Origin of the sequence: Actinoplanes sp. NPDC026623, assembly GCF_040638275.1 — a bacterium.
GTDB lineage: Bacteria > Actinomycetota > Actinomycetes > Mycobacteriales > Micromonosporaceae > Actinoplanes.
The window spans coordinates 1-55,978 of record NZ_JBEZXZ010000017.1; the positions used below are offsets into that span (position 1 = coordinate 1).

The window sequence follows — 55,978 nt, forward strand, 5'->3', positions numbered from 1 at the left end:
ACGCCCCAAACCCGGGGGGGGCGGCCCCCCCCACCCGGCCCCCCCCCCCGCTGCCGGTAGATTCCGGTAGGTGGCGACTCCCTTCTCGGTCCTTACCCGTAACCGCGACTTCCGGCGGCTGTTCGCGGCCGAACTCGTCGTCTTCGGTGCCGACTGGTTCGTCATGGTGCCGCTGCTCGTGCTGCTGCCGGACCTCACCGGCAGCGGCGTGTGGGGCGCGCTGGTGCTGGCCGCCGACACCGGGATCACCGCGCTGCTGCTGCCGTACACGGGGACGATCGCCGACCGGGTCGACCGGCGCACGATCCTCATCGCGTCGAACGTGGCCGCGCTGCTCGCCACGCTGCTGCTCTTCGCCGTACGGTCGGCGGCGACCGCGCCGCTCGCCCTGGTCGCCATCGGCGCGGTCGCGGTGGCCAAGGCCTTCTACTCGCCGGCCGCCTCCGCCGCCCTGCCGAACGTGGTCGACGCCGCGGACCTGGCCGCCGCCAACTCGGTCGCCGGCTCCGCCTGGGGCACGATGACCATCGTCGGTGCCTCCCTCGGCGGCATCGTCAGCAGCGCCTTCGGCCCGTACGTGAGCTTCGCGGCGGCCTCCTGCAGCCTGCTCGTCGCGGCGGTGTTCACCGCGCTGATCCGCCGCCCGCTGCAGGCACCGCGCGACCCGGACGCGGTGCCGGTGCACGCCTGGCATGCGCTGGTCGAGGCGCTGCGCTACATCGGCGCCCGCCCCAGGATCCGCGCGCTGGTCACCGTCAAGTCCGCGGTGGGGCTCGGCAACGGCGTGCTCACCGTCTTCCCGCTGCTGGCCGGCATGTACGGCGTCGGGGCGCTCGGCGCGGGCCTGCTCTTCGCGGTGCGCGGCGCCGGCGCCCTGGTCGGCCCGCTCGTCATGCGGCCCGTGCTCAACCACCGGTCGTGGCTGCTGCCGGGGCTGGCGCTCTCGATGAGCCTCTACGGCATCGGCTACATCGGCGTGGCCTTCGCGCCCTGGTTCCCGCTCGTGCTGGCGCTGGTCTTCGTGGCCCATTTCGCGGGCGGCACCAACTGGGTGCTCTCCAACTACGCGCTGCAGGGCGAGGTGCCGGACCGACTGCGCGGCCGGATCTTCGCCACCGACATGATGCTGGCGACGCTCGCCATCTCGGTGAGCCAGCTGGGCGCCGCGGTCTTCGTCGACCGCGTCGACGAGCGCGTCATCCTCGTCGCCTGCGGCCTGATCACCCTCGTCTACGCCATCGGCTGGCGAATCGCCACCCGCGGCCTCTCGCTCGCCGACCCCGCGGACCAGCCGGATCCGCCGGACCCGGCGGCCGGTGCCGCCTCCCGGCCGGGCGAGCCGGCCGTCGAGGGCCCGGACGGGCGGCTCGGCGACGGCAGATGACCGGCGCCTAGCATGTGGCGATGGGCCTGACCTTCGTCTCCGAGCCGGTGCGGGTGCGCACGCCGGCCACCAGCGCCAATCTCGGTCCGGGCTTCGACACGCTGGGCCTCGCGCTAGGGCTGTACGACGACCTGACCGCCCGGGTCACCGGCGACTCGGTCACGGTCTCCGTGACCGGGGAGGGCGCCGGCGACCTGCCCCGCGACGAGACCCACCTGGTCGCGCGGGCCATGCTCGCCACCTTCGACGAGCTCGGCGGGCGCCCCGCGGGCGTGGCCGTGGAGTGCGTCAACCGGATCCCTCAGGCCCGCGGGCTCGGCTCCTCCTCGGCGGCCATCGTCGGCGGCGTCCAGCTTGCCCGGGCGCTGGCGCACCGGCAGATCGACGACGAGGCCGCGCTGCGGATCGCCGCGCGCCTCGAGGGGCACCCCGACAACGTCGCGCCGTGCCTGCTCGGCGGCTTCACCATCGCCTGGACCGAGGGGTCCGGCTCGCGGGCGGTGCGGCTGGACGTCGCTGACGGCGTACGGCCGACGGTCTTCGTTCCGCAGGAACGGGGCCTGACCGCGACGGCGCGGGCCGCGCTTCCCGGTGCCGTGCCCCACGCGGACGCCGCGTTCAACACGGGCCGGGCCGCGCTGCTCGTGCACGCGCTGACGCGGGACCCGTCGCTGCTCTTCGCCGCGACCGAGGACCGGCTGCACCAGGGCTACCGGGCCGTGGGGATGCCCGGAACGGCGTCGCTGGTCGCCGCGCTGCGTTCTGTCGGTGTTGCGGCAGTTGTCAGTGGGGCGGGGCCGACGGTGCTCGCGCTAACCCCCATACCCGGAGATTTTCACCCCGGAACTGCATGGCGCGCGGAGTCGCCGGGCGTGGATAGCGCAGGTGCTCTTGCCAAGGGGAGTATGGTGGAACACGCCGAGCGGGGCCCTGTTGCCGCAGGTCGTAAGAGTTGACTACGCTCAAGACCTAGCACAGCCGCGAAGCAAGCGATCATTGCGGTTCGGCGCGCACCCCCGAGATTCATGGCACTCTGCCGGTCTCACTTCTCTTCAAACACACGCCGAGCAGCAGATCATCAGATCGCTGCACTCGCCGAGACCTACCCGTCAACGTCCGATGGGTCGGGACACCGTCGAGCTGCCGTGTTGCAAACTCCCGCGCCGCAGTTGCGAAGCGGGTTCCGAGGGCACCCGGCCACCAGGCTGCAGACCCGGGTGGACTTGGTTTTTTCGACGGAAGGAATCCATTGAGCGACACCACCGACGTGACGTCGGGTGTTTCTGACGTCGCTGACGACGGCGCCACCACCGCGGCTGTCACCAAGCGTCGCCGCGGCGGCACGGGGCTGTCGGCGATGCTGCTGCCCGAGTTGCAGAGCCTTGCCGCGTCCCTCGGCATCTCCGGCACCGCGCGGATGCGCAAGGGCGAGCTCATCACCGCGATCTCGGAGCGCCAGAACGGCGCGGCTCCGGCCGCCCCCGCCAAGAGCGCCCCGCGACCGCGCACCACGAACGGCTCCGGCGCCCCGGCGGCCGAGCCGGTGCGCGCCGAGCCCGTGGCGGCCGCCCCGGCCGCCGCGGTGGCCGATGCCCCGGCTCCGGTGGTAAAGGCTCCGGCGGTTCAGGCCCCCGCGGCCGAGCCCGTTGCTGCCGCTCAGCCTGCCGCCGCCGCCCAGTCCGCGGCCCCGGCGACGACCGAGCAGCCCGCGACCGAGGGCGAGTCCGGCCGGCGCAGCCGCCGCGACCAGAACCGGGACAACGCTCCGGCCGACGGCCAGGGCGAGGGCGAGCGCAACGAGCGCACCGACCGGGGTGACCGGCCCGAGCGTGGCGAGGCGCGTAACCGGGACCGGCAGCGCAACCCGCAGCGTTCCGACGGCGGCGAGCGCAACGACCGCAACGACCGCGGCGACCGCGGCCCGCGCAACGAGGGCGGCACCCGGGGCGACAGCGTCGCGCGGGGCGACAGTGTCGCCCGGGGCGACAACGGCCCGCGGGGCGACGCCAACGACGACGAGGACGGCGACAACAGCGAGGGTGGCCGGCGCAGCCGGCGCAGCCGGTTCCGCGACCGCAGGCGCGGTCGCGACCGTGACGGCGAGGGCGGTGGCACCGCTGGCGGCGGCCGTGACGGCGGCGGCCGGGAGAGCGGGCGCGACGGCGGCCGCGAGCCGCACGTCAACGAGGACGACGTCCTCGTGCCGGTCGCGGGCATCCTCGACGTGCTGGACAACTACGCGTTCGTCCGCACCACGGGTTACCTCTCCGGCCCCAACGACGTCTACGTCTCGATGTCGCAGGTCAAGAAGCACGGGCTGCGCCGCGGCGACGCGGTCACCGGCGCCGTGCGGGCCGCGCCCCGCGAGAGCGGCGGCGACCAGCGCCGCGACAAGTACAACCCGCTGGTCCGCCTCGACACCATCAACGGGATGGAGCCCGAGGAGGCCCGCCGGCGGCCCGAGTTCTACAAGCTGACCCCGCTGTACCCGCAGGAGCGGCTGCGTCTCGAGACCGAGGCGCACATCCTCACCACGCGGGTCATCGACCTGGTCATGCCGCTCGGCAAGGGCCAGCGCGCCCTGATCGTCTCGCCGCCGAAGGCCGGCAAGACGATGGTGTTGCAGGCGATCGCGAACGCGATCACCCACAACAACCCCGAGTGCCACCTGATGGTCGTGCTGGTCGACGAGCGGCCCGAAGAGGTCACCGACATGCAGCGCTCGGTCAAGGGCGAGGTCATCGCGGCCACGTTCGACCGGCCGCCGCAGGACCACACCACCGTCGCCGAGCTGGCGATCGAGCGGGCCAAGCGCCTCGTCGAGCTGGGCCACGACGTGGTCGTGCTGCTCGACTCGGTGACCCGGCTCGGCCGGTCCTACAACCTGGCGGCGCCGGCCTCCGGCCGCATCATGTCCGGTGGTATCGACTCGACCGCGCTCTACCCGCCGAAGCGGTTCCTCGGCGCGGCGCGCAACATCGAGAACGGTGGCTCGCTGACCATTCTCGCGACGGCGCTGGTGGAGACCGGCTCGATGATGGACACGGTCATCTTCGAGGAGTTCAAGGGCACGGGCAACGCCGAGCTCAAGCTCGACCGGAAGATCGCGGACCGGCGTACGTTCCCGGCCATCGACATCCACCCGTCCGGCACCCGCAAGGAGGAGATCCTGCTCGGCAAGGAAGAGCTGGCGATCGTCCACAAGCTGCGCAAGGTGCTGAGCTCGCTGGAGTCCTCGGCCGCGCTGGACCTGCTGCTCGACCGGCTCAAGCAGTCCCGGACGAACATCGAGTTCCTGATGCAGATCGCGAAGTCGACACCGGGGGAGTAAACACCCGGAGAAGACTTAACGGGGGCAGCCGTCGCAAGACGGCTGCCCCCGTCGCACATTCTGTGCGTTTGGCCCCATATGGCGCTGTGCGAACCTCCCTTGGCACCTCGGCTCAACGTGGGAGGACGCCCGATGATCGTTCCTGGGTACCGGGACCATCCGACCGAGCGATGGGACCCGATCGCGCCAGTCGATCCGGGAGAGGCCGAGGACTTCCTCCGGCGGTGCTACCTCGAGAACCCCCGGCTCGGTCCGGTCGAGCCGCGCCTGGCCATCGTGCGCGCGCAGATCGCGGCGACCGGCGGCTACGCGCACACCACCGAGGAGCTGGCGAACGGCGCCAAGATGGCCTGGCGCAACTCGAGCCGCTGCATCGGCCGGCTCTACTGGCGCAGCCTGGTCGTGCTCGACCGGCGCCGGGCGCGTACCGCGGACGACATCTTCTCGCTGCTGGTGCACCACCTGCGGGTCGCCGGCGGCGGGGACCGCTCCGGGGCGATCCGCCCGGTGATCAGCATCTTCGCGCCCGCGCTGCCCGGCCAGCCGTACGCCCGGGTCTGGAACGAGCAGCTGATCCGGTACGCGGGCTACCGCGGCGAGGACGGCGGCTACGTCGGCGACCCGCGCAACGAGGCGTTCACCGCGGCGATGCAGGGCTTCGGCTGGCGCGGCAAGGGCGAGGCCTTCGACGTGCTGCCGATCGCGGTCGAGACACCCGCCGAGGGCGTACGCCTCTACGAGCTTCCCGAGCGCGCGATCCTCGAGGTGCCGCTCACCCACCCGGAGTTCGGCTGGTTCGCCGAGCTGGGCCTGCGCTGGCACGTGGTGCCGGCGATCGCGAACATGCGCCTGACGATCGGCGGCGTGCAGTACCCGCTGGCGCCGTTCAACGGCTGGTACATGGGCTCGGAGATCGGCGCCCGCAACCTGGCCGACAAGGACCGGTTCAACATGGTGCCGATCGTCGCCGCGCGCATGGGCCTGGACACCAGCCGGGAGTCGACGCTGTGGCGGGACCGGGCGCTGATCGAGCTCAACCGCGCGGTGCTGCACTCGTACGAGAAGGCCGGTATGAAGATCGCTGATCATCACACCGAGTCGCAGCGGTTCCTGACACACCTGAGCAACGAGGAGAAGGCGGGCCGCCCGGTGCCCGCCGACTGGACCTGGATCGTGCCGCCGATCTCGGGCGGGGCGACGCCGGTCTTCCACCGCTACTACGAGGAGCTGGACCTGCGCCCGAACTTCTACCTGGACCCGGAGGCGCAGGCCCTGTCGCAATCCGGCACCCGTACCTGCCCGTTCACCGGCTGAGCCGGTGCCGCCTAGGCGAACTCGTTGAGCGGGAAATCGTCGCGGTGGCGCCAGCCGGCATCGGTGCGGACGTGGTCCGCGCGGACCCACTTCAGCAGCCGATGGGAGAACTCCGCCGCGGGTATGCGTCCCGCGCCGCGGACGACGAAGCCCTCCGACGACTCGGGATCGCGCAGGGCGGGCCAGGCGGCCCGCGCCTCGCTCAGGCTGCCGCCGCGATACAGCACCGGGACCACCGGCAGCTCCAGCCGCTGCGCCCAGTCGACCGTGTCGTCCCAGCCGAGCAGCGTGTCCGTCTCGTCCCAGATGCCGAAGACGATGAAGACACCCGGCAGATCCGTGTACGCGATGCTGCGCCGCGCCCACATCGACTCGCCGCAGACCCGCCAGTCGTCCGGTATCCGGTAGGCGGTCATCGCCCAGAGCGCCTTGGCCGCCCGGTCCCACGGGTGGGTGCCCGAGTCGAGGGAGCGGGCGTACATCGCGTCGCGGGTGAAGGTTAGGTTGCCGCCGTCGAGCTTCTCCGTGACCACCAGCTCACCGTCCAGCCAGGACAGGTCGTGCTGTATCCGGTCGCCGGCGGTGGCGCCGGGGGAGTCGGGCAGGTGGAAAGTGCGTGGGTACTTTCCGGCCTGCCCGCCCATCAGAAGTCTCCCTCTGCCACCTGGAACACGGTCAGTCCCAGGGCGCGCCACATGCGCACGACCTGCTGCCGGTCGTCGAACACGCCGATGACCCGCCAGCGGTCGCGGATCTCCTCGTCGAAGATCTCCCGCTTGACGATCGCATCCTTGCGCGAGTCGCCCGCGGGCCGCATGAAGAGTCCTTCGTACGGCACATCGACGTAAAGGTCCAGCCAGGCCTGCGTCTCGGCCCGGCATTCCTCGTCGCGCCCCGAGCAGAAGACGATCGCGTGGCCGGCCGCGTGCATGGCCCGGACCGCCGCGATGACCGCCGGGTTCGGCGCATCCTCACCGACCCGGCTCCAGTCGTAGGGGCTGCGACCGTTCATCAGCGCGACGGTGCCGTCGATGTCAACGAGCATCACCGGCGGCAGTTCCGGGTCCGGGTCGTAAACAATGCCCGGATCGCCGGGGTCCACGTACGGGATCGGCAGCGGCAGGTTCCTGCCCGCGAGGTACCGCTGGTGCATCCGGAGGATGCCCTGCTCGCCGACCCGCTCCTCCTCGTCGCGGCCGGCGTCGCGGCGCAGGCACTCCTCCAGCGGCACGTCCGTGAAGTCGTGCACCTCGAACGTCGCGTGGAAGCGCGCCGCGAGCTCGGCCCATTCGCGCACGGTCTTGGCCCGCAGGTTCGTGTCGTCGACGATCACGTCGGTGTGCGCGCGCAGCAGCGCCTCCACGGCGGCCCGCTGCGCGCGGGTGATCTGACCCTCCGCCCACTGGGTGAAGAGCCGCCGCCCGTGCAGCATCCGCCGCAGGTCGTCGCGGTTGACCCGGACGACGTGCGGCTGCAGCTTGCGGGCGAACGTGGTCTTGCCCGAGGCGGGCAGGCCACGCGTGATCAGCAGTCTGGTCATTCCTCACTCACCTGTGTGCTCTTCGGGGTCAGGTCGCCGGCGGGCCGCACCAGCTGCCAGAGGCCGGGACGGTAGTCCTTGTCGTCGAGGCGCAGGAACAGTGCCGCGCGGTGCTCGCTGCGCACGGCCCGGGCCGCGAACTCGCGCCGGCCCCAGCCCTCGGGCAGGCCCGCCAGGATCGAGGCGAACTCCGCCTCGACGGCGCCGGCGAGGGCCGCGACCTCGTCGGTCAGCCCGGCGGCGACGTCGGTCACCCACGCGTGGAATTCGTCCGGCAGGGGCTCGGCCAGCGCGCCCAGGTCGTCGCCCGCGACCAGCGCCTCCCACACGGTACGGGCGGAGAGCCCGGTCACCAGCCGGTGCAGCCGTACGTAATCGGCGTATTTGATCTTCACCCGCTGGTCGGTGCCGGAGAAGTGCACGACGAGCCCCTCGCGGCCGTCCCGCGGCGGGGCGGCGAGCGCGTCGGCCAGGGTCGCGTACTCGAAGGTGTCGACGACCGGGCCCGGCCAGAGCGGCACCGCGGCCGGTCCGAAGGTGCGGCCGGTGGCGATCTCGACGGCGCCGAGCAGGATCAGGTCGTCCAGCCCGGCGTAGTCGAGCACGATCCGGTTCTCCGGGTAGACGATCTCGACCAGCACCGTCAGCCCGGCCGGCGGGTCGAAGTCCGGGTAGCGGGTGCGCAGCACCTCGGTCGCGTGCCGCGCCTGGTCCGAGGCGAACGACCCCCGGGTGGCGACCGCGAGGTCCGCGCCGTCGCGGTAGATGATGCCGAGCGAGCCGTCCGCCTTGTCGGTGACGCTCACCGCCGTCTCCGCCGGAAAGCGCGGCGCGTGGCCCTGGTCATGGTTGAAGAATTTCTCGAAGGGGCGGGCGAGGACCGTGTCCCCGTGCACGATCAGGCCGCGGCAGGCCAGGGTGATCGGCGTCCACGCCTCGGCGTACTGGCAGGCCTCGGTGTAGTTGTAGATCACATACGGCCGGGTCGGATGCCGCTGGACCCGCACATGTCCGGTTTCGACCGCGGTGGCCAGTTCGGCCGGGTCGAGCAGGTCGGCAAGCAGCGACATGACGGTCTTCCTTTCGCGAGCACCCGCGGCGGGAATGCGACGAGGGGCGCTCACGTTATCGACCACGGACCCAGTAATGCCTCCTGATTTCAGGTCGGGGCTTGTGACATGGCAGACTGGTCCATCGGCCAGTAATGGTTCCGGTTCACGCTCGAGTCGTCCGCCCTGGCGGGGTGGTTCGGTGCTGACGGCGACCCGGCGACCACATCATCGAGAGGGACCGAGAAATCATGAAGAGCGGAATCCACCCGGAGTACACCACGACCGAGGTCGTCTGCTCCTGCGGTAGCACGTTCACGACCCGCAGCACCGCCAAGGGCGCCGAGATCCGCGTCGAGACCTGCAGCGCCTGCCACCCGTTCTACACGGGCAAGCAGCGCGTGCTGGACACCGCGGGCCGGGTCGCCAAGTTCCAGGCGAAGTACGCGAAGGTCACCGCCGCCAAGAAGAAGTAACTGCCTCGACGGCGCCCACCCCGGAATCCCGGGGTCGGGCGCCGTTCGTGTGTTCCCTGTTCGGGCGACCAAGGAGAGGCATGGCATGAGCAAGGATCGGTTGTCGACGCTGCTCGAGGAGTACTCGCAGCTCGAGAAGCAGATGGAGGACCCCTCCATCCACTCCGACCAGGCGCTGGTGCGCCGGGTCGGGCGGCGGTTCGCCGAGCTGTCGCCGCTCTACGCCGCCAATGCCGAGCTCGAGGCCGCCCGCGCGGACCTGGCCGCGGCCAGGGAACTCGCCGCCGAGGACCCGTCCTTCGCCGGGGAGGTCGAGGCGGTCGCCGCCGCGCTCGCGCCCCTGGAGGAGAAGCTCGGCGAGATGCTCATCCCGCGCGACCCGCACGACGCCAAGGACGTGATCGTCGAGATCAAGGCCGGCGAGGGCGGGCAGGAGTCGGCGCTGTTCGCGGGCGATCTGCTGCGGATGTACACCCGGTACGCGGAGAAGCACGGCTGGGTGGTCGAGGTCATCGACGTGCAGGATTCCGACCTCGGCGGGGTCAAGGACGTCTCGGTGGCGGTGAAGACCAAGGGCGTGCCCGAGGGGGGCCACGGCGTCTGGTCCCGCCTCAAGTGGGAGGGCGGCGTGCACCGCGTCCAGCGGGTGCCGGTGACCGAGTCGCAGGGCCGCATCCACACCAGCGCCGCGGGCGTCCTCGTGCTGCCGGAGGCCGAGGACGTCGACGTGCACATCGAGCCCGGCGACATCCGGGTCGACGTGTTCCGCTCCTCGGGGCCCGGCGGCCAGTCCGTCAACACCACCGACTCGGCCGTGCGCATCACCCACCTGCCGACCGGCACCGTGGTGAGCTGCCAGAACGAGAAGAGCCAGCTGCAGAACCGCGAGTCGGCCATGCGCATCCTGCGCTCCCGGCTGCTCGCCATCGCGCAGGAGCAGGCCGACGCGGCCGCCTCCGACGCCCGCAAGCTGCAGGTGCGCACCGTCGACCGCTCGGAGCGGATCCGCACCTACAACTTCCCGCAGAACCGGATCAGCGACCACCGGATCGGCTATACCGCGTACAACCTGGATCTGGTGCTCGGCGGCGAGCTGGACGCGGTGCTGGACTCGCTCGCGGAGGCCGACCGGGCCGCCCGGCTGGCCGGCGAGACGGAGATCAGCCGACGTCCGTGACGGCCAGCAGGCCGTCCTGCGTCACGCAGGCCAGCAGGCTGCCCGCGCTCTGGCAGCCGTACTCGATGACCGGCGGCATCGTGCCGCGCAGCAGCAGCTCGCCGGAGCGCTCGTCGTACTGGCTGATCGAGACGAGGCCGGCCGGCTCCCTGGTGTTGGCCAGCAGGTACGGCGACGCCGCGGTGGTGTAGTTCCACACCGGCGAGCCGGTGCCCAGGTCGGCGAGCCGCCGCCCGGTCGCGACGTCGACGAGGTGGTGGCGCACCCCGGATTCGTCGTCGTCCACCAGCAGCTTTCCGCCGCCGAGCGGGAACGCGTCGGGCGAGCCGGGAAGCCGCCAGCGCAGCTCGCCGGTGTCGCTGTCGTAGCCCGACGCCCCGTCCGGCCCGCGCATGCAGAGCACCGGCCCGCAGTCGTACGCGCCGCCGAGCGTGTCCGACTCGATGTGCCACATCCGCCGCAGCGTCTCCGTGTCGTACGCGGTGATGCTGGTCCGCTCCTGCTCGGCGCGTTGCACGTAGAGGCGGTGGCCCTGCATCGTCAGCGCCGTGTCCTGGTTGTCCGGTGCCGACCGGCGTCCCCAGGGCAGCGTCGCCGCGGCCACCACCGAGCCGTCGGCGAGGTCGAGCACCTCTACCTCGCCCTTCGCGGTGGCGGTGACGAGGCGGCCCGGCTCGCTGCGCTCGAGGGTGTCGGTCACCCAGACCGCGAGGTGCCCGGCGGGCCGCGACCAGATGTCGACCCCGTCGGAGATCCGGACCACCCGCAACGTGGTGACCCGGCTGCCGTCGTCGTTCCACTCGGTGAGCAGGACCCGGTCGTCCGTGGCCACCGACATCTCGCCGGGCCGGTGCCACAGCCGCCGCCCGGTCGCCGTGTCGACGGCGACGGTGTCCCGGGTGAACTCACGGGAGATCTCGGTGCCGTCCAGGTCGGTGAACCGCGCCGTCGCGTAGTCGCCCGGCAGCAGCAGCACCCCGGCCTGGATCTGGCCGAGCCAGTTGGGGCTGCCGATGTTCGAGTTCGACCAGCGCACCGCCCCGGTACGCAGGTCGTACGCGGTGACCCGGGTGGTGCCCGCCTGCGCCAGCACGTAGGCGGCGTCGCCGGACACCATGAACGAGTCGGCGCCCTGCTGGAACGGGGTGCTCCAGAGCCGCTGCGGCCCGTGCGGGTCGGGCCGCGCCGAGCCGGTGACCGTGAGCACGCAGACGATCGCGACGACCGCCACCAGCACCCGCCGGAGCTCGTTGCGGCGCAGGCCGCGGCGGGAGGGTCCGGCGGGCGGCTGCTCGCCGCCGTCCGTGACGAGCCCCAACTCGATGACGGTCATACGGCGAGGGTAGGGGCAGCGCACGTTCGGTCGATGGACCGGGACGGGGTAAAGCCGAATGATCTTCGCTCGTGCCGGTGACGACGACGATTCCAGATTTCTGCCCCCGTTGCTCCACCGCGTTGACCCGGGTGGCCGATACGGATCCCTGGTGCGCGGCCTGCGAGTGGAACCTCGAAAGCTTCGCTCCCGCCGAGAACGCCGGCTGGGTGTGGCGCCTGATCGACAGGTGGGACAGCAGGGCGGGCTTCCGGGTCGACCGGCGCATCGTGGAGGCGTACCTGCGGAACCCCGAGGCCGCCGTGCCGCGGGCCGGCTATCTGTTCCTGGTCCTCATCTCCGCCGTCCTGATGCTGCTGCTGGCCGCCGTCGTCGTTGCCGGACTCCGGTTCCTGCTGCAGGGCGAGCGGCTGCCGATCATCCCGGGGGCGCTGCTGCTCGGCGGGGCCTGGCTGCTGCGGCCACGGCTCGGCCGGCTCAAGAAGCTCCTGCGTGGCGTGCACGTCGTCCCGGTGACGCGGGCGCCCGTGCTGCACAACCTGGTGGAGCGGATCGCGCGGGAGACCGGCGCCCCGCTTCCCGACGTCCTGGCCCTGGACTACTCCTGGAACGCGTACGCCGCCGTGGTCGGGATCCGCCGGACGAAGGTGCTGGTCCTGGGCATTCCGCTGCTGCTGGTGATGGGGCCGCAGCACCTGGTCGCGCTGATCGGGCACGAGCTCGGGCACCTGCGCCACAAGGACAACGGCCGCCGGCTGCTGACACAGCCCGCGCTGACCGCGTTCGGCACCTTCTCGGAGCTGCTGCGGCCACCGCGCGGCAACGCCGTCGACCTGAGGCTGGCCGGCTCGACCGCCTTCCTCTTCACCGCCTGGCAGGCGGTCACCGGCGTGGTCTCCCTGCTGCTCTTCGCCGTTCACCTGGGCGTGCATGTCCTGGACTCCCGGGGTTCCCGGCGTGCCGAGCTGCGCGCGGACGCGATGAGCGTCCAGGCCGCGGGATCCACGGCGGCGATGGAGATGGTCGACCTGTCCCCGCTCCTGCCCGAGCTGCGCGGCTACGTGCGGGGGCACGTGCCCGAGGGGCGGCAGGCGGGCGATCACTGGCGGAGCATGCTGACCCTGGCCCGCGACCGCGAGCTGCGGTCGGTGGCGGTGCAGCGGCAGCTCTCCATCCGGCTCGGTGCCTCCCTGCTGGCCAGCCACCCGGCGCCCGGGCGGCGCCGGCAATGGATGGCCGGCCTGCCCTATGCGCTGCCCGCCGTCGTGGTGAGCGCCGGCGACGCCGCCGCGATCGAAGCGGAGCTGAACCCGTACGCGGCAGCCATGCACCGTTGGATGGTCGGCTAGGCGGGGGTCCGGTTCGAGGCCGCGGTGGCCAGGGCCGCGCTTAGGCTGCGCCCGTTCGTGCCGACCTCGGACCAGCCCGCCGCCAGCCCGATCGGGGTGCCGGGGACCAGCACCTGCCAATTTTCCCCGGCGGCCGCCGCGCTGATCCGCCGGGAGACCTCGGCCGCCTGGTTGGGGCCCGCGCCGGGCAGCAGCACCACGAACTCGTCGCCGGCGAAGCGGGCCACGAAGTCGCCGCGGCGCATGACCCGGTTGAGCACGCCGGCGATGCGCTGCAGCACCAGGTCGCCGCAGTGCCGGCCGTGCCGCGCGTTGACCGCGGTGAAGCCGATCAGGTCGCAGACGCCGATCGCCGCGCGCTCGCCGCGTGCCAGCATCGCCGCCACGTAGCGCTCGAGCTGGCGGCGGTTGGGCAGGCCGGTGAGCGGGTCGGTGAGGGTCTCGTCGCCGTAGCGGCCCATGTCGCGCTGGGTCTCCTGGGCGTCCAGGCGGGCGGCCACCCCGTCCAGGTAGCCGTCCCGGAGCCGGTCGATGCGCTGGGCGGCGAGGCGGAACGCGTGCCGGTCGGCGATGTGCGCGGCCTTGTAGTCGCCGGCCTGGGCGTAGCAGATGCTGCGCAGCCGGGCCGGCTCGGAGGGGCCGAGGATCTCCTGGGAGACAGGCACGGCGTCGAGCTTGCGCAGCGCGTCGCCGGGCCGGTCCGCCGCGATGTCGAGGCACACCGTGCCGAGGTGCCGAAGGTCGCGGGAGCGGACGCTGTCGCCGCCGCCGGTCAGCAGCGCGGCCACGTTGGTCGCGGTGGACTCGCCGAGGGCCGCGCGCCTGGCGAGCGCGTAGCCGTACACGGGGCGGCTGCTCGGGCGCAGGCGCACGTCGGCGCCGGTGGCGACGTAGCGGGTCAGCTCGGCGTCGATGTCGCGCAGCACCCGCAGGCAGCCGTCGGTGTCGCCCTGGTGGTCCAGCGAGACCGCGTTGCGCAGCCGGATCCCGGGCGCGGCGAAGACCTCGCTCGCCATCCCGGCCGCCGCGCCGACCTGCCGGGCCTGCTCGATCGCGGTCAGCGCGTGGCCGTGGAAACCCAGGTAGCTGTAGGCCATGGCCAGGTCGTGCCAGCCCCAGGCGGTCTCGCTGTCGCCCTCCGGCACCGCCGCCAGCGCCCGCGAGGCCTGCACCAGGTGGGTGACGCCCCGGTCCAGCGCGCCCTGCAGATAGGCGCCGAGGGCGGCGAAGGCGTGCATCTGGCCACGCAGATAGGGATCGGACGTGTCCCGGACGGCGTTGCTGGCCACCGTCATCGCGGTGGCGAGCTCGGCGACCCGGCCCAGGTTGATGAGCGCGCCGAAGCGCTGGACGAGCGCGTATGCCCGGGTGAACGGGTCGGCCGTGCTGGCGAGCACCTTGTCGAGGATCGCCAGCGCCTCCGCGGAGCGACCGCCCTGCTGGAGCTCGCCGGCGTTGGCCAGTTCGTCGACTGAATCCGGGAGCTGGTCCAACCACGTCATGGTGCCGCCATGGCCATCCAGGCCCCTCCTGCCGACGCCGTTCGTCGATGGGGTGACCCGGCCGGTCACCTTCGAGATACGACGTTCCATGATTATGCCGTGACGCCGACGCACGAACACCCCTCCGAGGGGACGGAACGGACGCGGTTGGTTCCGGCGCTTGCGCGGGCGACCGCGCGGCTGGCCGAGGCGGGCGTCGCATCACCGCGCGCCGACGCCGAACTGCTCGCCGCGCACGCCCTCGGCGTGGGCCGCGGCCGGCTTCTGCTGATCGACACCCTGCGCGGCGACGAACTGCGCCGGTTCACCGGGCTCGTCGACGAGCGGGCCCGCCGGATCCCGCTGCAGCACCTGCTCGGCACGGCCGCGTTCCGGCATCTGGAGCTCGAGGTGGGCGACGGCGTCTTCGTGCCGCGGCCCGAGACCGAGCTGCTGGCGGGCTGGGGCATCGAGCGCACCGCGCCGGGCGCGACCGTGGTCGACCTGTGCAGCGGCACCGGCGCGATCGCGCTCTCCGTCGCGGACGAGGCCGAGCCGGGGCTGGTCATCGCGGTGGAACGCTCGCCGGCGGCGCTCGAATATCTGCGGAGGAACGCGGCGGCGTCCACCGTGGTGCGGGTCGTGCCGGGCGATGTCACCGATCCCGGCCTGCTCGCTGAGTACCGGGGCCGGGTCGACGTGCTGCTCTGCAACCCGCCGTACGTGCCGGACGGCACCGTCGTGCCGGCCGAGGTCGCCGAGCACGACCCGGCGGAGGCGGTCTTCGGCGGCGCCGACGGCCTCGCCGTGATCCGGCCGGTGATCGCCCTGGCCGCGGGCCTGCTGCGGCCCGGCGGCGCGGTCGGCATCGAGCACGACGACGTGCACGCCTCGGCGGTGCCGGACCTGCTGCGCGCCGACGGGCGGTTCGCCGACGTCGTCGCGCACACCGACCTGCCCGGCCGGCCGAGATACGCGACGGCCCGGCGCAGGTAGGGAACGTGACCCGCGCCATGGCACACTGCAACCTGTGATGCTCTATGACTGCCGGACCGTCGCCGAGCGTGACCGCGGCATCGCCGCGGCCGTCGAGGCGGTCAAGAGCGGTGAGCTGGTCGTCCTGCCCACCGACACCGTCTACGGGGTCGGCGCGGACGCGTTCACCTCGCACGCCGTCAACGCCCTGCAGAACGCGCGGGGCACGGACCGCCGGGTGCCGCCCGTGCTGGTCGGCTCGCGGCACACCCTCGACGGGCTGGTCTATTCGCTGCCGAAGGCCGCGCGCGAGCTGGCCGACGCGTTCTGGCCGGGCGCGCTGACGATCGTCGTCGAGCACTCGCCGAGCCTGCAGTGGGACCTGGGCGACACCGGCGGGGTGATCGCCGTGCGGATGCCGCTGCACCCGGTGGCCCTCGAGGTGCTGCGTGAGGTGGGCCCGATGGCCGTCACCACGGCCAACCGGATCGGCCAGCCGGCGCCGACCACCGCCGAGGAGGCCCGCGAGCAGCTCGAGTACGCGGTCCGGATCTATCTGGAGGCGGGCGCGGCCGCCGACCCGGCGCCCAGCACGATCGTCGACGTGACCGGCGCCGAGCCGCGGGTGCTGCGCGACGGCGCCATCCCGTTCGAGAAGCTGCGCGAGGTAGTGCCCGACATCCTGGCCGCGGGAGCCTGATGATGCCGTTCACCGTCCTGCACGTGTGCATGGGCAACATCTGCCGCTCCCCGATGGCCGAGCGGCTGCTCGTGCTCGCCGCCGCGCAGCGGCTGGCCAAGGTCGCACCCGATGTGGAGCTGGGCGCCCTGCTGCGCAGCGCCAGCGCGGGTACGGGCGGCTGGCACGAGGGCGAAGAGATGAACCCGCCCGCGGCCCGGCAGATCATCCTCCGCGGTGGCAGCACGGACGGCTTCACGGCCCGCAAGCTGACCAGCGCGCAGCTGGACGAGGCCGACCTGATCCTGACCGCCACCGCCGACCAGAGCGACTATGTGCACGCGCTGGTTCCCGGCGCGGCCGACCGCACGTTCGTGCTCGGGCACCTCGGCCGCCTGCTGCGCGAGCTTGATCTCGCCGCGCTGCCGCCGGCCGGCACCGACGCCGAGACCTTCGCCGCCCGCGCCGCGGCCCTGGTCGCCGCCGCGGATCGCCGCCGCGGCGAGACCGAGCCGGTGCCCGGCGACGACCTGGACGATCCGTGGGGCCGGGGCGACCAGACCTTCCAGCGCATCGCCGACGACATCGACGAGTCGCTGTACGCGCTCGTGGACGCGTTGCTGCCGGGAGCGCCGAGGCCGGCGTGACGATCGTCGTACCGGACGCCGACGGCCTCCGCCGCGCGGTGGAGCTGCTGCAGGGCGACTCCGTGGTCGCGTTCCCCACCGAGACCGTCTACGGCCTCGGCGCGCACGCGTTCTCGCCGGCGGCGATCGCCGAGGTGTACCGCCTCAAGAACCGCCCATCGTGGAACCCGCTGATCGTGCACGTGCCGCACGTGGCGGCGGCCCGCGCCCTCGCCGAGGACTGGCCCGACGCGGCGAACGAACTGGCGGCACAGTTCTGGCCCGGCCCGCTGACCCTGGTGGTGCGGCGGGCCCGGCACCTGAGCGCGGTGGGACCGCCGATCGAGACCATCGCGGTCCGGGTGCCGGCGCACGAGGTCGCGCTGAGCCTGCTGGAGGCCGCGGGCCTGCCGCTGGCCGCGCCGAGCGCGAACCGCTCGGAGGGCATCTCGCCGACGACGGCCGAGCACGTGCGGCGCAGCCTGCCCGAGGTTCCGCTGATCCTGGACGGCGGCCCGGCGTCGTGGGGCATCGAGTCGACGGTCGTCGACCTGACCGGGCAGACGCCGAGGCTGCTGCGCCCGGGCGCGCTCGGCCTGCGGGCCCTGCGCGAGGTGACCGGCGCGATCGCCCTGCCGGAGGAGGTCGCCGACGGCGCGCAGCGCTCCTCGCCCGGCATGAACGCGCGGCACTACGCGCCGCGGGCCAGGGTGATCCTCGCCGAGGACGTGAGCAAGGTGGAGCACGGCGACCTGGCGGGCCCGGTGGCGGTGCTCAGCTACGAGAGCGTCGAGGACTTCTCGGACGACCTCGTCGCCGAGGTGCTCAGCGTGGATCCGCGCGAGTACGCGGCCGACCTCTACGCGGCCCTGCACCGCCTCGACGACGCCGGGGTGGGCACGATCATCGTGCAGGCCCCGCCGGAGACCGAGGAGTGGCTGGCGGTGCGGGACCGGCTGCGCCGGGCGGCCGCGTCGTAGCGCCCCGCGCGATGTTGCGGGCCATTCCGCTGAAGACCACCCCGTGGAAGGGCAGCACGCTCGCCCAGTAGAGGTGCCCGGCCAGCCCGCGCGGCAGGAAGATCGCCCGCTGCCGGTAGACGCTGGTCCCGTCGGGGCCGGGCTCCGCGTACATCTCCAGCCAGGCCCGGCCCGGCACCCTCATCTCGGCGCGCAGCCGCAGCAGTTCGCCCGGCTTGATCTCCTCGACCCGCCACCAGTCCAGCGCCTCGCCGACGTACAGGTGGTCCCGGTCGCGGCGGCCCCGGCGCAGGCCGACGCCGCCGGCCAGCCGGTCCAGCCAGCCGCGCACGGACCAGGCGAGCGGGAACGAGTACCAGCCGTTCTCGCCGCCGACGCTCTCGATCACCCGCCACAGCGCGTGCGGGGGCGCCTCCACCGGCTGGCTGCGCTCGTCGAGGTAGACGGTGCCGCCCGACCAGTCCGGATCGCTGGGCAGCGGTTCGGCGGCCGCGTCGCGCCCGACGGCGTTCGACCACCGGGTCTCCACGTTCGCGTCCCGGATCTTGCCGAGCGCGAGCCGGACGGCCTCGTCGAAGCCGAGCAGGCCGTCGTCGGGCACGTACCGGGCGATGTCGTGCTCGCGAGCGTACGCCTCGTGGATCAGGCTGCCGACCAGCGGCCGGGCGATCGCGTTCGGCACGGGCGTCACCAGGCCGACCCAGTGCGCCGAGAGCCAGGGGCTCAGCGGGCGCAGCGGCACGATGACGCGCCGGGGCAGCCCGGCGACCCGGGCGTAGCGCTGCATCATCTCCAGGTAGGTCAGTACCTCCGTGCCGCCGATGTCGAAGCCGCGGCTGACGTCGTCCGGCAGCGTGGCGCAGCCGATCAGATAGCGCAGGACGTCGCGGACGGCGATCGGCTGGATCCGGTTGCGCACCCAGCGCGGGGTGACCATCATCGGCAGCCGCTCGGTCAGGTAGCGCAGCATCTCGAACGACGCGGAGCCCGAGCCGATGATCACCGGCGCCCGCAGCACCGCCGTCGGCACCCCGCTGCCCAGCAGGATCCTCGCGACCTCGGCCCGGGAGCGCAGGTGTGCCGAGGGATGCTCGTCGGCGGGCGGCTCGGGGCCGCCGAGGTAGATGATCCGTTTGACCCCGGCGGCCGCTGCCGCCGCCGCGAAGTTGCCGGCCGCCTCCCGGTCGAGGCGCTCGAAGTCGTGCCGGCCCAGCGAGTGCACCAGGAAGTACGCCACGTCGACGCCCTCGAACGCCGCCGGCAGCGTGGCCGGGTCGCTGAGGTCGCCCTCGACGACCTCCACCTGCCCGGCCCAGGGCACGTCGCGCAGCCGGGCGGCGCTGCGTGCCAGGCAGCGCACGGAATGGTTCGCCTCGAGCAGCCGGGGCGCCAGGCGGCCACCGATATAGCCCGTGGCCCCCGTGACCAGACAATGCATAACTCCCACTGTGCCCGCAGCCGGGGCCCGATAAGCCATATGCTCGAATCCGGCAGCGTCGCCGACGTGAGGGAGCGCGCCATGGAGACCTTCTGGGGCCCCGACTTCGGTGCGCTCGAGCGTGAGGATCCGGAGATCGCGGAGGTGATCCTGGGCGAGCTCGAGCGCCAGCGCGGCGGGCTGCAGCTGATAGCGAGCGAGAACTTCACCTCGCCGGCGGTGCTGGCCGCGCTCGGCTCGACGCTGAACAACAAGTACGCCGAGGGCTATCCGGGCCGGCGCTACTACGGCGGCTGCGCCGAGGTGGACCGCGCCGAGGAGCTCGCGATCGACCGGGCGAAGGCGCTGTTCGGCGCCGACCACGCGAACGTGCAGCCGCATTCGGGCTCGGCGGCCAACATGGCGGCGTACGCGGCGCTGATCCAGCCCGGCGACACCGTGCTGGCCATGGACCTGCCGCACGGCGGGCACCTCACCCACGGCAGCCGGGTCAACTTCTCCGGGAAGTGGTTCCACCCGGTCGGCTACGCGGTGCGGCGCGACACCGAGCTCATCGACTACGACGAGGTCCGCGACCTGGCCCTGGCGCACCGGCCCAAGCTGATCGTCTGCGGCGCGACCGCGTACCCGCGGCTGATCGACTTCAAGGTCTTCCGCGGCATCGCGGACGAGGTGGGCGCCTATCTGATGGTGGACGCCGCGCACTTCATCGGCCTGGTCGCCGGCGGTGCCGTGCCGTCGCCCGTACCCCATGCCGACGTGGTGTGCTGCACCACCCACAAGGTGCTGCGCGGGCCCCGGGGCGGCATGATTCTGTGCCGTGAGGAGCTTTCCGAGCGCATCGACAAGGCCGTCTTCCCGTTCACGCAGGGCGGGCCGCTGATGCATACCGTGGCCGCGAAGGCCGTCGCCCTGCGGGAGGCGGCGCTGCCCGACTACCAGACCTATGCCCGGCAGGTGGTCAAGAACAGCGTGGCGCTCGCCGCCGGGCTGGCCGGCGAGGGCATGCGTCCCGTCTCCGGCGGCACCGACACCCACCTGGCCCTGGTCGACCTGCGCGACCTCGGGGTCACCGGCCGCGACGCGGAAGCGCGCTGCGACCGGGCCCGGATCACCCTGAACAAGAACGCCATCCCGTACGACCCGGAGCGGCCGATGACCGCCTCGGGGATTCGGGTGGGCACGCCCAGCGTGACGACCCAGGGCATGGGGGAGGGCGAGATGCGCCAGATCGCCGGGCTGATCGCCGCCGCGGTGCGCGCGGATCCGGACTCGGTCGCCGGGGCCGCCGCGCTGCGTGACACGGCCGGCGAGGTGTCCGCGCTGGTCCGGAGCTTCCCGGCGTACGCGCAGGCCGGGGTGCCGGCATGAACGACTCCGCCGACCGCGTGGTGCCGGCCCAGGCCGGCCCCTACGACGATGACGAGGACGGGCGGCCGCTGCCCGAACTGCCGCCGCTGCCCGCGGATCCCCGCTGGCGCGTCGAGCACCTGCCCTTCCTGACCGCCTTCTCGGTCGCGTTGATGATCTGTGCGGCTTCCGTGGGCTTCTTCGCCGGTGGCGCACCGGCGGCGCTGGGCGCGGCGGCCGGGGTCGCCGTCGTCACGGTCAGCTTCACCATGTCGACCCTGGTGCTGGCCTGGGCGGACACCGTGCGCCCGGCCCTGCTGATGCCGCTGGGGCTGCTGACCTACATGGTGAAGTACTCGTTGCTCGGCGTGATCATGGTGTTTGTGATCTCCTCAGAGTGGCCGGGCCGGATCGCGATGGGCTGGGGCATCGTCGCGGGCGTGCTCGGCTGGACCGCCGTGCAGGTCTGGTGGGTCTACCGCACGAGCCTCTCCAAGTGATCTACGGCACTCGCGTTTTGGCTGGTCAGCGACCTCTTGAGGGGCTTCTGTCCACGATCCGGTGACGGTCGCACGGCGAAGTTGTCCGGTTCTGGCGCAGGAGGAGTAGCGTGATGGCGAGTTGCGAGACCCCTGACGCCTGGACAACTGCGGTTGTGCGGGGGGTCCCGCTTAGCTTTGTCTCGCCTGCTGATATCGTTCGGGCCGTCATGACTGGTCAAAAACCTCCCGGCAACCCCCACGGCGACGACGGTCAGAATCCGCCCGACACGGGCATGGGAATGACGTCGATCAGCTATCTCCTCGGGGGAATGCTGGTCTGGGGTGGGATCGGTTGGTTGGTCGACCACTACGTCGGGACCAAGGGCATCTTCGCCGGTATCGGGGCCGTAATCGGCACCGCCGGCGGTGTCTACCTCATCGTGCGCCGTCTCGGCGCCTGACAGGAAAGGGCTACGGTGATCGGTCAGTCGATCGTCCTCGCAGCGGATGTTCCGTTCCCGCCGAGCGTCGAGGACTTCTACCTGCCCAGCATCCTGCCGTGGGGTGGTGAGTCGTACTGGTTCACCAAGATCACGCTGCTGGTCTGGGTGTCCGTTGCGGCGCTCATCATCTTCTTCCTGGTCTCGAACCGGAAGCCGCAGCTCGTACCCACGAAGAAGCAGTGGCTGGCGGAGAGCCTCTACGGCTTCGTCCGCAACAACATCGCGATCGAGATGATCGGGCCGCGCGGCGTCGCCTTTGCGCCCTACCTGACGACGTTGTTCTGCTTCATTCTGGTGAACAACTTCTTCGGCATCGTGCCGCTGATCCAGATCTCGCCGAACTCGCACATCGCTTTCCCCGCGGTTCTCGCGATCATCAGCTATGTGATGTTCATCTATGTCGGCATCAGGCATCACGGCTTCGTGAAGTACTTCAAGACCGCACTGATCCCGCCGGCGCCGTGGTTCATTCTGCCGCTGCTGATTCCGATCGAGTTCTTCTCGAACTTCCTGGTCCGCCCGTTCTCGCTGGCGGTCCGACTCTTCGCCAACATGTTCGCCGGGCACATGCTGCTGCTCGTCTTCACGCTCGGCGGCTTCGCGATGCTCAACGCGAATGCCTGGCTGGCGCCCATCTCGGTCGTCTCGTGGATCATGACGATCGCGTTGACGTTCCTCGAGTTCATGGTGATCGTGCTCCAGGCGTACGTGTTCACGGTCCTGACCGCGAGCTACGTGCAGGGCGCCCTCGCCGACGAGCACTGAGCTGCCTGCTTAACACCCCGTTGTCGTCCCGCGTGAAAGTCACGCGAGATACCAGGAGGAATCAGTAATGGACGTTCTTGCCGCCTTCACGGGTAGCACCGCCGCCATCGGCTACGGTCTCGCTGCCATCGGCCCCGGCATCGGTGTCGGCCTGGTCTTCTCGGCCTACATCCAGTCGACGGCCCGCCAGCCGGAGTCGGCGCGCCTGACGCTGCCGTTCGTCTGGATCGGCTTCGCCGTCATCGAGGCGCTCGCGCTGCTGGGCATCGCCTTCGGCTTCATCTGGCAGGGCCAGGGTCTCTGAGCTAGTTCCGCCGAACGGAGGTTCACATGCTCTCGTACCTAGCTACTGAGGTGGCTGAGGAAACCACCCACAACCCGATCATCCCGATCTGGCAAGAGGTTGTGGTCGGCACTGTCGCCTTCGCGGTGCTCTGCTTCGTGCTGATGAAGTTCGTCTTCCCCATCATGGAGAAGACGTTCGCGGCCCGGGTGGACGCGATCGAGGGTGGCATCAAGCGCGCCGAGGTCGCTCAGGCCGAGGCGAACGAGCTGCTCGAGCAGTACCGGGCGCAGCTGTCCGAGGCCCGCACCGAGGCTGCCCGCATCCGCGACGAGGCTCGTGCCGACGCGGAGGGCATCCGCCAGGACGTCCTCGGCAAGGCCCGGGAAGAGTCCGACCGCATCATCGCGGCCGGTCGCGATCAGCTCGCCGCCCAGCGGGAGAGCATCGTCCGTGAGCTTCGGGCCGAGGTCGGCACGCTCGCGGTGGACCTGGCCAGCAAGATCGTCGGTGAGTCGCTCGCCGACGAGGCGCGCAACCGGGGCACCGTCGACCGTTTCATCAACGAGCTCGGCGCCGGCACCGGCACCGGGCGGCGCTGATGGCGACCGTCAACCGGGAGTCGTACGCGGCGGCCGGCGAGAAGCTTGCCGCTGACACGCGGCAGGCGACGGCCGCGCAGCTCGCCACGACCGCCGACGAGATCCTGTCGGTGGCCCGGCTGCTGCGCGGCGAGCTTCGGCTCCGCCGTGCGCTGACCGACCCGTCGCGCGGCGGCAACGACCGGGCGGAGCTGTTCCGCTCGATCTTCGCCGGCAAGCTCGGTGCGATCACCGTCGACGCGCTCGCGACCCTGGTGTCCGCGCGCTTCTCCCGGCCGTCCGAGCTGCTCAACGCGACCGAGCGACTCGGTGTGGACATGGTCCTGGCGTCGGCAGACAAGGCCGGCACGATCGCCGAGGTCGAGGACGAGCTGTTCCGCTTCGGTCAGATCGTCCGGGGCAACGCCGAGCTCTCGGTCACGCTCAGTGACCCGGGTGCGCCGGTCGAGCGCCGGGCTAAGCTGGCCGGGGACCTGCTGGAAGGCAAGGCCCAGGCGGCCACCGTCCAGATCATCGCGGTGGCGCTCGAGGGTTTCGGCGGGCGCAACTTCGAGGCCTCGCTGAGCCGGCTGGTCGAGCTGACCGCCGCGAAGCGGGACCGCGAGGTGGCCTACGTGACGGTCGCCAAGCTGCTGGGCGAGGCCGAGGAGCAGCGCCTCGCCGCGAAGTTGTCCGACATCTACGGTCGGCAGGTCTCGCTGAAGTTCGACCTGGATCCGAGCATCATCGGCGGTCTCAGCGTTCGAGTCGGCTCCGACCTCTACGACGGCACGATCCTGCGGCGACTCAACGAAGCCCGGCAGGCGTTCGCTAAATAGTTTTTACCCCTCGGTGGCGGCGACGTCCCGAGCACGCCCTCGGCGGCGGCGACGCCCCGAGCCGACTAGAGAAGGCAGAGGATGGCCGAGCTGACCATCTCCTCGGACGAGATCCGGGGGGCGCTAGAGCGCTACGTCTCGTCCTACACGCCCGAGGTCTCCCGTGAGGAGGTCGGCATCGTCTCCGATGCGGGCGACGGGATCGCGCACGTCGAGGGCCTGCCCTCGGCAATGGCGAACGAACTGCTCGAATTCGCCGACGGCACGCTGGGCGTCGCCCTGAACCTCGACGTCCGCGAGATCGGCGCCGTGGTCCTGGGTGACTTCACCGGCATCGAGGAGGGCCAGCCGGTCAAGCGGACCGGCCGCGTCCTCTCGGTCCCAGTGGGCGACGCCTACCTGGGCCGAGTGGTGAACGCGCTGGGCGAGCCGATCGACGACCGTGGCCCGATCGAGAGCGAGGGCTACCGCGAGCTCGAGCTGCAGGCGCCGAACGTCATGTCCCGGCAGCCCGTGAAGCAGCCGCTGCAGACCGGCATCAAGGCGATCGACGCCATGACGCCGATCGGCCGTGGCCAGCGCCAGCTGATCATCGGCGACCGCAAGACCGGCAAGACCACGGTCGCGCTCGACACGATCATCAACCAGCGCGCCAACTGGGAGTCCGGCGACCCGGAGAAGCAGGTCCGCTGCATCTACGTCGCCATCGGACAGAAGGCGACGACGATCGCCAGCATCCGGGGCGTCCTCGAGGAGCAGGGCGCGCTGGAGTACACGACGATCGTGGCCTCGCCGGCGTCCGACCCGGCCGGCTTCAAGTACATCGCCCCGTACACCGGCTCGTCCATCGGACAGCACTGGATGTACGCCGGCAAGCACGTCCTGATCGTCTTCGACGACCTGACCAAGCAGGCCGAGGCCTACCGCGCGGTTTCGCTGCTGCTGCGCCGCCCGCCGGGCCGCGAGGCGTACCCGGGCGACGTCTTTTACCTGCACAGCCGCCTGCTCGAGCGTTGCGCGAAGCTCTCGGACGAGCTGGGCGCGGGCTCGATGACCGGTCTGCCGATCATCGAGACGAAGGCCAACGACATCTCGGCCTACATCCCGACGAACGTCATCTCGATCACCGACGGCCAGATCTTCCTCGAGGCCGACCTGTTCGCCTCGGGCGTGCGTCCCGCCATCAACGTCGGCACCTCGGTGTCGCGGGTCGGCGGCTCGGCGCAGGTCAAGGCCATGCGTCGGGTCTCCGGCCGGCTCCGCCTCGACCTTGCCCAGTTCCGTGAGCTGGAGGCCTTCTCGGCCTTCGCCTCCGACCTGGACAAGACGTCGCGGGCCCAGCTGGACAAGGGCGTTCGCCTGGTCGAGCTGCTCAAGCAGCCGCAGTACTCGCCGTACTCGGTCGCCGAGCAGACCATCGTCATCTGGGCCGGCACCACGGGCCAGCTTGACGACATCCCGGTCGGCGACGTGCGGCGCTTCGAGGCCGAGCTGCTCGACTGGGTCAAGCGCAACCGCAGCGAGACCTTCACGGCGATCGCGTCGACCGGCCAGCTGAGCGACGAGCAGGTCGAGACGCTGCAGAGCGGTGTCGACGAGTTCAAGGTGCTGTTCAAGCAGGGCGAGACCCGCGGCAACGTCGGTAACGAGGCCCAGGCCGCGCCGCTGGCCGAGGGCAGCGAGAGCCGGGAGACGGTGACCCGCGAGGTCCGTCCCGGGGACGAGAGCTGATCCATGGCCGGTCAGGTACAGGCACTTCGGCGGCGCATCCGCACCGTCAAGTCCACCAAGAAGATCGCCAAGGCGCAGGAGCTCGTCGCGACGAGCCGCATCGCCAAGGCTCAGGAGCGGGTGACCGCCTCCAAGCCGTACGCGGAGGCGATCACGCGGGTCCTGACGGCGCTCGCGTCCAACGCGACGATCGAGAACCCGCTGCTGCAGCCGCGCGAGCGGGTGCGGCGGGCCGGTGTCCTGCTGATCACCAGCGACCGGGGCCTGGCCGGCGCCTACAACGCCAACGCGATCCGGACCGCCGAGCAGCTGATGGCGCGGCTGCGGGCGGACGGCAAAGAGGTGGCGCTGTACATCGTCGGCCGCAAGGGCGTCGGTTACTACCGGTTCCGTAACCGGCCGATCGAGACCAGCTGGACCGGGTTCTCGGAGCGGCCGTCGTTCTCCGACGCCCGCACCATCGGCGACGCGCTGCTCGAGGCGTTCGTCGCCGGCGCGGACGACGGCGACGAGGGCTACGGCCCGGACGCCATCCAGGGCGTCGACGAGCTGCACATCGTCAGCACCCGGTTCAAGTCGCTCATGACCCAGGCGGCGGAGGCGCGCTTCCTGGCGCCGATGCAGGTCGAGGATCAGGAGCGCGAGCCCGGTCTGCGGCCGGCGTACGAGTTCGAGCCCGAGGCCGAGGAGCTGCTCGACGCGCTGCTGCCGAAGTACCTCAACACGCGGATCTACGCGGCGTTGCTGGACTCGGCGGCCAGCGAGTCGGCGTCTCGGCGCCGGGCGATGAAGAGCGCGTCGGACAATGCGGACGACCTGCTCAAGCGGTACACGCGCGAGATGAACTCCGCGCGGCAGGCTGCGATCACCCAGGAAATCAGTGAGATCGTCGGCGGCGCCAACGCGCTTGCCGCGGCGGGAAGTGATGAGTGATGACTGCTGTTGCTGAGCCCACCAAGACGGAGACCGGCGTCGGCCGCGTCGTCCGGGTCATCGGCCCGGTCGTCGACGCCGAGTTCCCCCGTGATGGCATGCCCGGAATCTTCAACGCGCTGCACGTCGACGTGACCCTCTCCGGGGGCACGAAGACGCTTACCCTCGAGGTCGCCCAGCACCTGGGTGACAATCTCGTCCGCGCCATCTCGATGCAGCCCACCGACGGCCTCGTCCGCGGTGCCGACGTCCGGGACACCGGCTCGCCGATCTCGGTGCCCGTCGGCGACGTGACCAAGGGCCACGTGTTCAACGCCCTCGGCGAGGTCCTCAACGTGGATCCGTCCACGCTGGACATCACCGAGCGCTGGCCGATCCACCGCAAGCCCCCGCCGTTCGCGGACCTCGAGCCGAAGACCGAGATGCTGGAGACCGGCATCAAGGTGCTCGACCTGCTCGCCCCGTACGTGCGAGGCGGCAAGATCGGCCTGTTCGGCGGCGCCGGCGTCGGCAAGACGGTGCTCATCCAGGAGATGATCATCCGGGTTGCCCGCAACTTCGGTGGTACGTCGGTGTTCGCCGGCGTGGGTGAGCGCACCCGCGAGGGCAACGACCTCATCCTCGAGATGGAAGAGGGTGGCGTGCTCGACAAGACCGCCCTCGTCTTCGGCCAGATGGACGAGCCGCCGGGCACCCGCCTGCGCGTCGCCCTTTCCGCGCTGACCATGGCGGAGTACTTCCGTGACGTGCAGAACCAGGAGGTGCTGCTCTTCATCGACAACATCTTCCGGTTCACGCAGGCCGGTTCCGAGGTGTCGACGCTGCTCGGCCGGATGCCGTCCGCCGTGGGTTACCAGCCCACACTGGCGGACGAGATGGGCGAGTTGCAGGAGCGGATCACGTCGGTCCGGGGCAAGGCGATCACCTCGCTGCAGGCGATCTACGTGCCCGCGGACGACTACACCGACCCGGCCCCGGCGACCACGTTCGCCCACCTGGACGCGACCACGAACCTCGAGCGGTCGATCTCCGACAAGGGCATCTACCCGGCCGTGGACCCGCTGGCCTCCAGCTCGCGGATCCTGGCGCCCGAGTTCGTCGGCGCCGAGCACTACGCGGTCGCCCGCGAGGTGCAGCGAATCCTGCAGAAGTACAAGGACCTGCAGGACATCATCGCCATCCTCGGCATGGACGAGCTCTCCGAAGAGGACAAGGTCACGGTGCAGCGGGCCCGCCGCATCGAGCGCTTCCTCTCGCAGAACACGTACGCCGCCGAGCAGTTCACCGGCGTACCCGGCTCGACGGTCCCGCTGAAGGAGACCATCGAGGCGTTCAAGAAGATCAGCGAGGGGGAGTACGACAACTACCCCGAGCAGGCCTTCTTCATGTGCGGTGGCCTCGAGGACCTCGAGAAGAACGCGCACGAGCTCATGAAGGGCTGAAAACCCTCGGATCTCACGTGAGCCGCGCCGACACTTTGTCGGCGCGGCTCACGCGTTTCCAAGAGACCGTTATGTCCGTTTAGCTACGCAGTGCAGGCATTCGGACGTGAAAGTTTCTTTTGTTGATCGGATAGTCTGGCAAAGCTTGTTGCGCAGCCCGCGATCATTCCCGTTGATCGCGGATGGGATCGATCGGCATGGTTGGGGATCTCGAGTGGCGAAGAGCAGGAAACCCAGGACCGGCCGGCGTGCGCCCCTGTGGGCGCGGTTGTGCGCGACCTTCGGGTGCATTCTGATGGTCGTCAGCGGCGGTGTGCTGGTCACGAGCCAGGTCCTGGTGGCCCGTTATGCCAATGCGGTCGAGACCAAGGACCTCTTCGGCAACGCGGCCAAGGGCGCCACCAAGCAGCCGGTGAGCGACATCAAGGGCCCGGTCAACATCCTGTTGGTCGGCATCGACCCGCGCAACACCAACACCGCGCCGCTGTCCGACTCGATCATCGTCGTGCACATCCCCAAGGGCCTGAAGCAGGCCTACCTCTTCTCGATCCCGCGCGACCTGCGGGTCGAGATCCCGCAGTTCGAGAAGACCGGCTTCCGGGGCGGCACCGCGAAGATCAACGCCGCGATGTCGTACGGCAGTTCGGTCGGCAACGGAAAGCACGACGTGGCGCAGGGCTTCGACCTGCTCGCCAAGACGGTCAGCAAGCTGACGGGCATCAAGAAGTTCGACGCCGGCACGATCATCAACTTCAACGGCTTCAAGGACATCGTCGAGGCCATGGGCGGCGTCACCATGACGATCGACCAGAACGTGAAGTCGGAGCACCTGCAGCCGAACGGCAAGCCGCGGCCCCGGCGCCCCGAGTGCGCGGCGAACAACTGCGAGCACCCCTACATCGGGCCGCAGGCGACGTACAAGAAGGGCACCTACCACCTCGAGGCGTGGCAGGCGCTCGACTACGTGCGGCAGCGCTACGGCCTGCCCCGCAGCGACTACGACCGCCAGCGGCACCAGCAGCAGTTCATCAAGGCCATGGCCTCGCAGGCGCTGAGCAAGAACGTGGTGACCAGCCCGGGCAAGCTCGACAAGGTGCTGCGCGCCGCGGGTGACGCGCTGATCTTCGACGGCAACGGCCACACGGTCGTCGACTGGGGCCTGGCGCTCAAGGGCCTGCGCTCCGACGACATGACCCTGGTCAAGCTGCCCGGCCGGAGCCTGATCGACAACGGGAGGTATCTCGGCGAGGCGCTCGAACCCTCCGCCCAGGACTTCTTCGACTCCGTGAACGACGACACGATCACGTCGTTCCTGATCGACCACCCGGAGTACTTCCAGAAACTCTGATCGATGAGCAATGTCGGCCTGCCGCGGGCCGGTGGTATCCGGGCCGCCGGTCACCGCCGCCCGGGCCAGGTTGAAAAGGTTCATTCGCAGTGGCGGTCGCCACCCCCGGCACCGTCATGTCACCCAGGCGTTTAGACTTCATGCCAAGAGTGTCCGCAGGCTTTACAAGGAGACAGCGTGGCCAATCAGCTGCACGTCCAGGTCGTCGCCGTCGAGGAGAAGGTCTGGTCCGGCGAAGCCGAAATGCTCGTGGCCCGCACCGTCGAGGGTGAGCTCGGTGTGCTGCCCGGCCACTCGCCGCTGCTCGGTCTGCTCAAGGAGCCGTCGCAGGTGCGGGTCAAGCTCGCCGGTGGCGAGCAACTGACCTACGACGTGGCCGGTGGGTTCCTCTCCGTCGACGCCAACGGCGTGACGGTCCTGGCCGAGAGTGCCACTCCCGCCACTCCCGACGCGCACTGACGCCAGCGATGCGGATTCTGGTGATCTTCGGAATCTGCGTCGCCGTGCTGATCGGCGCCCTGCTGGCGATCTTCCTGCGCCGTCGGCTGCTCATGGCCCGCGGCGGCACCATCCGCCTGCAGGTCCGGGTCAGCACGATGGTGCCGGGCCGCGGCTGGTCCTCCGGGATCGGCCAGTTCGTCGGTGACGAGTTGCGCTTCCACCGCATGTTCAGCTTCGGCGTCCGCCCCAAGCGCACCCTCGACCGCCGCACCCTCGAGGTCGGCCGCCGCCGGCTGCCCGAGGGCCCGGAGCGGCTCACCATGCCCGGCCACTGCGTGATCCTGCTGTGCACGACCGGCCCCGCGCAGCTCGAGATCGCCATGGCGGAGTCGACCGTGACCGGGTTCCTGTCCTGGCTCGAGGCGGGCCCGCCGGGGCAGCCGGGTTCGGTCGCGCCCCGCCCCACGATCACGCCCCGCCCCGTCGAGCGCTGAGCACCCGCGCTCCGGTCTCCGGCGGACCACCCTCAGCAGGCCCGCGAGGCCGGCCTGCCCGGAGGCCCGGGCAGGCGCCGCCGTCACGGCCTCAGGAGACCCCGCCGGGGACCCACTTGACGTCCCCGCCCGGATTCGCCGTGCGGGCCAGGATGAACAACAGGTCCGAGAGCCGGTTGAGGTATTTGGCCGGCAGCGGCGACGTGTGGGCCCCGTCAAGCTCGTAGAGGGCCCAGGCGGACCGCTCGGCCCGGCGCGCGACCGTGCGGGCCACGTGCAGCAGCGCCGCGCCCGGCGTGCCGCCCGGCAGCACGAAGGAGTCGAGCGCCGGCAACTGGTCGTTGTATTCGTCGCACCAGCCCTCGAGGCGGGTCACGTAGGCCTCGTTGATCCGCAGCGGCGGGTACGGCGGGTCCTCGGCCAGCGGATTGCACAGGTCGGCGCCCACGTCGAAGAGGTCGTTCTGCACGGCCGTCAGGACGCTCTTCACGTCCGGGGCGAGGGCGCCCATGGCCAGCGCGACGCCGATCGCGGCGTTGCACTCGTCGGCGTCCGCGTACGCCGCGACCCGGGGATCGGTCTTCGCGGCGACCTCGTTGTTGCCGAGCCGGGTCGCTCCGGCGTCGCCGGTGCGGGTGTAGATGCGGGTGAGATGCACAGCCATGCCCCCCACCCTACGGAGGTTGCTGGGCGCCGCCCCATACGATTGCCCGCGTGGATGTGATCAGGGTCAAGGGCGGCGTGCGTCTCTCCGGCGATGTCACGGTCGGTGGCGCGAAGAACTCGGCACTCAAGCTGATGGCGGTCGCGCTGCTGGCCGAGGGGCGCAGTGTGGTCACCAACGTCCCCCGCATCACCGATGTCGCGATAATGGCCGAAGTGCTGCGCCGGCTCGGTTGTGAGGTCGCGCTCGGAGACGGCGAGGCGGTCATCGACGTGCCCGCCGAGCCGGGCAGCGAGACCGACTACGACCTGGTGCGCCGCCTGCGGGCGTCCATCTGCGTGCTGGGCCCGCTGCTGGCCCGCCGGGGGTACGTGCGGGTGGCGCATCCCGGCGGCGACGCGATCGGCTCGCGCGGCCTCGACATGCACGTGGCCGGCCTGGCCCGGATGGGCGCCGACATCTCCGGCGAGCACGGCTTCGTGATCGCCTCGGCGCCCAGCGGCCTGCACGGCGCCAAGATCTGGCTGGACTTCCCGAGCGTGGGCGCGACGGAGAACCTGCTGATGGCGGCCGTCCTGGCCAAGGGCGTCACCGAGATCGACAACGCGGCCCGCGAGCCGGAGATCGTCGACATCTGCGAGATGCTCACCGCGATGGGCGCGCAGATCTCGGGCGCGGGCACCTCGACGCTGACCGTCGAGGGGGTCGACGGGCTCAAGCCGGTGCGGCACGCCACGGTCGGCGATCGCATCGTCGGCGGCACCTGGGCGTTCGGCGCGGCGATGACCCGCGGCGACGTCACGGTCCACGGGGTGCAGCCCGCCTACCTGGAGATCGCCCTGGACAAGCTGGTCTCGGCCGGCGCGGTGGTGGAGCCGGGCGACAACCGGTTCCGAGTGCGGATGGACGACCGCCCGAAGGCCGTCGACATCGTGACCCTGCCGTACCCGGGCTTCGCGACCGACCTGCTGCCGATGGCGATCGGCCTGGCCGCGGTGAGCAAGGGCTCGTCGCTGATCACCGAGAACATCTTCGACGGCCGGTTCATGTTCGTGAACGAGATGGTCCGGCTGGGCGCGGACATCCGCACCGACGGCCACCACGCGGTCGTGAACGGGCGCGAGCGGCTCTCCGGTGCGCCGGTGCGGGCCACCGACATCCGCGCGGGCGCGGGCCTGGTCATCGCGGGCCTGTGCGCGGAGGGCAGCACGGAGGTGGGCGAGGTGCACCACATCGACCGCGGCTACCCGGACTTCGTGTCGGACCTTTCCGGGCTCGGCGTCGAGGTCGAGCGCGCGGTCGTCGCGGAGCCCACGTTCGACTTCTGACCGCCGGGGCGGCGCGCTAGAGGGCGGGCGAGCCGCCGACCAGCCTGCGGGCCTCGTCGACCTCCTCCGGGAAGACCAGGACCAGCAGCGGGCCGTCCGGGCGGGTGGCCGACGTCGAGCGGATGCCGGCGGCGGCCAGCAGGTTGCGGATCTCCTCGGCGATGTCCGGGTCGTTGGTCGCCGCGGCGGGGCAGAGCAGGCCGTAGTCGTCGGTCTCGCCGAAGATGGCCAGGCCCTCGTGAAATTCGCGCCGCGTCTCCTCGCCGTACCGGGTCCATTGCAGGCCCAGGCGCCAGAAGATCGCGCCGAGAAAACCGACCAATGCGACGGCTATGAAAGGTCCTAGCAGGTACCAGCCGTCGCTTGGTGGCATGCGCACAGTCTGGCACCGGAGTCGAGTGATTTCCCCGGATTTGCCCCGATCGAGGCCCTGAGTGAGCGTTAAGCGGGACGGCTAGGCTGTCACGGCAACCTCAACGTGGAGAAGGAGAGCACACATGGCGGGTCGACTCGCGGTCATCGGCTCCGGTCTGATGGGTTCCGGCATCGCACAGGTGGCGGCCCAGGCCGGCTGGCACGTCACCATGCGGGACCTGGACGAGTCATCGCTGCAGCGTGGCGTCGCGGCGATCCGGGACTCCCTCGGGCGCTTCGCCGCCAAGGGAAAGATCTCGGAACAGGACGCCGAGGCGGCGGTGGGGCGCATCACCACGACCACCGACATCGAGGCGATGGCCGACGCCGACGTGGTCGTCGAGGCGATCTACGAGAAGCTCGAGGCCAAGCACGAGGTCTTCCGCGCGCTCGACAAGATCTGCAAGCCCGGCGCGGTGCTCGGCACCAACACGTCCGCGATCCCGATCACCCAGATCGCGGCGGTCACCTCCCGGCCCGAGTCGGTCGTCGGCATCCACTTCTTCTCGCCGGTGCCGATGATGAAGCTGGTCGAGCTGGTCCGGGGCTACCAGACCTCCGACGAGACCCTCGCCAACGCCCGCAACTTCGCCGAGGAGGTCGGCAAGACCTGCGTCGAGGTCAAGCGGGACGTGGCCGGCTTCGTCTCCAACCGGCTCTTCTCGGCGCTGCTGGTCGAGGCGATCAAGCTGGTCGAGAACGGTGTGGTCTCGGCCGCCGATCTGGACACGGTCATGAAGCTGGGCTTCGGGCACGCGATGGGCCCGCTGGCCACCGTCGACCTGACCGGCCTCGACGTGATGCTGAACGCGGCGAGCAACATCTACCACGACACCGCGGACGAGAAGTTCTTCCCGCCGGAGCTGCTGCAGCGCATGGTCACCGCGGGCGACCTGGGCCGCAAGACCGGCAAGGGCTTCTACACCTACTGAGCCGGCACCAGAGGCGAGGCGCGGTGCGCCTCGCCTCTCGGGCCTACCTCGTCGCCGCGAAGGTCACCGACAGCAGCGTGGCCGCGAGCATGCCCCCGAGCAGGGTCAGGCCGATGCCGCCGATGTCGAGCCGGGCGCGCAGCCGGCGCTGCGCGATCGCCGCGGCCACCGGCACGCCCGCGGACGGCGCCACCAGGAACGCCAGCCAGCCCATCCCGCGCAGCACGGCGCCGCCCGGTATCCCCGTACCCCCGAAGGTCACCAGGCCGGCCGCCATCAGCGCGCACAGGCCGGCGATCAGCGCGCCCAGCACCGGCAGCAGCGGCAGCACCCAGCGCGGCACCGAGCGGCGTACCGCCGGGCGTGCGGTCACGTCGATCCGTTCGGCGGTGCGGGCCAGCAGCGTCCGGGCCGACTGCCGCGGTGGCATGGGCGCCACCGCGGTGGAGTCCGGTGAGCGTTCGAGCGCGACCCGCGGCAGCGCCTCGACCGCCGCGGGATCGGGCAGCTCGCCGAGCGTCCGCATCCGCATTCCCCGGGCCCGGCGCAGCTCGTTCCAGAGCCGGGCCGCCTCCCGGTCCACGTCGAGCACCTGGGCCGCGGCGGCGCCCGCCCAGCGGTCGGCCGAGATGGCGTCGTTCTCCGCCCGGGCCAGCTCCCCGGCCGCCTGCGCCGAGCTGTTCTGATATGCCTGCTCGGCGCCCGCCAGCTCCTCGTCGCGGCGCCTGGCGACGTCGGCGAGCGCGTTCATCATCAACTGGTAGTCGCGGTCACGTGTGGTCACTGTTCACCTCGTACGGGATGATCACTTCCGGATGGCGGTGCACCGAGCGGTCGAAGAACAGGGCGCGGCGCCGGCGCGGATACCAGGCCGGGCCGCCGGGCTGCGGTGAGAGCGGGCTGAGCTCCGGTCCCTGCACGTCGAGGGCCACCCACGCGCCGATGGTGTCCAGGCGCGCGCCGATTCCGCCCAGGTCGTCGCGCAGCCGCTGCACCGAGCGCCACCAGCCGAGCACGTGCGTCCGGTCCTCGGGCCCGTCGGTGAGCACGGCTCGCAGCCGCTCCCGATAGGCCGGCCCGGCGGCGTCCAGCGCGTAGCCGAGCACGTAGTGCGGGATGCCGTCCGGGTCGAGGGCGCCGAAGAGCTGATCGAGGTCGGCCAGGCCGTACCAGTCGGCCTGCGGAAGCTCGGCGACCAGCCGGGCCGCCGCCCGCTCCGCGCCCGGGTCGAGGCAGGCGACGCTGAACCGCGCCGGACCCTGCGCGGCCAGCGACAGCGCGGCCGCGGCGAGCACGTCGCAGGCCTCGCCGGTGCGGGTGCCCAGCACCGCCAGGTTGCGCCCCGGCATCCGCCCGAGCCGCAGCCGGGCGGGCCGCGCGGCCACGTCGATCCGCTCGCCGAGCACCGCGCCGGGCGAGGAGCCGATGTCGGAGTTCACGCTCGGCACCCGGCCGGCGGGCCGGTACGCCTCGGGCAGCCGCGGCACCGCGTCGCCGTCGAAGAGCCGGGGCGGCACGCAGTTGTCCGGGCGGCTGTGCCAGAGCTTGCGCTGCAGGGTGCGCCACGCGTGGCGGTCCCCGGCGTCGGGCAGCCGCACGATGTGGTTCGCGCCGGCCGCGCCCGAGTCGGCGTTGACGACTGCGTGGAAGCGGGGGATGACGGCGGCGGCCAGGTTGGTGTCCGCGAGGACCCGCCGGGCCTTCGGCAGCGCGATCCGCAGGGTGAACTGTCCGATCAGGCCGGAGCGGCCCCAGAGCGCCTCGATGCCGGAGACGTCCTGGCTGGCCAGCACCAGGTGGATGCCCTGCGAGCGGCCGCGCCGGGCCAGGTCCTCGAGGAGGGTGACGGCCTCGTCGGCGAGCGCGTCGCGGCCGGCGAGCAGCACCTGGAACTCGTCGATGACGGCGACGATCCGGGGCCAGTGCCCGCGCGGGTCCTCGGCGCGCAGCTCGGCCAGCTTGGACGCCTCGTAGCGCTTGGCGGCCTGGGCCCGGGCGCGGAGCTCCTCGCCGAGGTGGCGCAGCATCGCCAGGCCGAACTCCCGGTCGCCGTTGACGTTGATGCCGGCCAGCCGCACCTGCGGCAGCCAGCTCGGGTCGCGCGGGCCGGGCGCGAACCGCGCGAACGACACGCCCTCCTTGAAGTCCAGCAGGTAGAACGCCAGTTCGGAGGGGCCGTACCGGGCCGCGAGCGAGCCGATCCAGGCGTAGATCAGGTTTGTCTTGCCGGAGCCGGACGGGCCGCCGATGAGCGCGTGCGGCGGATCGTCGCCGAGCGGCACGGAGATGAGCGGGCCGTCGGTGCTGTCGCCGATCGGCGCGGCCAGGCCGTGTGCGGACGACTCGGTCCAGATCTTCTCGGGCTCGAGGTCGGCGAAGCTGGCCGGCGGCGGCCCCGCGCGCAGCCGCTCGGCCGTGGTCCGGGCGAATCCGGAGATCCGGTCCGGCGGCGGCGGCGCGTCGAGGGTGACCGCCAGCTCGCCGGTGGTGTCGCAGGTGGCCATGCCGTCGCGCACGGCGATGTGCTCCACCGTGGGATGCGGCGCGAGCTCGAGGCCCCGGACCACCAGGTGCACGCCGCAGGCCACGCCGGTCCGGACGATGCGGTCGAGCTGGGCCCGCTGGCCCTGGGTGAGCTCGGCGTCGGCGAGCAGCACCACGACCCGCCAGGGCTCGGGGCGCGGGCCGGTGGTCGCGGCGGTGAGCTCGGGCAGGGACGCGTACTCGCCGGCCAGCACGGTCTCGTTGACCCGGCAGATCTGCTCGACCAGATCGTCGAGCACGGCGCTCAGCCCGCCCGGGCCGACGAAGGAGAGCAGACCCGCGTTGCCGAGCGGCGCGAACGCCGCGAGCGTGCCGCCGAGCTGCTCGGGGTCGTAGACGGTGAGCCGGACGTCGCCGGGGCGGGTGGTGCCCAGGGCCCGCAGCAGCAGCCCGGAGATGACGCCGTCGGCGGTCTCCGGGTCGCCCACCAGGTTCACGTGCGCGTGGTCGAGCAGCGGCACGAGCGCGGGCAGGCGCCGGGCGCCGTCGCCGGTGTCGTAGCTGACCGTGCCGATGCGCAGCAGCCGGGGGCGGCCGACCCGGTCGGGCTCGGTGGGCGTCCAGTAGCGCCAGGCGGTGCCGGCGGAGCCGGACGCGCAGAGCGCGGCCAGCGACTCGACGTTGCGGGTCAGCGCGCCGGCCTCGGCCGCGGTCCGCCGCAGGATGTCCTGCCGTGCCGCCTCGCGCGCCTCGGCGAGCTGGGCCAGGCAGGTCGAATAGGCGTCCCTGATCATCTGCTTGCGCCGCAGCGCCTCGCTGCGGGCCGACTCCGCGGCGGCCAGCACCGCCCGGGCGGTGCCGCGCGCCTCGGCCAGCTCCTGCCGGACGACGGCGACCAGCGTGTTGCGGTGGCTACCCACAGCACCCCCCGGAAGTCACGATGGGAGATTTTAACCATTTTGCCGTGGTTGCCAACTTATGTGGCGCGTGTCGCTATTGAAGCGTCACCGCACGGGTTCCCGGCGGGTGACGCCACCGGCCCCCGCCAGCCAGCGCGGGTCCGTGCCCACCAGGTCCCGCCAGAGGTGCGCGGCGACCATGGCCGCCGCCTCGGTCTGCCAGCGGTACAGCGAGCGCCGGGGCACGTAGCGGCGGAACCAGTCGAGCGCCCGCTTCGCGTCCCGGTCCAGCCCGTCGGGCTGTGGCCGCCGCTGGTACGGCCGCAGCCCCAGCACGCTGCAGTAGTAGAGCGAATTGAAGAACCGCCACTCCTCGGTGGTCCCGAACACCCCGGCCGGCTTGAGCCGCAGCACGTGCTCGCTCAGCACGGCCCGCAACTCCGCGGCCCGCAGCAGCGGCTGATCGGCCAGCCCGGGCCCGCGCCCGGCCAGCCGCCGGTCCACCGCCGGCAGGTCGATGAGCGGGCTGCGCAGCAGCCGGCCCACGTCGCCGAAGTCCTCCAGCGCCCGCCGGGTCAGCCGCTGGAACTCCTCCGCGTCCAGGGCGATCGTCCGGTGCCGCACGCGCCGCCGGGGCAGCGCGTCGGCCGCCGCCATCAGCCCGGCGCGGTCGAGCCGCAGCCGCTCGTCCTGCAGGAACGCCAGCCGGTCCAGCCCCGCGCGCAGCGGCCCGGCCAGGCCGACCGCGCTCAGCACCACGCCGACCACCACGAACTGCAGCACGGTCACCGCTGGCAGGCCGGGCGCGGCGAGCATGGTCAGCGCGGCCGGGCCGCCGCAGAGCGCAACGGCCGCGGTCGCGAAGATCAACGAGCGGCTCAGGTCGGTCTGTAGCCGCTCGCCCGCCTCGACCGCGTCGGCCACCGCGACGAGGAAACCCATCAGCAGCAGGTCGAGGCCGAGCGCGGCGAGCACCAGGATCGGCGCGCCCAGGTCGATCGGGGCCAGCACGACGACCAGGCCGAGCGCGTAGAGCGCGGCGACGGCGGCCAGGGCCGAGGACAGCGCGCCCGGGCGCACCCCCTGCCGGTAGCGCATGAGCAGCACCATCGCGCCCGCCAGCGGCGCGAGCGCGACCAGCTTTCCCACGCCGGGCAGCACCGCGGCCACCGCCAGGAACACCCCGGACACGATCAGCCAGCCGCGGTTCGCCTGCCGGTATTCGGGCGCGGTGCGGGGCAGCAGGCCGACTGCCACGCCGGCCCAGCACAGGGCCGGCAGGCAGAGCAGCAACTGGGCGAGGCCGGAGGCCGGGCTCAGCACCCAGGCGACCACCGCGATCCCGTACGCGAGCAGCGCGGCGGCCGCGCGCCACAGCAGCGAACTGGCCGGATCACGCCCCAAGAGGTAGCAGCCCAGCCACCAGGAGTAGGCGAAGGCGGGCACGGCGATCGCGGACACGGCAGTAGTCAACCAAACAGACGCTCGGTCGCGACACCCTCTACCGGCTGCCGTTCCCGCTTGCGCCGCCGTCGCCGCCTGATCGCCCACCATCCACCGAGCATCGTCAGCGCGAGTCCGAGCAGGACGAGCACCGGCAGCATGATCGCCAGCAGCGACAACAGCACGCTGCCGATGTCCTCGACGGTGCTGGCCACCGGCGCGCCCAGGCCGGCCGTCGAGGCGTTCACCACGGGTCGCGACACGGCCTTGACGCCGTGCACGCACAGCGCGATGAGCACGCCCGCCGCGACGGGCGCCCACTGATGGGAGCCGAAGAACGAGCCCGGGTCGGACACGGTCACCGTCTGCGACGACGAGCCGGCCCCGAACGCGAGCCCGCCGGCGGTCGGCCGGACCACGGTCTGCACCACGTCGTTGACGTGGTCCACCACCGGGATCTTGTCGGCGACCACCTCGACGGCGAGCAGCACGACGAGGATGCCGACGGCCCAGCCGCCGGAGATCCATTGCCAACCGTCGGGCAGCTCGATCAGATCGGTGTAACGGGCCAGTAGACCCATCGTGAGCAGGGGGATGTAGGCATTGAGGCCGGCGGATGCCGCCAGGCCGGTACCGGTGAGCGCTTCGAGCACATCACCAGGATGGCACCGCCACGCGAACCCGGCCCGGCGCAGCGGCTACCCTCGTCGGGTGCGCCTGGTCATTGCGAAGTGCTCCGTGGACTACGTCGGCCGCCTCTCCGCCCATCTACCGCCCGCGGTGCGGCTGCTGATGGTCAAGGCGGACGGCTCGGTCTCCATCCACGCCGACGACCGCGCCTACAAGCCGCTCAACTGGATGAGCCCGCCCTGCAAGCTGCAGGAGGCGCCCGGCGTGTGGCGGGTCGTCAACAAGGCCGGCGAGGAGCTGCGGATCACCCTCGAGGAGATCTTCCAGGACACCTCCTACGACCTGGGCGTCGACCCCGGCCTGGTGAAGGACGGCGTCGAGGCGCACCTGCAGGAGTTGCTGGCCGCGCATCCGGCGACCTTCGGCGAGGGCTGGAGCCTGGTCCGCCGCGAATACATGACCGCGATCGGCCCGGTGGACCTGCTCTGCCGCGACGCCGCGGGCGGTGCGGTGGCGGTCGAGATCAAGCGGCGCGGCGAGATCGACGGCGTCGAGCAGCTGACCCGTTACCTCGAGCTGATGAACCGCGACCCGCTGCTCGCGCCGGTGCAGGGCGTCTTCGCGGCGCAGGAGATCAAGCCGCAGGCCCGGGTGCTGGCGACCGACCGCGGCATCCGCTGCGTGGTCGTGGACTACGACCGGCTGCGCGGCATGGAGCGCAACGAGCTCACGCTCTTCTAGAACGTCTGGCGTGCGCTGAGCTCCACCCGGTCCTCCGCGGTCGTCCCGCTCACATACGCCCGGGCGCCGAGCACCGCGACCACGCCCTGCACCACCACGCCGGTCCACGTCAGCGGGCCGCCCTGGACGATCTGGACCGCCGTGGGCAGGGCGAGCAGCAGCACGTCGAGCCCGGCGAGCGCGCTGATGGCCGGCCCGACCGAGAACGATCCCATCGGGGTGTCCAGCGGGAACAGTCCGTTGTCGACGAAGCCGACGCGCGCCCTGCGGATCGTCGCGGCCGCACCGGCCGGGCCCAGCACCAGCCCCAGCGCCCACCACGGGCCGGCCGGCAGGTCGCCGAGGGCGTGCAGCAGGGACAGGGCGGCCGAGTACCAGATCGCGGAGAGCACGCCGGGCACCCAGAGCCGCTGGATGATCGACTGCCGCGAGCTCAGGCCGAGCAGGCGCAGCAGGACCGGGTTGCCGGCGTCCGTGCGGACCGTCGCGGCGGCCGCGCTGCCGGCCGCCAGGCCACCGGCCAGCACCGCGAGGGCCAGCAACCAGGCCGGTGCGTGCGTCAGCAGCGCCGGCAGGGCGGTCGCGCCGGCCAGCCACAGCAGCCGCCGCGGCCGGCGGCGCAGCAGGACCAGATCCTGAGCCACCAGTACGGGCACCCGCGGCCACAACCGCCGCGACGTCAGCCGGCGCCGCGCCCAGTACCGCCGCTCGACCATCTCCATGACGAAGGACGGCTCCACGCCGAACGCCGAGTCGAGCAGCGTCCCGGCCGTCTTGGACGCCTCGAGGATCCGCTCGTTCGGGGTACGCGCGAGGCGGCGTACCGCAAGCAGGAAGAACGCGGTCACGACCACCGCGAGGGTCGCGACCGCCGTGGGCACGACGCCGTCCGCGGGCCATCCGGCGGCCGCGCGCGGCGCGGTCACGACCGAGTCGACGACCAGCCCGGCCAGCCCCGCCGCGACCAGCAGGTAGGCCGCGTTGTCCGACCAGGCCGACCACCAGCGGTCCGCCTGCGCGTCGAGCGCCACCAGCAGCAGGGCGCCGCCGAGCAGCGCGCCGGCCAGCGGCAGCAGCGCGTCCGGGCCGGAGACGGGCCGCGCGGCGACATGCCCGAGTACGCCGAGCCCGCCGAGCGCGCCCGCGAACGCCGCGCCGATCGCCGCCACCCAGAGCGAGGGCAGCAGCAGCCGCCGGCGGCTGACCGGGGCGGTGAGCAGCCAGGAGGCCGCCGGACGGCTGAGCCCGAGCGGGCCGAGGCGGCGCAGCGCGAGGTAGAGCCCGCCGACGATGACCAGGCTGAGCGCGCCGCCGGCCAGCGCGGACGCGTTCGGGGCGGTCGGCCAGAAGATCACCGCCAGCTGCCGGTGCAGCATGCCGCCGACGATGGCGACGAACAGCAGGGCGAAGTAGAAGTTGCCAAGCGTCTCGCCGCGCTCGCGATGCGCCGACCGGGTCCGGCGCACCCAGCGCCGGACGCCCCCGACGGCGACGGTCGCGGTCACCGCGCTGCGGGGGCGTGCAGGTCGGCCATGCTGACCGTCGTGGTGCCCGCCGCCGCCGCGAACGCCTCGTCGTGGCTGGCGATCAGCGCCGTGCCGCCGCCGGCGAGATAGTCGCGCAGCAGCCCGGCCACCATCGTCCTGGCCTGCGGGTCGAGGCGCTGCTCCGGCTCGTCCAGGATCAGCAGCCGGCTCGGCCGCAGCAGCGCCAGGGCCAGGGTGAGCCGCTGCTTCTGACCCGAGGAGAGCGAGGGCGGGATGACGTCGGCGTGCGAGGCGATGCCGAAGCGCTCCAGCATGTCGTCGAGGCCGGCCGCCTCCGGTGCCAGGCCGTGCGCGCGGCAGACGAGTTCGGCGTGCTCGCGGGCGGTGAGGCCCGGGTACCAGGTGGGCGGCTCCACAGTGGTGACCACGGCGCGCCAGAACTCCGGTGTGGACCCGGGCGGCCCGCCGAAGATCTCGATCTTGCCCGCGTCGGGACGCTGCAGGCTGGCGACGCAGCGCAGCAGCGTGGACTTGCCGATGCCGTTCTCGCCGGTCACGCAGACGCCGGCGCCGGCCGGCACGGTCAGTTGGACGTCCACCAGCACCGGCGCGGAGCCGTAGCTCACCGACAGGTCGCGGACCTTGATCGCGGATTGATCCACCGGCCGACGCTAGCAAACGCGGTCACGGGCGGCGGCCGTACAGTAGCTTCACCGCCTTGACGATGCGCTGGACCTGCGCCGGGGTGCGCTCGAAGGTCATCGAGGGCAGCAGCGACGGCGCCCGGCGCACGGTGATCGACTTGGCCCGGCTGAACTCGCGCAGCCCGTCGTCGCCGTGGATGCGGCCGAAGCCGGAGTCGCCCATGCCGCCGAAGGGCAGGTTGGCCATGCCGACGAAGCTCAGCGTCGAGTTCACGGCGACCATGCCGGTGCGCATCCGCCGGGCGATCCGGACGCCGTTGGCCTTGCCGAACACGGCGCCGCCCAGCCCGTACGGCAGCGAGTTGGCCTTGGCGATCGCCTCGTCCGCGTCGGCGACCCGGGTGATGGTCAGCGTCGGACCGAACGTCTCCTCCCGGATCGCGGCCGCGTCGTCGGGCACGTCGACCAGCACGGTCGGTGACACGTTGGGAGGCTGAACCGCGTCGGCGCCGCCGAGCACCGCGGTGGCGCCGGCCGCGAGCGCGTCGTCGATGTGCCGGCGGATGATGTCGATCTGGCCCGGCATCGTGATCGGGCCGATCTCCTCGCCCAGCCGCAGCCGGCCGGCCTTCTCCACGACGGCGGCGACGAAGGCGTCGTAGACCCCGGTGACGGCGTACGCCCGCTCGATGCCGATGCAGGTCTGCCCGGCGTTGGTCATCGCGCCCCAGACCGCGGCCTCGGCCGCGGCGGCGACGTCCGCGTCGGCGTCCACGATGAGCGCGTCCTTGCCGCCGGCCTCGATGACGACCGGGGTCAGGTTCTCCGCGCAGGCGGCCATGACCCGCTTCGCGGTGGCGGTCGACCCGGTGAACGCGATCTTGCCGACGCCGGAGCGGCACAGCGCGGCGCCGACGTCGCCCAGCCCGTGCACCGCCCGCAGCACCGGCTGCTCCGGCACGACCTCGGCGAACGTGTCGACCAGCCACTGGCCGACCGCCGGGGTGTACTCGCTCGGCTTCAGCACGACGGCGTTGCCGGCCGCCAGCGCGCCGCTGATCGGGCCCAGCGGGGTGAGGATCGGGTAGTTCCAGGGGCCGATGACGCCGACCACGCCGAACGGCTGGTATTCCAGGTGGCCGGAGTGCTCGGCGACCAGCAGGCGGGTCTTGGTGCGCCGGGGTCCGAGCACCCGCTTGGCGTTGCGGGCGGCCCAGTCGACGTGCTCGATCGCGGCGATGGCCTCGACGATCGCGTCGGCCACCGGCTTGCCGGTCTCCGCGTGGGTGAGCGCGGCAAGCTCCTCGATCCGCTCGGTGATCAGGGCCCGCCAGCGCAGCAGCCGCACCTTGCGGCCGTCGAAACCGAGCCCGGCCCACCAGGCGCCGGCCTCGCGCGCGCGGTCGACGGCGGCGTCGACCGCCTTGTCGTCCGAGACCGGCAGGCGACCCGCCTCGACGCCGGTGGCGGGGCTGGTCGACACGAGGAAACCGTCCTCGACCACGGGCAAGCCGGGAATGCGGGTAGCCGTCATGAACGTGAGTCTAGGTCGCATTAGGGCCGCCGCGCCTCACACGTACGCTTGATTTCGTGAGCCCTCGCCGCAATCGCCCACGCCGCCCAGAGCCGTCCCCGTTCGCCGCCGGCGAGGGCGCGCGCAAGGGCGTCGAGGGCGTCCAGCAGTATCAGGACGGCGAGTGGATGGTGCGGTCGATCTTCGGCGGCGCGGCGGTGAAGGCGTACCGGTGCCCCGGCTGCACCCAGGAGATCCGCCCGGGCGTCGCGCACATCGTGGCCTGGCCGGTCGACGACCGCGGCGACGAGAGCGACCGGCGGCACTGGCACACCGGCTGCTGGCGGGCGCGCGACCGGCGCGGCCCGACGGTGGAGCGCTCGCGCAACGCCCCGCGCTACGGGTGATGCCCTCCGACCGCCCCACCCGCCACCCAGAAAAGGACTGAAGGCAATTCACATGAGTAACCAGATCCGGGCGAACTCCGTCCTGCCGGCCAGCCGCCAGGACATCGAACTGCACACGGCCGACGGGCTGACCCTGGTGGGCGAGCTGGCCCGGCCCGAGACGGGCGACCCGGTGGCCACGCTGGTCTGCCTGCATCCCCTGCCGACCCACGGCGGGATGATGGACAGCCACGTCTTCCGCAAGGCGGCCTGGCGGCTGCCGGCGCTGGCGGGCGTCGCCGTGCTGCGCTTCAACACGCGGGGCACGTCGAGCGTGCGCGGCACCAGCGAGGGCGAGTTCTCGGCGGGCACGGCGGAGAAGTTCGACGTCGCGGCCGCGATCGAGTACGCGGAGTTCCTCGACCTGCCGAACATCTGGCTGCTCGGCTGGTCGTTCGGCACGGATCTCACCCTGATGCACGGCCTCGACCCGGCGGTCGCCGGTGCGATCCTGCTGTCGCCGCCGCTGCGCTTCTCGTCCGAGGAGCACCTGGCGGCCTGGGCGGCGGACGGCAAGCCGGTGACCGCGCTGGTGCCGGAGTTCGACGACTACCTGCGCCCCGAGGAGGCCACGGCGCGCTTCGCGGCGATACCGCAGGCGGAGGTCGTTGGCGTGCCGGGCGCGAAGCATCTCTGGGTGGGCGACGCCGAGACCGTGCTCGACGAGATCGTGCGCCGGGTGGCGCCGGGCGTCGAGGTGCCGCTGCCACGCACCTGGGCTGGCGCGATGGAGTCCGGTGACATGAACGCGTACGCGAACCGCACGGTGGCGGCGTTCGCGGACGTGCCGGTGCCGAAGCCCGGGCAGTGAGCCGGGGCTACTTCTCCTCCATGCTGGGGTTCACGACCTCGCGGACGATCAGCTGGATCGCCGCCACCACCGGGATGGCGATCAGCGCGCCGAGGACGCCGAACAGGGCGACGCCCAGCAGCGCCGCGGTCACCGCCGCCACGTCGCTCACCTTCACCGACCTGCGCATCACGGTCGGGTAGATCAGGTAGTTCTCCACCTGCTGGTAGACGATGAAGAAGATGATGCAGACGATGCCCGTCGTCAGCGACGTCGCCAGCCCGACCAGGCTCACGATCACCGCGCCCAGCGTCGCGCCGATCTGCGGGATCAGGTCGAAGACCGCGACCACCACGGCCAGCGCGAACGGGTATTTCATCTCCAGGATCATCGCCAGCACCCCGGTGCTGATGCCCGCCAGCACCGCGATCGCGATGGCGCCCACCATGTAGGCGCCGACCTTGCCGAGGATCTCGTCGGTCAGCAGCCGGACCCGGTCGCGCCGGGAGCGGGGCACCAGGGAGTACCCGCTCTCCTTGATCCGGTCGAAGGCCGCCATGAAGTAGATGACCAGGACCAGCACGGTCAGCACGTTGAAGATGGTGCCGAAGAGCAGCTTCGCGCCGCCGACCACGCCACCCAGCGCGTTCGTCACGGTGCCCGTGCCCACGGCGCTCTGCACCTTGGTCAGGATGTCGTAGCGCTGGACGATCTCGTTCACCGTCTCGTTGCGCTGCAGGCTCTCGATGAAGCCGGGCGCGTTCTCGACCAGCTGACCGGTCTGCGTGACCAGCGGCGGAACCAGCGCGAACACGCCGCCGCAGAGCAGCAGCACGATCGACAGCGTCATCACGGTCACGGCCAGCCCCCGGGGAAGGCCCCAGCTGCGCAGCCGGGTGACCGCCGGGTTGAGGCCGATCGCCAGGAACATCGCGATGAAGATCAGCACCAGGATCGAGGCCGCGTTGCGCAGGCCCACGAAGATCCCGTACGCGGTGATCACCCCCAGCCCGCCCAGCAGTCCGATGAGGAACGGGTTGCGCCTGTTGAGCGGCGGGCCGGGCTTGCCGAACTCGCCGGAGTGGAGCGACTCGGCGGCGGCGTCGCCGTCATCGTCGGCGGGTGCGGGCTCCGCTGCCGGGACCGGATCGTCGGCCGGCGGCGCCACCGCGTCGGTGTCGGCGTCAACCGGGCGGGATTCGTGGGCCGTCACCGGAACCTCCCCATCTGCACGAAGGGCGTCCGTGCAGAGGTCGGCGACCGGTGCGGCGAAGGACGTCCCGGCGGCAATTTATCGGTACGGGTCAAAGCCCGCTACCCGGCGTCGCTCAATCGGCGTCGACGCCGACCCGGCTGTCCGCCGGGCGGGGGGTCACCTTGGCCGAGGCGGTGATCTTCGCGGGCGCGGCGGAGGCGGCGGCCGGCCCGGACGCGGCCGATGACGCCGGCGACTCGGGCGCGGCGTGCTGGCCGACCGACGTCATGGACGAGGGCGACTGCTGACCGACCTGGGCCTGACCGGTCGCCGGCAGGGACGCCGTTGCGGCCGGGGACGGACCCGGGTCGGACGGCTCCTCGCCGTCGTCCTCGTCGTCATCGTCGTCGCCCGGGGACGCGGCGGCCGCGAGGACCGCCGCGGCGGCCAGCTCGGCGACCCGCTTGGCCTCCTTCTGCACCTGGCGGCGCACGTCGGTGGCGCGGCGCTCCGCGGCCTCCCCGGCGAGCTTCGCCTCGGCGACATGCTCGAGCGCGACCTCGAGCTCCTTCTTCACCTCGGCCAGGCGCTGCTGGACGCGCGCCTCCTCCTTTTCGGCGGCCTCGGCGCGCTCCTTCGCCGCGACGACCTTCTGCGCCGCCTCGGCGACCTCCGAATGCGCGGTCTCCAGGTCGCGGCCGGCCCGGTTGATCTTGTCCTGCTGCGCGGCGATCTCCTTGCGGACCGAGGTGGCCTGCTCGTCGGAGCGGCGCAGCACCTCCTCCGCGTACTTGTCGGCCTCGCTGCGCAGGTCGGCGCACTGCTTCTCGACGCTCGAGCGCATCTGGGTGAGCTCCTGGGCGACGTCCGACTTCAGCTCGGCGCGCTCGCGCTCGGCATCGGTGCGCAGCTTCGCGACGTCCTGCTGGGTCTTGTCGCGCAGCGCCTTCATCTCCTGGTCGGCCTGCATGCGGGTCGACTTGGCGTAGCCGTCGGCCTCGGCGCGGGCCCGCTGGGCGTCCTGCGCGGCGCGCTCGGTGAGCTGCTTGGACTCGGCGCGGGCGCGGGCGAGAGTGGACTCGGCCTCCGCGCGCATCTGCTCGGCGGCCTGGCGGCTGCTCGCGACCGCCTTCTCGGCGGCGGCGCGCCGGGTGCTGTCCGCCTTCTCCTCCTCGGCTCGCCGCGCGGCCAGGGCGATCTCGAAGTCGCGGTGGCCGTCGTGGACGTGCGCCTCGGCCTCGGCGCGGATCCGGTCCGCCTCGGCGAGGCGGGCGGCGATGTCGTCGGTGGCCGAGCGCTTGATGTCCGCGGCGACCTCCTCGGCCCGGGCGAGGATCTCCTCGACCTTCGGCCCGAGGTGGCGGAACGAGACCTCGGCGCCGACGCCGGGCTGGCGGCGCGCCTGGACGGCCTCCTGCTGAAGGCGGTCGATCTGCCCGGCCATCGCCTGGAGCTGCGAATATGCCTGATCGCGCTCGTTGACCAGCGCGGCGATCTCATTCTCGGCACGGGCCACGTAGCGCTCGACCTGCTTCTTGTCATATCCCCGCAGGGCGGCCTCGAAGCTGGGCTCGGAGGCCGCGTCTCCACCGAGACCGAAGATTTCCCCGCCGTGCGACATGCTTTCCATCCTCACATACGCATCGTCCCGCGTCGTGTCGATACACACCGGCTTGGCGGGAGTGGGCGTCTGGTTGTGAATTGTCTGTGCTCGGGCTTCGTAGGAAAACGAACGGGCCGCACCGGAGGAGCTCCGGTGCGGCCCGCAAAAACGCCTTCGCACAACCGGCTCGATCATTTCAACCGTTACGCACGCCGAAGGGTGGCGCAACCGGTGACCGAGTGGCAAACGACTCAGCTGCTCTTGGCAGCCGCCTCGGGCTTGCCGGCCGCCTCGGCCGCGCGCGGCGCCGGGGTTTCGGGCTTGGCCTCCGCCTGCTGCTTGATGGCCTCGGCGGCCTGCGCCGCCGGGCCGGCCGTCGGCACCAGGCCGGAGAGGCCGGAGAGCATCTGGCCCAGCTGGTTGGTGACGGCGTCCTTCTGCCGGGTCAGGTCCTCGACCTGGCGCTTGGCGGCCTGCGTGGTGAGCTCGGCCTCCGTGCGGGCCGAGCTGAGCAGCCGGCCGGCCTCGCCGCGGGCCTCGGTGACCGTCTTCTCCGCGAGGGCGCGCGCCTTTTCGACCGTCTCGACGGCGGTGCGCTCGGACTCGACGCGGCGGGTCTCGGCGCGCTGACCGATCTCCTTGGCGCGCTCCTCGGCGGCGCGGGCGCGCTCCTCGGCCTCGGTCACCATCTTCTGGGTGGCGTTCACCTGGGCGGCGTGACGCTGGGATTCCTCGCGCTCGCTCTTCTCCCGGCGCTCGGCGGTCTCCAGCGCGAGGGCCTGCAGGTCCTTGTCGCGCTTGTCGCGGGCGTCGGTAAGCATCTTGGTGGCCTCGGCGCGCTTCTCCTCGGCCTCGCGGGCCGCCTTCGCGCGCAGCTGGGTGATCTCGCGTTCGGCGGTGGCGCGCAGCGAGGCGACCTCACGCTCCACTGTCGACTTGAGCTCCGCGACCTCGTGCGCGGTGACCGTGCGCAGCTGCTTGGTCTCGCGGTCGGCGTCGGAGCGGAGCGTGTCGGCCTCGCGGCGGGCCTGCACCCGGTTTTCCGCGGACTCGCGCTCGGCCTGCGTGCGGACCTGCCCCGCCTCGCGCTCGGCGGTCGCCTTCATGGCGGCGGCCTCGGCGCGGGCCTTGTCGGTGATCTCACGCGCCTCGAGCCGGGCCGCGGAGAGGATGCCCTCCGACTCCCGCTTGGCCTCGTTGCGGTGGTCGTTGGCCTGCTCCTCGGCGAGCCGCAGGATCTGCTCGACCCGGGTGCCCAGCCCGGAGAGGGTCGGCCGGTTGTTCTCCTCGAGGAGCTTGGTGCTGTCGGCCAGCTTCTGCTCGAGGGCGTTGAGGCGCTGCTCCGCCTGGCGCAGCCGGCGCTGCGCGTCGTTCATCCGCTGCTCGGCCTCGCCGCGGGCCTGCTCGGCCTGGTTCAGGGCGGCGACGACCCGGCCGAGGTGGCCATCGACCTGGTGGCGGTCGTATCCACGCAGCACGACGGTGAAGTCGGTCTGCGAATTTGCAGTCTCGAAGAACTTGAGATTGGCATCCTGCTGCTGGGGCATTGGGACATACTGGCAGACCCCCCAGGGGGCCACGCAAGAGCGTACGGGCCTGGTATTCCGGCCTAAGATCACCTTCGGCCTGGCCACCAAGAGGCGATGCCGGCCGTTCGGAGGGCACCGCGGCGGGCCTGCCCGCTGAGTGTCGTCGCGCCACTACCTGCTGTGCTATCCGGAATCGGTAGATCGTCACGCGGGGTCGCCGGTCGGCGCTCCTCGATGGTGACGATCCTGCCAGGCCCCGGGGGCACAGTCAGGACGTTTCACCCGTAAGGCTGACGAATCAGGCGGGCTGGACCAGCTCGACGAGTACGCCGCCGGCGTCCTTCGGGTGCACGAAGTTGATCCGCGAGCCGGCCGTGCCGCGCTTCGGCTCGTCGTAGAGCAGCCGGAGCCCCCGGGCGCGCAGCGCGGCGCTGGTCGCCTCGACGTCGGCGACCGTGTACGCAAGCTGCTGCAGCCCGGGCCCGCTGCGGTCGAGGAACTTCGCGATCGCCGAGTCGGGCCGCAGCGGCGCGAGCAGCTGGATCCGGGCGCCGGTGCCGTCGTCGCCGGCGGCGAGCATCGCCTCGCGCACGCCCTGCTCCTGGTTCGTCTCCTCGTGCACGCAGCGCATGCCGAAGATCTGCGCGTAGAAGGCGATGGCCTCGTCCAGGTCCGGGACCGCGATGCCGACGTGGTCCACGCGGAGCAGGCCGACCTCGGGCAGCGAGTCCAGATCGCTAAGTGACTCCATGTCGGAGAGTGTGACATTCTCGCGGCCATCCCCGATGGGTAACGCTTCGGTGTCCGGCTAGGCTGACCCTAACCATCGTTCAGGTGCCGAGCCGGTGACCCGGCCCCGGCCGCCGCAACCCGAAAGCGAAGCCTCCCGTGACCAGCTCGGTGATCGTCAGCGGCGCCCGTACGCCCATGGGCCGCCTCCTCGGCAACCTCAAGAACGTGCCGGCCACCGCCCTCGGCGGTCACGCCATCGCGGCGGCGCTGGAGCGCGGCGGCGTGGCGCCCGACCAGGTGCAGTACGTGATCATGGGTCAGGTGCTGCAGGCCGGCACCGGCCAGATCACCGCCCGGCAGGCCGCCGTGGCGGCGGGCATCCCGATGACGACGCCGGCGCTGACCGTCAACAAGGTCTGCCTCTCCGGCCTCGACGCGATCGCGCTCGCCGACCAGTTGATCCGCGCGGGCGAGTTCGACATCGTCGTGGCCGGCGGCATGGAGTCGATGACCAACGCGCCGCACCTGCTGATGGGCCAGCGCCAGGGCAAGAAGTACGGCGACATCGTCGTGCGCGACCACACCTCCTACGACGGCCTGATGGACCCGTGGGACGGCATCTCGATGGGCGAGGCCACCGAGATCAGCGGCGCCGGCCTCGGCATCACCCGCGAGGAGCAGGACGCCTTCGCCGCGCTGAGCCACCGCCGTGCGGCCGCCGCCCAGCGCAACGGCCACTTCGCCGAGGAGATCGTCGCGGTCCGGACCGGCCTGCGCGAGGTGGACCCGGTGATCGAGACCGACGAGGGCGTGCGCCCCGACGCGACCGCCGAGTCGCTCGGCGCGCTGCGCCCCGCGTTCACCAAGGACGGCACCATCACCGCCGCCAGCGCCTCGCCGATCTCCGACGGTGCCGCCGCGGTCGTGGTGATGAGCCGGGCCAAGGCCGAGGAGCTCGGGCTCACCTGGCTGGCCGAGATCGGCGCGCACGGCAACGTCGCGGGCCCGGACAACTCCCTGCAGGCTCAGCCCGCCAACGCGATCAAGCACGCGCTCGGCAAGGCCGGCCTCTCCGTCGGCGACCTCGACCTGATCGAGATGAACGAGGCCTTCGCACAGGTCGTGCTGCACTCGATGCGCGAGCTGAAGGTGAGCGAGGAGATCGTCAACGTCAACGGCGGCGCCATCGCGCTCGGCCACCCGATCGGCATGTCCGGCGCCCGGCTGGTGCTGACCCTCGCGCTGGAGCTCAAGCGGCGCGGCGGCGGGCTCGGCGCGGCCGCGCTCTGCGGCGGCGGCGGCCAGGGCGACGCTCTGCTCATCAAGGTGCCCACCGCTTGATCGTGGGGCAGGATTCCAGGGTGACCACCTCAACGCGTCCCGGCCGGGACATACCGACGCTGGTGAACCGGGCGCGCGAGGGCGATCCTCGCTCCGTCGCGCGCCTGATCAGCCTCGTCGAGAACGGCGACCCCAAGCTCCCCGAGGTCGCCGCCGCGCTGGCGCCGTACGCGGGCCGGGCACAGGTCGTCGGCCTGACCGGCTCGCCGGGCGTCGGCAAGTCCACGACCACCAACGAGCTGGTCCGCGCCCTGCGCAAGGCGGGCAGCCGGGTCGGCGTGCTGGCCGTCGACCCGTCCAGCCCGTTCACCGGCGGCGCGATCCTGGGCGACCGGATCCGGATGCAGGACCACACCACCGACCCCGGCGTCTACATCCGCTCGATGTCCAGCCGCGGCCACCTGGGCGGCCTCGCCGCCGCGACGCCGCAGGCCGTGCGGGTGCTGGAGGGCGCGGGCTGCGACGTGGTGCTCGTCGAGACCGTCGGCGTCGGCCAGGCCGAGGTGGAGATCGCCTCCCTGGCCGACACCACGCTGGTGCTGCTCGCGCCCGGGATGGGCGACGCGATCCAGGCGGTCAAGGCCGGCATCCTGGAGATCGCCGACGTCTTCGTGGTCAACAAGGCCGACCGCCCCGGCGCCGACGCCACCTGCCGCGACATCCAGGGGATGCTCTCGCTCGGCGAGCGCGGCCCGGGCGAGTGGCGGCCGCAGGTCGTGCGGGCCGTCGCGGTCAAGGGCGAGGGCGTCGACGACGTCGTCGCCGCGATCGGGAAGCACCGCGCCTGGCTGGAGTCGTCCGACCGGCTGCGGGACCGCCGCGAGGCGCGGGCCGCCGCCGAGGTCGAGGCCATCGCGCTCGGCACGCTGCGGGCCCGGCTGGGTTCCCTGCGCGAGGGCACCGCGCTGAGCGACCTCGCCGCCCGGGTGGCGGCCGGCGCGCTGGACCCCTATGCGGCCGCCGAGGAACTGATCAGGGGCCTTTAGCCGAACTTGGCGAGGGTCTCCAGGATCAGATTCTCGTCCCAGCTCAGCCGGCCCGACGCCAGGTCGTCGACCAGCGCGCCCAGCCAGGCCAGCTCGGCGCTCAGCATCGCCGCGCGGTACTCGTCCTCGATCAGGAAGAGCCGGGGCAGCCCCGGCGGCGCCTGCCCCCGCATCTGCGCGACCTTCTCCCGCAGCGCGACGATGCGCCGCTCCAGCAGCGTGCGCACCTCCGCCGGTTCCAGGATCGGCAGGAACGCCAGCGCGGCGGGGAACTCCGGGAACTCCCGGGCCGGCGTCGGCAGCATGTCGGTAAGCCACCGGCGCAGCGTCGTGGCGCCCGCGTCGGTGATCTCGTAGACCGTTCGCTCGGGGCGGCCGGCCTCGCGCGTGGTGCCGCCGGGCCGGGCCAGGCCTTCCCGCACCAGCCGGTCCAGCGCCTGGTAGACGCTGTTGCGCTGCGCCACGTTGACGAGCTGGTCCTGGCCGCGCTCTTTGATCATTTGCTGCATCCGGTACGGGTGCATGGGCGCCTCGGCGAGCAGTGCCAGCAGCACCATCGCCAGCGTCGACCGGCGCGGTTCCGCAGAGCTCATGGTCCACAGACTAAGGGGTTGCCAAACCATAGTCATGGCATGCATAGTCATTTTATGACTAAGCAAGCAATCGTCGCCGGCGGCGGCATCGCCGGCACCGTCGCCGCCATCGCGCTGCACCGCGCCGGGTTCGCCCCGCTCATCCACGAGGCGCACGAGCGCGCCGCCGACGAGCGCGGCGCGTTCCTCACCGTCGCCGTCAACGGCCTGTCCGCCCTGCGCTCGCTCGGCCTCGACCCGGAGCGCCTCTTCGCCGCCGGCTTCGCGACGCCGGCGATGGCGCTGCGCAACTCGGCCGGGCGGCGCCTCGCCGAGTTGCCGCTGGGCGGCCCGTGGCCGGACGGGACCACGACCACCACCATCCGGCGCGCCGACCTCTATCTGGCCCTGCGGGGCGAGGCCGAGCGCCGCGGCATCCCGATCGCGTACGGCAAGCGCCTGGTCGGCCGGACCCTGCGGCCCGGCGGGGTGACGGCGCACTTCGAGGACGGCTCGGCGGCCGACGGCGACCTGCTGGTCGGCGCGGACGGCCTGCACTCGCGTACCCGGACGGCGCTGGACCCGGACGCGCCCGCGCCGCGCTACCTGGGCCTGCTCAACGCCGGCGGCTTCACCTCCGGCCCGGTCGACCCGGCGGCCGCCCCGAAGCGCGGCGTCATGCAGATGGCGTTCGGGCGGCGGGCGTTCTTCGGCTGGGCGACCGCGCCCGACGGCTCGGTGTGGTGGTTCGCCAACCCGGCGCGCAAGCACCCGGCCGAACCGGGCGAGTGGACCCCCGAGTCCTGGCGCGAGCACCTGCTCGAGTTGTTCGCCGCCGACGGGGTGCCGGCCGCCGCGCTCATCCGGGCCAGCGACGAGATCGTCGGCCCGTGGAACACCTGGGACCTGCCGCGGGTGCCGGTCTGGCGCGACGAGCGGACCGTTCTGATCGGCGACGCCGCGCACGCGGTCTCGCCCTCGTCCGGGCAGGGTGCCTCGATGGCCATCGAGGATGCGGTCACGCTCGGGCGCTGCCTGGGTGCCCGCGACGACATCGCGGGCGCGCTGGCCGACTACGAGGGGCTGCGGCGCGAGCGGGTGGAGAAGGTCGTCGCGTACGGGAAGCGCACCGGCAGCACCAAGACCGCCGGCCCCGTCGGTGCGCTGATCCGCGACGCGCTGACCCCCCTGGTCATGCGGCTGATCTATCGCAAGGGTGATCCGCAGGCCTGGATACACGACTTCCGGGCCTGAGCGGCCCGGCGATCCGGGGCACCGGGGGATGTCTCCCATATCCGTGATGTGTGCGGCCTCGGGGGTGACCCCTGGTAGCGACGTATATCCATAAAGTTTCGTTGACGATCATTAGGTTACGCAGCGCGGATGCCTGGTAACCTTGCCGCCCTCTGCCCGGGAGGAAGTCGCGATGCGTACGAAGATGCTCGCTCTGGCTGCGGTCGGCATGATCGCATTCGGTGGCATGGCCGCCTGCACCAAAGATGGCAATGAGGGCGCCGCCGCCGACACCGGTGGTACCCGTGGCGGCGGGGGCGGCGGCAAGGTCGGCGTGATCCTGCCCGACACCAAGACCTCCCAGCGCTGGGGCTCCGACGACCCGAAGCTGCTGAAGGCCGCCTTCGACGCCGCGGACGTGCCCGTCGACATCCGGAACGCCGAGGGTGACAAGGCGCGGTTCCAGCAGATCGCCTCCGAGATGATCGCCGGCGGGGTGAAGGTCCTGATAATCGTCAACCTGGACTCCGGCACCGGCAAGGCCGTGCTGGACAAGGCGAAGGCCGCGGGCGTCAAGACCATCGACTACGACCGGCTCACGCTCAACGGCGGCGCTGACTACTACGTCAGCTTCGACAACGAGGCCGTGGGCACGCTGCAGGGCGAGGGCATCGTGCGCTGCCTGAAGGAGAAGAAGATCTCCCAGCCGGTGATCGCCGACCTCAACGGCTCGCCGACGGACAACAACGCGACCCTGTTCAAGGCCGGCTACGACGCGATCGTGCAGCCGAAGTTCGACGACGGCACGTTCGTCAAGGGTCCGGACCAGTCGGTCGCCGACTGGGACAACGACGAGGCCGCGACCGTCTTCAAGGAGATGTGGACGCAGACCAACCACAACATCCACGGGGTGCTGGCGGCGAACGACGGCCTGGCCAACGCGGCGATCGGTGTCCTGAAGGACAGCAAGATGAACGGCAAGGTCCCGGTGACCGGCCAGGACGCGACCACGCAGGGCCTGCAGAACATCCTCGCCGGTGACCAGTGCATGACGGTCTACAAGGCCATCAAGCGGGAGGCCGACGCCGCCGCCGACCTGGCCATCAAGCTCTACAAGGGCGAGCAGGTCACCGCGCCGGACGAGGTGAAGGACCCCGAGTCCGGTGACGACGTGAAGTCGTTCCTGGAGAACCCGCAGCCGATCTACATCGACAACATCAACATCGTCATCAAGGACGGCTTCGTCGAGAAGAAGGCCGTCTGCTCGGGCCGCTACGAGAAGTTGTGCCGGGAGAACGGCATCAAGTAACGCCCCGCCGCGCCGGTGCCGCACCGGCGTGGCACCCCGAACGCAGCCGCCCGTGGCCCTCGGCCACGGGCGGCTCTTCGTCTCGGCCCGACCGCCCCGCCGCGTGTTCTCACCGGGCGATCGCCGCGAGGCACGGGCCCAGGGATCCGGAGCGTGATCCGCCGGTCCGCAGAGCTCTGCCGGGGCCGCCCGCAGATGATCCACCTGGCGACAGGGCGATGCCCGGCGGTGCTCGTGGCACCGCCGGGCATCCGGTCGATCAGAGGGGGCTTTCAGCAGGCTGCGTCGGTTCCCGCCACGTTGACCGCGGTCCAGGCCTTCTGCACCGCCTTGTACTCGGTGCCGCACTTGCCGTAGAGGTCGGTGGCCGCCGAGAGGGTGTAGCCGCGGGCCGCCTTGTAGTTGGTGCTCGAGGTGAAGTAGGTGGTCAGCGCGCGGTACCAGATCGCCGCGGCCTTGGTGCGCCCGATGCCGGTCACCGCGCCGGCCGAGGCACACACCGGCGAGGTGCCGTACGAGGTGGCGCCGGTGCCCTCGGCCAGGTCGAAGAAGAAGTGGTTGCCGACGCCGGACGAGTAGTGCACGTCGACGCTCTTCGTGGTGCTCGACCAGCAGCCGTGGCTGCCGCCGTCCAGCGTCGGGTTGTACATGTAGCGCAGCGGCTTGCCGTTGCCGCTGATGTTGATCTTTTCGCCGATCAGGTAGTCGCCGGCGTCGCTGCTGTTGGCGGCGTAGAACT

54 protein-coding genes (1 of these 54 cut by a window edge) are annotated in these 55,978 nt (G+C 71.9%); 33 read left to right on the forward strand and 21 right to left on the reverse strand.

Annotated elements, in window-relative coordinates:
- The first annotated feature begins 70 nt into the window (after positions 1-70).
- The 4 genes from AB0F10_RS07775 (at position 71) to AB0F10_RS07790 (ending at position 6,029) form a co-directional block, all read left to right on the forward strand.
- Complete coding sequence (locus AB0F10_RS07775; RefSeq protein WP_360621176.1) at positions 71-1,384, forward strand: MFS transporter; 1,314 nt, start codon at positions 71-73, stop codon at positions 1,382-1,384.
- Positions 1,385-1,404: 20 nt separating this feature from the next.
- The gene (gene thrB, locus AB0F10_RS07780; protein WP_360621178.1) at positions 1,405-2,340 is read left to right on the forward strand and encodes a homoserine kinase; all 936 of its coding nucleotides are present in this window, start codon (positions 1,405-1,407) and stop codon (positions 2,338-2,340) included.
- A 293-nt stretch (positions 2,341-2,633) separates the two neighbouring features.
- Complete coding sequence (rho, locus tag AB0F10_RS07785; RefSeq protein ID WP_360621181.1) at positions 2,634-4,715, forward strand: transcription termination factor Rho; 2,082 nt, start codon at positions 2,634-2,636, stop codon at positions 4,713-4,715.
- A gap of 132 nt (positions 4,716-4,847) precedes the next feature.
- Positions 4,848-6,029 carry a nitric oxide synthase oxygenase gene (locus tag AB0F10_RS07790; protein WP_360621183.1) on the forward strand — a complete coding sequence of 394 codons (1,182 nt, stop codon included), beginning with the start codon at positions 4,848-4,850 and terminating at the stop codon, positions 6,027-6,029.
- An 11-nt stretch (positions 6,030-6,040) separates the two neighbouring features.
- Here the strand turns inward: AB0F10_RS07790 and AB0F10_RS07795 are convergent, their stop codons facing one another.
- The 3 genes from AB0F10_RS07795 to AB0F10_RS07805 are packed head-to-tail and all read right to left on the reverse strand — an operon-like array spanning position 6,041 to position 8,639.
- Positions 6,041-6,673: an RNA ligase family protein gene (locus AB0F10_RS07795; protein ID WP_360621185.1), complete on the reverse strand. Its 633-nt coding sequence runs from the start codon at positions 6,671-6,673 to the stop codon at positions 6,041-6,043.
- Positions 6,673-7,569, reverse strand: a complete 897-nt coding sequence (locus AB0F10_RS07800; protein WP_360621187.1) for an AAA family ATPase — start codon at positions 7,567-7,569, stop codon at positions 6,673-6,675. The genes AB0F10_RS07795 and AB0F10_RS07800 overlap by 1 nt, the downstream gene beginning before the upstream one ends.
- A complete protein-coding gene (locus AB0F10_RS07805) occupies positions 7,566-8,639 on the reverse strand; it encodes an RNA ligase (protein WP_360621189.1) in 1,074 nt (357 codons plus the stop codon). The genes AB0F10_RS07800 and AB0F10_RS07805 overlap by 4 nt, the downstream gene beginning before the upstream one ends.
- A gap of 230 nt (positions 8,640-8,869) precedes the next feature.
- Here AB0F10_RS07805 and rpmE point away from each other — a divergent pair, with 230 nt between their 5' ends.
- Positions 8,870-9,094 (forward strand): 50S ribosomal protein L31, encoded by a 225-nt coding sequence (gene rpmE, locus AB0F10_RS07810; RefSeq protein ID WP_188119615.1) that lies wholly within the window; start codon positions 8,870-8,872, stop codon positions 9,092-9,094.
- A gap of 85 nt (positions 9,095-9,179) precedes the next feature.
- Positions 9,180-10,271 carry a peptide chain release factor 1 gene (gene prfA / locus AB0F10_RS07815; protein ID WP_360621191.1) on the forward strand — a complete coding sequence of 364 codons (1,092 nt, stop codon included), beginning with the start codon at positions 9,180-9,182 and terminating at the stop codon, positions 10,269-10,271.
- Here the strand turns inward: prfA and AB0F10_RS07820 are convergent.
- A complete protein-coding gene (locus AB0F10_RS07820) occupies positions 10,255-11,604 on the reverse strand; it encodes a PQQ-binding-like beta-propeller repeat protein (protein WP_360621193.1) in 1,350 nt (449 codons plus the stop codon). The genes prfA and AB0F10_RS07820 overlap by 17 nt on opposite strands.
- A 131-nt stretch (positions 11,605-11,735) precedes the next feature.
- On the opposite strand from AB0F10_RS07820, the gene AB0F10_RS07825 reads away from it, so the two are divergent.
- Positions 11,736-12,953, forward strand: a complete 1,218-nt coding sequence (locus AB0F10_RS07825) for a M48 family metallopeptidase (protein ID WP_360621195.1) — start codon at positions 11,736-11,738, stop codon at positions 12,951-12,953.
- On the opposite strand, the gene AB0F10_RS07830 is transcribed toward AB0F10_RS07825, so the two are convergent.
- A complete protein-coding gene (locus AB0F10_RS07830; RefSeq protein WP_360621197.1) occupies positions 12,950-14,455 on the reverse strand; it encodes a GGDEF domain-containing protein in 1,506 nt (501 codons plus the stop codon). The genes AB0F10_RS07825 and AB0F10_RS07830 overlap by 4 nt on opposite strands.
- Positions 14,456-14,554: 99 nt before the next feature.
- Between AB0F10_RS07830 and prmC the strand changes: the two genes are divergently transcribed.
- From prmC to AB0F10_RS07850, 4 genes are read left to right on the forward strand one after another with little or no spacing between them, the layout of a single operon-like run.
- Positions 14,555-15,430, forward strand: coding sequence for a peptide chain release factor N(5)-glutamine methyltransferase (gene prmC / locus AB0F10_RS07835; protein WP_360621199.1), 876 nt, complete (start codon positions 14,555-14,557; stop codon positions 15,428-15,430).
- A 37-nt stretch (positions 15,431-15,467) separates the two neighbouring features.
- Positions 15,468-16,109, forward strand: coding sequence for an L-threonylcarbamoyladenylate synthase (locus tag AB0F10_RS07840; protein ID WP_360621305.1), 642 nt, complete (start codon positions 15,468-15,470; stop codon positions 16,107-16,109).
- On the forward strand, positions 16,109-16,735 hold the full coding sequence (locus AB0F10_RS07845; protein ID WP_360621201.1) for a phosphotyrosine protein phosphatase: 627 nt from the start codon (positions 16,109-16,111) through the stop codon (positions 16,733-16,735). The genes AB0F10_RS07840 and AB0F10_RS07845 overlap by 1 nt, the downstream gene beginning before the upstream one ends.
- Entirely contained in the window at positions 16,732-17,694 is a 963-nt protein-coding gene (locus AB0F10_RS07850) for an L-threonylcarbamoyladenylate synthase (RefSeq protein WP_360621203.1), read from the forward strand. Before AB0F10_RS07845 ends, AB0F10_RS07850 begins: the two co-directional genes overlap by 4 nt.
- Here AB0F10_RS07850 and AB0F10_RS07855 read toward each other — a convergent pair.
- Positions 17,618-19,132 carry an SDR family oxidoreductase gene (locus AB0F10_RS07855; protein WP_360621205.1) on the reverse strand — a complete coding sequence of 505 codons (1,515 nt, stop codon included), beginning with the start codon at positions 19,130-19,132 and terminating at the stop codon, positions 17,618-17,620. The genes AB0F10_RS07850 and AB0F10_RS07855 overlap by 77 nt on opposite strands.
- A gap of 81 nt (positions 19,133-19,213) precedes the next feature.
- Between AB0F10_RS07855 and glyA the strand changes: the two genes are divergently transcribed.
- The 13 genes from glyA to AB0F10_RS07920 all read left to right on the forward strand — a co-directional run bounded on the left by glyA (position 19,214) and on the right by AB0F10_RS07920 (position 30,324).
- Entirely contained in the window at positions 19,214-20,503 is a 1,290-nt protein-coding gene (gene glyA / locus AB0F10_RS07860) for a serine hydroxymethyltransferase (RefSeq protein WP_360621207.1), read from the forward strand.
- 68 nt (positions 20,504-20,571) lie between these two features.
- The gene (locus AB0F10_RS07865; protein WP_360621307.1) at positions 20,572-20,982 is read left to right on the forward strand and encodes a hypothetical protein; all 411 of its coding nucleotides are present in this window, start codon (positions 20,572-20,574) and stop codon (positions 20,980-20,982) included.
- A gap of 209 nt (positions 20,983-21,191) precedes the next feature.
- Entirely contained in the window at positions 21,192-21,425 is a 234-nt protein-coding gene (locus AB0F10_RS07870) for a hypothetical protein (protein WP_360621209.1), read from the forward strand.
- Between the two features lie 15 nt (positions 21,426-21,440).
- Positions 21,441-22,232, forward strand: a complete 792-nt coding sequence (gene atpB / locus AB0F10_RS07875) for a F0F1 ATP synthase subunit A (protein WP_360621211.1) — start codon at positions 21,441-21,443, stop codon at positions 22,230-22,232.
- A gap of 67 nt (positions 22,233-22,299) precedes the next feature.
- Positions 22,300-22,536, forward strand: a complete 237-nt coding sequence (locus tag AB0F10_RS07880; protein ID WP_360621213.1) for an ATP synthase F0 subunit C — start codon at positions 22,300-22,302, stop codon at positions 22,534-22,536.
- A gap of 26 nt (positions 22,537-22,562) precedes the next feature.
- The gene (locus AB0F10_RS07885) at positions 22,563-23,117 is read left to right on the forward strand and encodes a F0F1 ATP synthase subunit B (protein ID WP_360621215.1); all 555 of its coding nucleotides are present in this window, start codon (positions 22,563-22,565) and stop codon (positions 23,115-23,117) included.
- Complete coding sequence (locus tag AB0F10_RS07890; RefSeq protein WP_360621309.1) at positions 23,114-23,935, forward strand: F0F1 ATP synthase subunit delta; 822 nt, start codon at positions 23,114-23,116, stop codon at positions 23,933-23,935. Before AB0F10_RS07885 ends, AB0F10_RS07890 begins: the two co-directional genes overlap by 4 nt.
- A gap of 81 nt (positions 23,936-24,016) precedes the next feature.
- Complete coding sequence (gene atpA / locus AB0F10_RS07895) at positions 24,017-25,666, forward strand: F0F1 ATP synthase subunit alpha (protein WP_360621217.1); 1,650 nt, start codon at positions 24,017-24,019, stop codon at positions 25,664-25,666.
- 3 nt (positions 25,667-25,669) lie between these two features.
- Positions 25,670-26,599 (forward strand): F0F1 ATP synthase subunit gamma, encoded by a 930-nt coding sequence (locus tag AB0F10_RS07900; RefSeq protein ID WP_360621219.1) that lies wholly within the window; start codon positions 25,670-25,672, stop codon positions 26,597-26,599.
- On the forward strand, positions 26,596-28,041 hold the full coding sequence (gene atpD, locus AB0F10_RS07905) for a F0F1 ATP synthase subunit beta (RefSeq protein WP_360621221.1): 1,446 nt from the start codon (positions 26,596-26,598) through the stop codon (positions 28,039-28,041). The genes AB0F10_RS07900 and atpD overlap by 4 nt, the downstream gene beginning before the upstream one ends.
- A 295-nt stretch (positions 28,042-28,336) precedes the next feature.
- Entirely contained in the window at positions 28,337-29,389 is a 1,053-nt protein-coding gene (locus AB0F10_RS07910) for an LCP family protein (RefSeq protein WP_360621223.1), read from the forward strand.
- Between the two features lie 177 nt (positions 29,390-29,566).
- Positions 29,567-29,848, forward strand: a complete 282-nt coding sequence (locus AB0F10_RS07915; protein WP_360621225.1) for a F0F1 ATP synthase subunit epsilon — start codon at positions 29,567-29,569, stop codon at positions 29,846-29,848.
- Between the two features lie 8 nt (positions 29,849-29,856).
- A complete protein-coding gene (locus AB0F10_RS07920) occupies positions 29,857-30,324 on the forward strand; it encodes a DUF2550 domain-containing protein (protein ID WP_360621227.1) in 468 nt (155 codons plus the stop codon).
- A 91-nt stretch (positions 30,325-30,415) separates the two neighbouring features.
- On the opposite strand, the gene AB0F10_RS07925 is transcribed toward AB0F10_RS07920, so the two are convergent.
- Positions 30,416-30,988 carry a cob(I)yrinic acid a,c-diamide adenosyltransferase gene (locus AB0F10_RS07925; RefSeq protein WP_360621229.1) on the reverse strand — a complete coding sequence of 191 codons (573 nt, stop codon included), beginning with the start codon at positions 30,986-30,988 and terminating at the stop codon, positions 30,416-30,418.
- A 41-nt stretch (positions 30,989-31,029) separates the two neighbouring features.
- On the opposite strand from AB0F10_RS07925, the gene murA reads away from it, so the two are divergent.
- A complete protein-coding gene (murA, locus tag AB0F10_RS07930; RefSeq protein ID WP_360621312.1) occupies positions 31,030-32,316 on the forward strand; it encodes a UDP-N-acetylglucosamine 1-carboxyvinyltransferase in 1,287 nt (428 codons plus the stop codon).
- A 16-nt stretch (positions 32,317-32,332) separates the two neighbouring features.
- Here murA and AB0F10_RS07935 read toward each other — a convergent pair whose 3' ends face one another.
- The gene (locus AB0F10_RS07935) at positions 32,333-32,689 is read right to left on the reverse strand and encodes a hypothetical protein (RefSeq protein ID WP_360621231.1); all 357 of its coding nucleotides are present in this window, start codon (positions 32,687-32,689) and stop codon (positions 32,333-32,335) included.
- Between the two features lie 124 nt (positions 32,690-32,813).
- Between AB0F10_RS07935 and AB0F10_RS07940 the strand changes: the two genes are divergently transcribed.
- Positions 32,814-33,662 (forward strand): 3-hydroxyacyl-CoA dehydrogenase family protein, encoded by an 849-nt coding sequence (locus AB0F10_RS07940; RefSeq protein ID WP_360621233.1) that lies wholly within the window; start codon positions 32,814-32,816, stop codon positions 33,660-33,662.
- Positions 33,663-33,705: 43 nt separating this feature from the next.
- Here the strand turns inward: AB0F10_RS07940 and AB0F10_RS07945 are convergent, their stop codons facing one another.
- The 4 genes from AB0F10_RS07945 to AB0F10_RS07960 all read right to left on the reverse strand — a co-directional run bounded on the left by AB0F10_RS07945 (position 33,706) and on the right by AB0F10_RS07960 (position 39,141).
- Positions 33,706-34,446 (reverse strand): hypothetical protein, encoded by a 741-nt coding sequence (locus AB0F10_RS07945; protein WP_360621235.1) that lies wholly within the window; start codon positions 34,444-34,446, stop codon positions 33,706-33,708.
- Entirely contained in the window at positions 34,433-37,066 is a 2,634-nt protein-coding gene (locus AB0F10_RS07950; protein WP_360621237.1) for an FtsK/SpoIIIE domain-containing protein, read from the reverse strand. Before AB0F10_RS07950 ends, AB0F10_RS07945 begins: the two co-directional genes overlap by 14 nt.
- 84 nt (positions 37,067-37,150) lie before the next feature.
- Complete coding sequence (locus AB0F10_RS07955) at positions 37,151-38,518, reverse strand: hypothetical protein (RefSeq protein ID WP_360621239.1); 1,368 nt, start codon at positions 38,516-38,518, stop codon at positions 37,151-37,153.
- On the reverse strand, positions 38,515-39,141 hold the full coding sequence (locus tag AB0F10_RS07960; RefSeq protein ID WP_360621241.1) for a DUF4126 domain-containing protein: 627 nt from the start codon (positions 39,139-39,141) through the stop codon (positions 38,515-38,517). The genes AB0F10_RS07955 and AB0F10_RS07960 overlap by 4 nt, the downstream gene beginning before the upstream one ends.
- A gap of 58 nt (positions 39,142-39,199) precedes the next feature.
- On the opposite strand from AB0F10_RS07960, the gene nucS reads away from it, so the two are divergent.
- Positions 39,200-39,859 carry an endonuclease NucS gene (nucS, locus tag AB0F10_RS07965; RefSeq protein ID WP_360621243.1) on the forward strand — a complete coding sequence of 220 codons (660 nt, stop codon included), beginning with the start codon at positions 39,200-39,202 and terminating at the stop codon, positions 39,857-39,859.
- Here the strand turns inward: nucS and AB0F10_RS07970 are convergent.
- From AB0F10_RS07970 to AB0F10_RS07980, 3 genes are read right to left on the reverse strand one after another with little or no spacing between them, the layout of a single operon-like run.
- On the reverse strand, positions 39,856-41,364 hold the full coding sequence (locus AB0F10_RS07970) for a DUF6297 family protein (protein WP_360621245.1): 1,509 nt from the start codon (positions 41,362-41,364) through the stop codon (positions 39,856-39,858). The genes nucS and AB0F10_RS07970 overlap by 4 nt on opposite strands.
- Complete coding sequence (locus AB0F10_RS07975) at positions 41,361-42,008, reverse strand: ATP-binding cassette domain-containing protein (protein WP_360621247.1); 648 nt, start codon at positions 42,006-42,008, stop codon at positions 41,361-41,363. Before AB0F10_RS07975 ends, AB0F10_RS07970 begins: the two co-directional genes overlap by 4 nt.
- Before the next feature lie 22 nt (positions 42,009-42,030).
- Complete coding sequence (locus AB0F10_RS07980; protein ID WP_360621249.1) at positions 42,031-43,524, reverse strand: aldehyde dehydrogenase family protein; 1,494 nt, start codon at positions 43,522-43,524, stop codon at positions 42,031-42,033.
- 56 nt (positions 43,525-43,580) lie between these two features.
- On the opposite strand from AB0F10_RS07980, the gene AB0F10_RS07985 reads away from it, so the two are divergent.
- Positions 43,581-43,910: a hypothetical protein gene (locus AB0F10_RS07985; protein WP_360621251.1), complete on the forward strand. Its 330-nt coding sequence runs from the start codon at positions 43,581-43,583 to the stop codon at positions 43,908-43,910.
- Between the two features lie 52 nt (positions 43,911-43,962).
- Positions 43,963-44,760: an alpha/beta hydrolase gene (locus AB0F10_RS07990; RefSeq protein WP_360621253.1), complete on the forward strand. Its 798-nt coding sequence runs from the start codon at positions 43,963-43,965 to the stop codon at positions 44,758-44,760.
- Positions 44,761-44,767: 7 nt separating this feature from the next.
- On the opposite strand, the gene AB0F10_RS07995 is transcribed toward AB0F10_RS07990, so the two are convergent.
- From AB0F10_RS07995 to mce, 4 genes are all read right to left on the reverse strand, one after another.
- Entirely contained in the window at positions 44,768-45,952 is a 1,185-nt protein-coding gene (locus AB0F10_RS07995; protein WP_360621255.1) for an AI-2E family transporter, read from the reverse strand.
- A 115-nt stretch (positions 45,953-46,067) separates the two neighbouring features.
- A complete protein-coding gene (locus AB0F10_RS08000; RefSeq protein ID WP_360621257.1) occupies positions 46,068-47,555 on the reverse strand; it encodes a Laminin subunit beta-1 in 1,488 nt (495 codons plus the stop codon).
- A gap of 233 nt (positions 47,556-47,788) precedes the next feature.
- The gene (locus AB0F10_RS08005; protein WP_360621258.1) at positions 47,789-49,084 is read right to left on the reverse strand and encodes a DivIVA domain-containing protein; all 1,296 of its coding nucleotides are present in this window, start codon (positions 49,082-49,084) and stop codon (positions 47,789-47,791) included.
- Positions 49,085-49,364: 280 nt separating this feature from the next.
- The gene (gene mce, locus AB0F10_RS08010) at positions 49,365-49,817 is read right to left on the reverse strand and encodes a methylmalonyl-CoA epimerase (RefSeq protein ID WP_360621260.1); all 453 of its coding nucleotides are present in this window, start codon (positions 49,815-49,817) and stop codon (positions 49,365-49,367) included.
- A gap of 137 nt (positions 49,818-49,954) precedes the next feature.
- Between mce and AB0F10_RS08015 the strand changes: the two genes are divergently transcribed.
- Both AB0F10_RS08015 and meaB read left to right on the forward strand, forming a co-directional pair.
- Positions 49,955-51,139, forward strand: coding sequence for an acetyl-CoA C-acetyltransferase (locus AB0F10_RS08015; RefSeq protein WP_360621262.1), 1,185 nt, complete (start codon positions 49,955-49,957; stop codon positions 51,137-51,139).
- A gap of 20 nt (positions 51,140-51,159) precedes the next feature.
- Positions 51,160-52,125 carry a methylmalonyl Co-A mutase-associated GTPase MeaB gene (gene meaB / locus AB0F10_RS08020; RefSeq protein WP_360621264.1) on the forward strand — a complete coding sequence of 322 codons (966 nt, stop codon included), beginning with the start codon at positions 51,160-51,162 and terminating at the stop codon, positions 52,123-52,125.
- On the opposite strand, the gene AB0F10_RS08025 is transcribed toward meaB, so the two are convergent.
- A complete protein-coding gene (locus AB0F10_RS08025; RefSeq protein WP_360621266.1) occupies positions 52,122-52,718 on the reverse strand; it encodes a PadR family transcriptional regulator in 597 nt (198 codons plus the stop codon). The genes meaB and AB0F10_RS08025 overlap by 4 nt on opposite strands.
- 54 nt (positions 52,719-52,772) lie before the next feature.
- Between AB0F10_RS08025 and AB0F10_RS08030 the strand changes: the two genes are divergently transcribed.
- Both AB0F10_RS08030 and AB0F10_RS08035 read left to right on the forward strand, forming a co-directional pair.
- Positions 52,773-53,951, forward strand: a complete 1,179-nt coding sequence (locus tag AB0F10_RS08030) for an NAD(P)/FAD-dependent oxidoreductase (RefSeq protein WP_360621268.1) — start codon at positions 52,773-52,775, stop codon at positions 53,949-53,951.
- Positions 53,952-54,123: 172 nt separating this feature from the next.
- Positions 54,124-55,239 carry a substrate-binding domain-containing protein gene (locus AB0F10_RS08035; protein ID WP_360621270.1) on the forward strand — a complete coding sequence of 372 codons (1,116 nt, stop codon included), beginning with the start codon at positions 54,124-54,126 and terminating at the stop codon, positions 55,237-55,239.
- A 272-nt stretch (positions 55,240-55,511) separates the two neighbouring features.
- Here AB0F10_RS08035 and AB0F10_RS08040 read toward each other — a convergent pair whose 3' ends face one another.
- Positions 55,512-55,978 carry the end of a M4 family metallopeptidase gene (locus AB0F10_RS08040; protein WP_360621272.1) on the reverse strand. It continues 1,078 nt past the right edge of the window, so only the last 467 of its 1,545 coding nucleotides appear in the window; its start codon lies beyond the right edge, outside the window; the stop codon is at positions 55,512-55,514.

What these genes read in the sequence shown, in the direction of transcription:
- thrB (WP_360621178.1), top strand. Translation starts at nt 1,405, where the DNA reads ATGGGCCTGACCTTCGTCTCCGAGCCGGTGCGGGTGCGCACGCCGGCC.
- AB0F10_RS07790 (WP_360621183.1), top strand. Translation starts at nt 4,848, where the DNA reads ATGATCGTTCCTGGGTACCGGGACCATCCGACCGAGCGATGGGACCCG.
- AB0F10_RS07795 (WP_360621185.1), bottom strand. Translation starts at nt 6,673, where the DNA reads ATGGGCGGGCAGGCCGGAAAGTACCCACGCACTTTCCACCTGCCCGAC.
- AB0F10_RS07800 (WP_360621187.1), bottom strand. Translation starts at nt 7,569, where the DNA reads ATGACCAGACTGCTGATCACGCGTGGCCTGCCCGCCTCGGGCAAGACC.
- AB0F10_RS07805 (WP_360621189.1), bottom strand. Translation starts at nt 8,639, where the DNA reads ATGTCGCTGCTTGCCGACCTGCTCGACCCGGCCGAACTGGCCACCGCG.
- rpmE (WP_188119615.1), top strand. Translation starts at nt 8,870, where the DNA reads ATGAAGAGCGGAATCCACCCGGAGTACACCACGACCGAGGTCGTCTGC.
- prfA (WP_360621191.1), top strand. Translation starts at nt 9,180, where the DNA reads ATGAGCAAGGATCGGTTGTCGACGCTGCTCGAGGAGTACTCGCAGCTC.
- AB0F10_RS07820 (WP_360621193.1), bottom strand. Translation starts at nt 11,604, where the DNA reads ATGACCGTCATCGAGTTGGGGCTCGTCACGGACGGCGGCGAGCAGCCG.
- AB0F10_RS07830 (WP_360621197.1), bottom strand. Translation starts at nt 14,455, where the DNA reads ATGACGTGGTTGGACCAGCTCCCGGATTCAGTCGACGAACTGGCCAAC.
- AB0F10_RS07840 (WP_360621305.1), top strand. Translation starts at nt 15,468, where the DNA reads ATGCTCTATGACTGCCGGACCGTCGCCGAGCGTGACCGCGGCATCGCC.
- AB0F10_RS07845 (WP_360621201.1), top strand. Translation starts at nt 16,109, where the DNA reads ATGATGCCGTTCACCGTCCTGCACGTGTGCATGGGCAACATCTGCCGC.
- AB0F10_RS07855 (WP_360621205.1), bottom strand. Translation starts at nt 19,132, where the DNA reads ATGCATTGTCTGGTCACGGGGGCCACGGGCTATATCGGTGGCCGCCTG.
- glyA (WP_360621207.1), top strand. Translation starts at nt 19,214, where the DNA reads ATGGAGACCTTCTGGGGCCCCGACTTCGGTGCGCTCGAGCGTGAGGAT.
- AB0F10_RS07870 (WP_360621209.1), top strand. Translation starts at nt 21,192, where the DNA reads ATGACTGGTCAAAAACCTCCCGGCAACCCCCACGGCGACGACGGTCAG.
- AB0F10_RS07880 (WP_360621213.1), top strand. Translation starts at nt 22,300, where the DNA reads ATGGACGTTCTTGCCGCCTTCACGGGTAGCACCGCCGCCATCGGCTAC.
- AB0F10_RS07885 (WP_360621215.1), top strand. Translation starts at nt 22,563, where the DNA reads ATGCTCTCGTACCTAGCTACTGAGGTGGCTGAGGAAACCACCCACAAC.
- atpA (WP_360621217.1), top strand. Translation starts at nt 24,017, where the DNA reads ATGGCCGAGCTGACCATCTCCTCGGACGAGATCCGGGGGGCGCTAGAG.
- AB0F10_RS07900 (WP_360621219.1), top strand. Translation starts at nt 25,670, where the DNA reads ATGGCCGGTCAGGTACAGGCACTTCGGCGGCGCATCCGCACCGTCAAG.
- AB0F10_RS07910 (WP_360621223.1), top strand. Translation starts at nt 28,337, where the DNA reads ATGGTCGTCAGCGGCGGTGTGCTGGTCACGAGCCAGGTCCTGGTGGCC.
- AB0F10_RS07920 (WP_360621227.1), top strand. Translation starts at nt 29,857, where the DNA reads ATGCGGATTCTGGTGATCTTCGGAATCTGCGTCGCCGTGCTGATCGGC.
- AB0F10_RS07925 (WP_360621229.1), bottom strand. Translation starts at nt 30,988, where the DNA reads ATGGCTGTGCATCTCACCCGCATCTACACCCGCACCGGCGACGCCGGA.
- AB0F10_RS07935 (WP_360621231.1), bottom strand. Translation starts at nt 32,689, where the DNA reads ATGCCACCAAGCGACGGCTGGTACCTGCTAGGACCTTTCATAGCCGTC.
- AB0F10_RS07940 (WP_360621233.1), top strand. Translation starts at nt 32,814, where the DNA reads ATGGCGGGTCGACTCGCGGTCATCGGCTCCGGTCTGATGGGTTCCGGC.
- AB0F10_RS07980 (WP_360621249.1), bottom strand. Translation starts at nt 43,524, where the DNA reads ATGACGGCTACCCGCATTCCCGGCTTGCCCGTGGTCGAGGACGGTTTC.
- AB0F10_RS07990 (WP_360621253.1), top strand. Translation starts at nt 43,963, where the DNA reads ATGAGTAACCAGATCCGGGCGAACTCCGTCCTGCCGGCCAGCCGCCAG.
- AB0F10_RS08000 (WP_360621257.1), bottom strand. Translation starts at nt 47,555, where the DNA reads ATGTCGCACGGCGGGGAAATCTTCGGTCTCGGTGGAGACGCGGCCTCC.
- AB0F10_RS08005 (WP_360621258.1), bottom strand. Translation starts at nt 49,084, where the DNA reads ATGCCCCAGCAGCAGGATGCCAATCTCAAGTTCTTCGAGACTGCAAAT.
- mce (WP_360621260.1), bottom strand. Translation starts at nt 49,817, where the DNA reads ATGGAGTCACTTAGCGATCTGGACTCGCTGCCCGAGGTCGGCCTGCTC.
- AB0F10_RS08025 (WP_360621266.1), bottom strand. Translation starts at nt 52,718, where the DNA reads ATGAGCTCTGCGGAACCGCGCCGGTCGACGCTGGCGATGGTGCTGCTG.
- AB0F10_RS08030 (WP_360621268.1), top strand. Translation starts at nt 52,773, where the DNA reads ATGACTAAGCAAGCAATCGTCGCCGGCGGCGGCATCGCCGGCACCGTC.
- AB0F10_RS08035 (WP_360621270.1), top strand. Translation starts at nt 54,124, where the DNA reads ATGCGTACGAAGATGCTCGCTCTGGCTGCGGTCGGCATGATCGCATTC.